We start from the raw sequence: 45045 nt of genomic DNA on the forward strand, positions 1-45045 counted from the left end.
GATTTTAAATCACCCTAACCTTCCTTCAGTCTTGTCTTATGGTACTCTGGCTGCTTAAAAACTGTCCGGAGTATTGCTAAAAGTAACTCGATACTAAACCTTTGAGCATTGCCCAAAGCGACAAGAATTTGCTGCCGCACCACAAACGCCAACAGCCAGCAAATCTCCGCCTTCAGCCAAACCAAAAGGCCTCGCGCCAACAGATATTGGCGGTGAGCGTTCTCAGAAGTAATCCGTACCGGATAATTAAAAGTATGCGGATAGCGCGATATTGCAGTTAAAACCGCAAAAATAATGGCAGCCACAGCCGGCACGATCCAAATCGTTACCTTGTCGCCCCAAGCATCAGCCAGCCCCCCCAAGCCGAAATGAATCGGAATTCGATCGGGCAAAACCGCCCAAAACTTGACGATGAGCAAAACAGCCAGCAAAAGCGCGATCGCCGCTAAAAGCTCTACCGCCAGTAAAACGGGCGAAAGCCCCAGAGAAATAACCGGCCGTTGGTTTGGTGCGTTTCCAGTCATGGCTACTGAAAATTAGATTAATATTGACAATAATAGTATTGGTTCCAATTCCATTCCCCAACAGCTTTCGTTGGGGGTTTCCAAACATCCCGCGAGGTTCTATGACGGCTCAGGTCTTGATTGAAAAGAAAAAGTTAGAAAAACCGCCCCTAACAATACACACATTAGGCGATCGCGTCCTGCGGCAGCCAGCCAAGCGCGTCAAAAGCGTCGATGCAGAAATTCGGCAGCTAGTCCGAGAAATGCTGCAAACCATGTACAGTGCGGATGGTATCGGTTTGGCCGCCCCCCAAGTCGGAGTCCACAAACAAGTAATCGTGCTCGACTGCGACCCGGAAAACCCTGCCACACCCCCAATCGTTTTGATCAATCCCACCATCAAAAGTAGCAGCGGCGATATCTGCATCTTGCAAGAAGGGTGTTTGAGCATTCCGGGAGTTTATTTAGAAGTCAAACGCCCAGAAGTCATTGAAGTCTCCTACCGCGACGAATACGGCCGCCCACAAACCCTGATAGCAACAGACTTACTGTCGAGAGCAATTCAGCACGAAATGGATCACCTCAACGGAGTGCTGTTTGTAGACAGAGTTGAAAACAAGCTCGCACTGAATGAAGCATTAGTCAAGCAGAAATTTTCGCCAAAGGCAGTAAAATCAGTATGATGGCAGGAACTCCGAAAAGTGGTTTACTATTAGCTCTTTCGTGCATCACTGCGATCGCGGCAGTCGGCTCCATTTTTGAGCTGTCATCGGGAGAAGCTCAACTTGGCAATTTAGTCACGGGCATCATCCTCGCCCTGAGCGTACCGCTAACTGGCATATTTTTCTATGCAGCCGTTCAGGATGCCAGGGCAAATCTATAAGCAGAGTTATTAGTCATTAGTCATTAGTCAGCAGTTATTAGTAATTAGTAATTAGTAATTAGTCAGCAGCTAACAACCAATAACTGTGGAATAAAGACTGCTCAAAAATAACATCAGCTAACAGCTCGCGAGCTCATGATTAATGACTAATGACTAATGACTAATGACTCATAACTCATGACTAATGAAATCGGATTTCTGCGACAAGTGCCAGCCCAAGACGCTGTGGGAACCCCAGTATCCAAGTACCAACTTTCTGAAGAAGGGGAATTGGTTATCGGACGCGATCGCAATTGTCAAATAACTTTAGAGTCGATCGCCCACGGCATGGTTTCCCGTCGCCACGCCATGATCCGTCCCCTAACCCAGGGTACTTTGACAAGATGGGAAATTTGCGACCTTAACAGCGCTAACGGAACTTATATCAACGGAAAAAAGCTCTCTGGTTGCCAAACTTTAGAAACAGGCGATCGCATCAGTCTCGGCCTGGACGGCCCTGAATTTATATTTGAATCTCCCGTAACCCCTTACCAAAATCAACCCGGATTAAGCTCACCACAAACGGGCAATTTTGCTGGTATCGAAAAAGACGCTCTCACTTTAACTCAATTATTCCCGATCGCCTCCACGGGCAAACAATTAAGCCAAAAAGCTTACTTATATCCAGGTATTGCCACAGTTATTGTTGTCGTATCGATGTTTGTCGCCGTTGGAAATTCCGCAGCATTCAACTTGCTGCTGTCAGCTTACCTCGCCGGTGCGGCTTACTACTTTATCTATCAACTGTGCGGCAAACACAAGCCTTGGTGGGTATTGCTTGGTTCGGCTTTAGCTACAGTCCTGATTGTGATCAGCCCCTTATTAATTGGATTTATATTAGTATTTAGAGAAATTTTGCCCGGCCGTCTGCCAATCGAAGGCGAAACAATCAGTTTTTTGCCTTTTTTGACCAGAATGTTTTTCGGGGCGGGTCTAATGGAAGAATTGCTGAAAGCCCTGCCCGTTTTGGGAGCAATGTTGCTGGGAAATTGGCTGAAAAATCCGTGGCGCGATCGCATCGGCGTTTGGGAACCTTTAGACGGCATTCTGTTAGGAAGTGCCTCAGCAGTCGGCTTTACACTGTTAGAAACTCTGGGACAGTACGTTCCCAATGTCATCCAAAATGTCACTCTGCAAGCAGGGCCCGACGCCGGACAATTAGTAGGATTGCAGTTGCTAATTCCCCGGATTTTGGGTTCCGCCGCCGGACATATGGCTTACAGCGGCTATTTGGGATATTTTATCGGTTTGAGCGCCCTCAAACCCAGGAAGCGGTGGCAAATTTTGGGCGTAGGTTATTTCAGTGCTTCGGCACTTCACGCTTTGTGGAATGCGTCGGGAGCAGCCAGCGTACTTTTGCTGGCGTTGGTGGGAGTTTTGTCCTATGCGTTTTTGGTAGCTGCGATTTTGAAAGCCAGAGCTCTGTCTCCGAATCGAGAGCAAAATTTTGCCACGAGAATATTTTCTGAAAAGTGACTGCTGACTGGTTAATTGTTGAGGTGCGATCGCACTTCAAACTGCCATTTTTTTCTTGTGTTTTAACCAGCTTAAACCTGCCAATGCTAAAGCTGTCCCCCCAGCAGTGAGAGGTTCGGGAACAGGTTCGGGTTCGGTATTCACTAAAGTGTAAGAAACCTCGGCATTGGGGGAGATATATCTAGAGTATATAACATAGCTGTCGGTGACGATCGATCCATCGTCTATATATGATTGATAGTTCACCTGTCTGTGTACTACCTCCCTACTCCACGAGCCAGAGGTAACTCCGATAGACCAATATGCGCTGCCCTCAACCCTCAAGAAAAAAGGCCCTCCTGGTTCGTCTGGAGGACTGATATAGTCTCTTATCGCACCGTCGCCGCCGCTGGCTTGCACTCCGAGAAACTGCCCTTCACGAAATACAGCTCGAACCCCTGCCAAATTATCATATTCTTTTGTGCTTCCCAACTCGGGAAAAGTAAAACCGTACATTCTTCCCTCGGAAACTGTCCCCTCGGAAATTCCTTCAATGTCTATTCCTGTAAGCAAGGAGTTATCCACCTTTAAAAAACCGCTACCTTGACCGTCAAAATTGATATTGTAGGTGAGTACGGCGGCTTGTGCTTTGTCTACTCCTGCTAATGACACCGCTGAAAACAAACTTAAAATTGTGCTAGCGATCGCACTTCCTAATCTGGGCCTTAGTTTTTGACTCATTGTTTTTTATATTAAGCTTTACGTAAGTGTAATTTATGGTAGTGAGCGATCGCCCGTAATTATCCCCATTCTTAAAGTAAATTTTTTTGAATTCAAAGATTGCGGAATGTAAATAACCGAACTAATACGGATGCGTCATCTGTTGTATTTGTATAATTTCTGACTTTCACTATTACTTTTGAACACAAACCAGAAAAATGTTTGATCGTAATCGCCAAATATTCCGACGGGTTTGTGTTGTTGTTGCTATGCTGCCGACGATCGTCCCGATACCTATACACACTTCATAAAGTTTGTCAATACGCAATTTCCAGATATTTTACCCCAGTATTCTCTCCTTGTGTATGATTCGCTTCTGCTTAATTGCCCGATGCGATAATCGCAACTGAACTTAGAAATTCTTCACAAATAGTTTGACTGTGGTACTATCTGGATGGCTGTGAGTAGCTGAGGGAAGCCAAGGGGCTTGATTCCTGTGGTGGTGGAGGAGAATCCAGGAGTGCTAGATAGGATGTCATTGGGATACGCAAACGTTTTCGCCCAGCGAAGTCAACCCGAACCCCTCCGCATTGGGGTGATTGGGGTTGGCAATATGGGCCAGCACCACACGCGAGTTCTGAGCTTGCTAAAAGATATCGAACTCGTGGGTGTTGCCGACATAAATGTAGAGCGGGGAATAGATGTAGCAAGCAAATACCGGGTTCGCTTCTTTGAAGACTACCGAGATTTGCTCGCCCACGTAGATGCAGTTTGCGTCGCCGTTCCAACTCGCCTGCATCACCCTGTGGGGATGTCTTGTCTCCAAGCGGGTGTTCACGTTTTAATTGAAAAGCCGATCGCGGCTAGCATTGCCGAAGCCGAATCTTTGGTCAACGCGGCTGCTGAGGCCCACCGGATTTTACAAGTGGGTCACATCGAGCGCTTCAATCCAGCTTTTCAGGAACTCGGCAAAGTGCTGAAAACTGAAGAGTTACTGGCATTGGAAGCTCACCGGATGAGTCCCTATTCCCAGCGGGCTAACGACGTATCGGTAGTTTTGGATTTAATGATCCACGACATCGACTTGCTCCTGGAATTGGCAGATTCCCAAGTAGTGAAGCTGACGGCCAGCGGCAGCAGGGCATCAGATTCAGGTTATTTAGACTACGTGACAGCGACGTTGAACTTTGCTAACGGCATTGTCGCCACCCTGACTGCCAGTAAGGTGACGCACCGCAAACTCCGTTCAATCGTGGCTCACTGCAAAAATTCTCTGACAGAGGCAGATTTTCTCAACAACGAAATCTTGATTCACCGACAAACAACCGCCAATTACGTGACGGATTACGGTCAGGTGCTTTACCGTCAAGATGGGTTGATCGAGAAAGTTTACACCAGCAATATTGAACCGCTCCACGCAGAATTGGAGCATTTTATTAATTGCGTGCGGGGTGGAAATCAGCCTTCTGTGGGAGGAGAACAAGCTCTCAAAGCTCTGCGGCTTGCGAGTTCGATCGAGCAAATGGCTCTCGACGGTCAAGCTTGGTATCCGAAAGAGCTAGAGTCTACTTTGCAAGTTAGCTAAATCGAGACAAATCTTGTCGTTTCCGGGTGCTTTTACAGTTTGGGTTTGTTGTTTGTTGAAGAGAATAACTGTTCCCATGCAACCGGATTCGATGTCAGCCGATTTGACATTTGAGACGGGGGCGCGAGCATTTCGGCGAGCGCGAGCATCGAGCCGCGCTCACTCGATTCGCGCGAGCGTCGAAGGATTTTAGACTTTAGATTGACTCTGCAGATGAATCTGGGGGCTTGAACTAAGGTTTAAATTTTTTTGCTCTCCACAACACGAGTCGGGGGCAATTGTCCGTCTTGAGGTGAGGTTAGGATTTATCAGAAAATTGGGTTGAAAACCCTGTCCTTGTAGGACGGCTTTTTTCCATTGTTAAGTAAAATAACAAATCCATCTTAACAAATGAAGATGGTAGAATAACCAAATCAGACAAGATGTAAAAACCTACCCCCGGACTGGGGGAAAGTCTACGCCCAAAACATTTTTGAGGAGATATGACTACGCACTCTTTTGTGCCCAGAGTAGTCAGCCTGGGAACCCTAGCTATAGGGATATTAAGACTGAAATGTCTTAAGAATCCCCGTGCCTTAAGGCCGGAGAGTGTCAAGCCAAAAAAGAGCGACTATTTGACGACTGATGGTTTTGCTAACTAGCTGATTTCCTTGAGGACTCAGGTGAATGCTGTCTCGATACAAAGTTGGAAATTCGGCCGCACAATTGAAAATGGGAAGAAAATCTATGTAAGTAATTTTCTCTGTTTCTACGAGTTCGGCGAGACGCGCTCTAGCCTTGACTTCCCAGTCGCGAGGGCCCGGGCCGCCGAGTTCGCCCCGCTTGGGCGTGACGGCTAGCAAAAACTCGATGTTGGCGGATACAGCTATTTTCTGGATTTGGCTAATAGCCTCTAAGTTGCAGCCTACTACATCGCCGCTTGTGGCTCCGGGTGCGGCCAATTGAGGAGTCGGCACTGCAGGTAGCAGGTAGCGGCTCAATAACTCTAACGTAGCCGATCGGGGTTTGCGATCCGGGTAAGATCGATCGCGCCCCACAACCAGATCACAAGGAGCCGATGCAAACAAATCGTCCGTATTGAGCAGTAAAACCAAAGCCTTTGCCCCAAAAACACCGAACCGCTTGGCGTAAGCAAGTTGATTCCTCGGCCCCCAAGAATTGGCTGAGGCATTGAGAACTTCAAAATTTAAATAGTTGACTTGTGAACCTAATTGTGCATCGCTCGCCAGATTCTGTACTTGCAGTCTCAAATTCCGAGCCATAATTTCCGAGATCGTATCTGTCTGATGTGTCCACCAACCGCCGTTGGCGACAGAATCTCCCAATAGCAAAACGCGCAGAGTTGACGGATCGGGGAGGGGGGCGATCGCTCCGCTACGCATCGAATACTCGTTAATCTCAATCCGGTTGCCCAAGCGGCGCACCTTCTGGTTGGGCGCCAACAAATAGCCGCACTCGGCATCGGCAATATAAATCAAGGGATTACCAAAACCCAGCAGCACCCGCAGCAGCACTTCGATTGCCGCCCCCAATGCTGCGGTGACAGCCAAAATTATGAGAACAACTTCCACCAGTCAACCTCGATAGAGAAGGAAAAACCCCTGCCGACACCAAGGTATAAAAAAGAATGCAACTGCAGTCAAGCTTTCAACCCCGATTGTAGTCAGTCGATTTGAGATTAAAGATTAAAGCATTGACTCCACAGATGAATCTGGGAAATATCCCTAAAATCTAAACTTTTTTGCTTTCCAGGACTCCTGTCTACAAGCAAGTATCCGTCTTTGAGTGAGGTGAGGTCGCCTTTGTAAAATCTAAAATCTAAAATCTAAACTGTTATGGCTGCGGGCTTTGAGCAACTTGGCGACCCGATTAAGTCAACCGAATCGCCCCCGTCGATATAGAATTCTAGAATATACCGTCAAAATCCGCCGTCAGCCGTCAGTGAACTTGGTGGTTTCAGGAAAATCCGTGGACTTAAAACAAATATTCAAAACGCCGAATCCCATAATCGGTGTCGTACATTTACAGCCTTTGCCAACTTCTCCCCGCTGGGGCGGAAACCTCAAAGCTATTATCGGAAGAGCCGAGCAAGAGGCTACAGCGCTGGCTTCTGGTGGCGCAAACGGTATCATTGTCGAGAACTTTTTCGACGCTCCTTTTGCCAAAGACAGCGTAGATCCGGCTGTGGTAAGTGCCATGACTCTGGTAGTCGAGAGGCTAACAAATCTCGTGACGCTGCCGATCGGCGTTAACGTGCTGCGAAACGACGCCCACAGCGCGATCGCCATCGCCTCCTGCACAGGAGCTCAATTCATCCGCGTCAACGTCCTCAACGGCATTATGGCTACAGACCAAGGCTTAATTGAAGGCCAAGCTCACCAGCTACTGCGCTACCGCCGGGAATTGGGCAGCGATGTCAAAATATTAGCAGACGTGTTAGTCAAGCACGGGCGACCCCTAGGCAGCCCCAACTTGACCACAGCCGTCCAAGAGACGATCGGGCGCGCTTTAGCCGACGCCGTAATCCTTTCCGGCTGGACAACTGGTAGCCCTCCCAATCTCGAAGACTTAGAACTCGCGAGTGCTGCTGCTGCTGGAATTCCAGTTTTCATCGGCAGCGGCGCCTCGTGGGAAAACATTTCCACCCTCATGCAGGCCGCTGACGGCGTAATCGTATCGAGTTCCCTGAAACGAAACGGCCGCATCGAGCAGCCCATCGATCCGATCCGCGTCAGTCAGTTTGTAGAAGCTGCCCGTCGCAGCTTGTCACAGAAAGAGCCCGAACAGGAAAATAGAGATGCTAATGGCTCAAGAGGGCCAACACCGGAACCGGGCAAAGTCACAAGTAAAACGTAAAATAGGAATTGTTGACTGTTGGCAGTAGTCATCAGTCATCAGTCATCAGTCAACAGTCAACAGTCATCAGTCGACAGTCAACAATTCCCAATTCCCAAATTACCAAATCAAAAAATGATTCGCCGACGTTCAACCCCTTGGATTCATCGCTGGTCTCGGACTGTGATGGCAGCGATCGCAGCCATAGGCGTCGTAGAAACGGCCTATCTCACGATCGCTAAATTCACCAATGGCTCGGTCATTTGTCCCACCAGCGGCTGCGACAAAGTTCTTAACAGTCCCTACGCCACAGTCTTTGGTACAGTGCCTTTAAGTTTGTTAGGCTGTCTGGCTTACCTGAGCATAGCAATCCTGGCATTGGCTCCCAAAGCTGTAAATCCCGCCACCAAGAAAGGACTGCACTCTCAACTAGAAAACAAAACTTGGCAAGCGCTATTTATCATCACCGCTGCGATGGTAATTTTCAGCAGCTATTTGATGTATTTGATGGCTTTTGAAATTCAGGAACTGTGCATTTACTGCGTCACTTCTGCCTTATTTGCGCTGTCGCTGTTTGTACTGGTGCTAGTCGGGCGCGAGTGGGAAGATATCGGGCAGTTGGTGTTTACAGGCATTTTGGTGGCAATGGTGAGTTCGATCGGCGCCTTGGGACTTTATAACAGCGTCAAATCACCTCCTCCTATTGTCTCTACCCCCGGACTTGCACCCCCTGCCGTCACTACCACCTCCGGCCCTGCCGAAATGGCTTTGGCCCGCCACCTCCGACAAATCGGCGCTAAAGAGTACGGCGCTTACTGGTGTCCCCACTGCCACGACCAAAAAATGCTGTTCGGCAAAGAAGCAGCCAAAATAATTGATTATTTTGAATGCGATCCCAGGGGGCAAAATTCCCGCGCCCAAATTTGCCAAGCGGCGGCTGCGAATGTTAAAGGTTTCCCCACTTGGGAGATTAATGGTCAGTTTTATGCAGGGACACAATCTTTGGATAAACTCGCTGATTTATCGGGTTACACCGGCCCCCGCACCTTTCAAAACTGACAGGAAAGTTGGAGATTATAGATGACAGATTTTAGATTGATTGGCCGGAAATATCCTGGTTTTTAACTTAGTTTATCGTTGGCTCGTGCGGCGAAATTAATCTAAAATCTCGCATCTATAATCAATAAAAAAATAGTAAAAATTAGTTACAACGAAAAACTTTAAAACAATTTGTGGCTCTCTAGTATTTAGAGCAGCGAATAAATACTAGAACTTTTACACAAAAAAAAACGCCAGAAACCGGGTTTCTGCTTCCAGAATGATTGTTGAAATGACATATTTTGGTGGCGAAACCCGGTTTCTGCTGTTGCAGCCCGATCGCACCGAAAAACTAAAAAATTGGATAATCTAAAATCTAAAATCGACTCGCTCGCACCGAAAAACCAAAAAATTGGATAATCTAAAATTTAAAATCTAAAATCTAAAATCGACTCGCTCGCACCGAAAAACCAAAAAATTGGATAATCTAAAATCTAAAATCTAAAATCGACTCGGAGATGTAAAACCTATACGTAGTAGTAGTTTAGATGCTCACAGGGCGAAGCCCAAATCCCCAAAATATGCTAGAAACTATCAAAAAATGGGTCGATCGAGAACGCCGAGTATTGATTACTGCGAGTGCCGTTGCTAGTACGGTCATTTTAATGCGCTGGTTCGGATGTTTTCAGGTGTGGGAATGGGCTGCTTTCGACCAATTTGTGCGCTGGCGACCGGCCGAACCCATTGACTCGCGCATCGTCATTGTAGAAATTAAGGAAGCTGACTTGCAAAAATACGGCTACCCAATTTCGGATGCTGTCTTGGCCCAATTGCTGCAAAAATTGCACGCTGGCCAGCCGCGGGCGATCGGCCTCGACATTTACCGAGATTTGCCAACTCAACCGGGTAACGCCGAATTGCTCAAAACTTTTAAAACTATTCCCAACTTAATCGGCATTGAATTGATGCCAGACGAAACCAGGTTGGGAGTTCGCCCACCTCCGGTACTTGACAAGCTCGATCGAATCGGTTTCAACAACGTTGTCATCGACGCTGACTCAAAAGTGCGGCGAACTTTGCTCTACGCTTGGCCCGGAGACGGCAAAACTCATCAAAGTTTCGCACTCAGACTGACTTTGCTTTACCTCAAAAGCGAAGGAATTTCGCCTCAACCAGCAAGAGTCAATCCTACATACTTGCAGTTAGGCAAGGGGGTTTTTCGGCCTTTTCAACCGAATGACGGTGCTTACGTTCGATCGGACAGCCGTGGCTATCAAATTTTGACCAACCTGCGCGGCCCACGAGGCAGTTTTCGCACTGCATCGATGAGCGATGTGTTATCTGGCACCGTACCTGCTGATTTTGTACGATCGCGCATTGTCTTGATCGGCTCAAATGCCCCCAGCCTCAAAGACTTTTACCAAAATTCTTACAGTTCCGGTTGGTTTAGTCCTCCCCAACAAATACCGGGAGTCGAGCTTCAGGCTCATTTCTTGAGCCAAATTTTGAGTGCAGCCATCGACGGGCGCGGGGGTATCAATGTCTGGCCAGAGGCTGCGGAGTTGCTGTGGATTTTGCTGTGGTCTTGGGCGGGAGCAAATGTGAGTTGGAATTTGCGATCGCTTGGTCGATCGGCTTACTGTTTATTAAGTATCTGTCTAGGTCTGAGTGCCAGTTTATACTTGGTATTTTTAGCCGGTTGGTGGCTACCGTTAATTCCTCCAATCGTCAGTCTTGTGGGTTCTGGTGCTGCTGTTGTGGGTTATCTGGCTCACTTGCAAGAAGAATTAAAACGGTCTAAAGAATTTTTACAATCGCTAATCGATACAATTCCCGACCCAATTTTTGTCAAAGATAGAAATCACCGCTGCGTAGTTTTGAATCAGGCATATTGTCGGTTTATTGGCTATCCTTTAGAAATTTTAACTTGCCGAACCGATTACGATTTATTTCCCCAAGCCGAAGCCGAGATATTTTGGCAGGAAAACGAATTAGTATTTCAAACTCACCAGCCGCGAGAAAATGAAGAATATTTTACTGACGCTCACGGAATTACGCATCTAATTGCGACTAAAAGATCCCTGCATAAAGATGCTGCAGGCAACCTATTTTTAGTCGGAGCAATCAGAGATATTACCGAGCGCCAACTCCGCGCAAATGCCCTCGAACAAAAAAATGCTGAGCTCAGCCACCAAGCTTATCACGATTCTCTTACCGGTTTGCCCAACCGCCAAATGTTTTACGAATGCTTGCATCAGTCTCTAGAAATTGCCTCCAGCAATCAGGAATTGGTAGCTTTACTGTTTTTAGATTTAGATGGATTTAAGTCAATCAACGACACTCTCGGACACAATGTGGGCGATTTACTCTTAAAAACAGTTGCCAGTCGGCTCAAAAAATGCTTGCGCGGCAGCGATACAATCTCGCGGTTGGGCGGCGACGAGTTCACAGTCATTTTGCCCGTAATTCCCGGCCGTGAGGAAGCTGCGAAAGTAGCTGAAAAAATTTGCGACGCCATTATGCAGCCTTTTATTTTAGAAGAACATACAGTTTCTGTAACTACAAGTATTGGCATTAGTTTATATCCCATTGACGGTCAAGAGCCAGAGATTTTAGTTAAGAATGCCGATGTTGCGATGTATCGTGCTAAGGAACGCGGGAAAAATCAATATCACTTTTATTAATTAAGACCAGTTAAAAACATAATACAACTGTAGGTAAAGTCCCCACCCCGATATTGATAAGTCATTTATAATTATTCAATTTTTTTATCTAAAATCTCAATTACTTCAGACAAAATTTGAGCAATTTTAGGTCTCAAACCTTAATTGGGCAGTGAGGGAGATACAGCATATTCGGTGGTTCGTGAAGTACATTATAAAGCTCTATTGTTGGTACATTGTTATGTAGGGTGCGGATCTGCTCATGTTTAATGAAACTTGCAGATTGACTGGTGGCGACGCACCTTACTTACGACAAGGTTGTGTGTACCGCATATACATGGAATATACTGTATTATTTCAGGCGTCCCCTGTGCAGCTAACTTCAGGAAAATAGCTTGTTGATCGAGCCTTAAACCGTAAGCTTTCTAAGCTTTTTGAAACCGTTCAAAAAAATGTTTTAAGTAGTGAAATCTCACATCTCAAATCACATAAATTTAAAGTCTCTAATCTGTCATCTGTCATTAGATAGATTTACCCCAAGATAAAACTTATGAGAGCAACTTGCCGTCTCATCTGAATGTTACAAAATATTAAAATCAATCACAACCTGAAACCAAATTCAAATCGCCAAAAGCCTTAATGTAAAAAAAATTATGTAAACTTACGAAAGTTAATTAAAGTAAATGTAAAGACATCAGTGGAAATACGGAAATTGATAGATATAATAGGTGGTACACACGTGGATCTATTGCGGTGATTGGAATAAGGCGGTGAATACTATGCGTACTTTGATTCAGCTCACAACAACGGCAACCCTGGCGGTCTGCCTGCAAGTGAATATAGTCGGCACCGCCAATGCGGCTCGACTTGCCAGCAACTCAGCTAGCAATTTCACAAAAGCCCGTAGCGCGGGCAAGATCCCGACGCCATTGACCCCCAGACTTGGGACAGTGACATCAACCTCTAGGTTTGGAAATCTCCAAAAATACGAACCAACCCCGAACGGGAACCCCGAAAGTGACGGTACGGGAACGCGCTGACCCCAAATTTTGAATAAATTTTAATCTTCTATTCGCGGAGATTTGTACCAATTGGATTGGTTAATTAAAGTATGGCTGCACCAATCCGGATCGGTGAGGGGATAGTCCACTCGGTAATGACCGCCACGACTTTCGGTGCGAAACGCAGCACTTTTGACAATTAAATAGCCGATATCCAATAAATTCCCAACTTCTCCCCAATTTCGCAAAATCGAGCTATTCTCCGTCTCAGTAGGGGAAAAATCAATAATTTGTCCGGGCCGTAAATTATCAAGCGTTTGACTCAAAGGCAACGAAGCAAATTCTTGCCGCCAAATCTCAAGTTGGACGATCGCACTTTCCAAATCCCGCTGTCCCCGGCAAATGCCCGCACTCTGCCACACCAAATTCCGCAATTCAACCCGCAACCTTTCGATCGCCTCAATGTCCTGTTCAGAAATCGATTTATCCCAGATTTCCTCTGCATCTAACTCATCTGTGAGTGCCTCGGGCTTTCCACCTTCTAGCTGCAAAAGTCCCATCTGCGCCCCAAAAACCAGACATTCCAGCAGCGAATTGCTCGCCAACCGATTAGCACCGTGTACCCCCGTGCTCGCAGTTTCTCCCACCGCGTACAAACCCGGAATCGAAGTTTGGTTGAACTTGTCAGCCACAATCCCTCCCATCCAGTAATGGGCCGCGGGCGTCACCGGCACCGGTTCGGAAAAAATATCAATTCCCCAATCAGCACACACTTGAATAATATTGGGAAACCTGTAGCGCAGTCGATCGACCGCAATCGGGCGCAAATCCAGCCAAACATGAGGTTCCCCCGTTTTTTGTAAGTGGCGGAAAATAGCGCGACTGACAACATCCCTAGGGGCGAGTTCCCCGCTGGGGTGAGAGTCAAAAGCAAAGCGATATCCCTTACTGTCAACCAAATGAGCTCCTTCTCCCCGCACCGCTTCGCTAATGAGAAACCGAGGCGCGCCCGCTGTGCTCAGCGCCGTCGGGTGAAACTGCACAAATTCTAAATCTCGCAGCAGCGCCCCGGCGCGCCACGCAATTGCCACCCCGTCCCCGGTACTTACCGACGGATTGGTCGTTTGAGCAAAAACCTGTCCGCCGCCGCCTGTCGCCAGCACCACGGCTTTAGCTTGCAGCCACTTGACTTGTGAGCCACAAATCGAGCTAATCCCCTGACAGCGCCCGGTTTGGTCTAGCCACAGACTCAAAGCAAAGGCAGGAGATACGAGTTGAATGTTTTTGCGGCTTAATACTTTTGCTGTCAGCGTACTGATGACGGCTTTGCCCGTAGTGTCGGCGGCGTGGAGAACTCGGCGGCGGGAGTGGGCGGCTTCTAGGGTGAGGGCTAAATCTGGGCCGGTGCGATCGAATGCAACGCCCATTTTCACCAGGGAGTCGATGCAAGCACCAGCTTCCTCGACTAAAAATTTCACCGCCTCCAAATCGCAAAGACCGGCTCCTGCAGCCAGTGTATCCTGAACGTGCAGCGCTGCGGAATCTTCAGGGGCGATCGCCGCAGCAATCCCTCCTTGAGCCCAATCGCTTGCAGAAACAGGTAGGGTATTTTTATTGATCAAGCCCACCTGTAAATGCTCTGGCAGGCAGAGTGCTGTGTACAAACCCGCCGCGCCAGCACCTATTACCAATACGTCAAATTTGTCAGTCATAAGTCTGCCGCCAGTCAATTTTAGATTTTAGATTTTAGATTTGAGAATTGAGTCTACAGATGAATCTGGGGACTTGAACTAATGTCACTCAAGGGATTTTAGATTTTAGATTTTAGACTTTAGATGAATAAGGGGAACCCGCTTATTTCAAGCTAGCGAATTTTTGCAGGCTTTTGCTCAATGGTGGTTGAAAGTAAGTCTTGAGAAATTAAAGGCAGAAGCCATCAGCCTGTAGAAAAAAATCTTTTCTTTCTGCCGAATGCCTTCTGCCCAATGACTTCTGACTTCAAATGAGACCCGCTGCTACCTAGTCGTATAGACCATTATTCAACCGGTTGTCTCCTTCAATAAAGACTGATTCAACATCAGTTACGGTGAATTTGTCCATGTTAGCTTGCAGCACTTTTTTCTGAGCATCCGTCAAGTCTGAAATATTGAGTACGTCCTCAACATTTTCGTAAGGAGCATTCTTAATAATTAGTCCAGCTAAAGTGGGATACAACCCTCGAAATTCCCGAAAGTCCCGGACGGCGCTGTTATTCAAATCAAGTTTTTTGCCGTATTCTGTGGCAAGCTTCTCATCGGCGCGATTGGTTCTAGCCGGAGCTTCAACAGCTAGGAGCGAGGATGATGGCAAGACGATACGGCTTAATGACGCCGCGATCGCGCTTTGGTCTCCAGCCCATGCAAAGCAGCCCAGCACTAAGCCCAATACTGCCAATAGACGACCCAATCGTTTCATGAAGTTTTGTCTCCCAATTTCATACACAGCATTTATGTAGAGACTACCATTTTGCTTATGCAGTTTTTCAGATAAATCCGCAATAGGTAGAGGGCTGTTATAAACTTTCCCTTGGGGTATTGACAACGCAGATTATATATGATATTGGCTGAGTTTTAAGCATCGCAGACAAGTTTATAAAAGGCACTCCAAATTAAAAACTCGGACTGCGATTTTAAGGGGTTAATTTTTGCCCCGCACCCACTTTTCTAGCTATCAAGAACTTTTTCCTTTCGTTTTGAGAAAAGCGTTCAAGTCAGCATAAGTACCGCCGTAAGTCACGGTGGGATGGTCGTAACCCTTCAAAGCAACGGTGTGCTGCTCGAAAGCGCCCTGGGCCCCTAATTGAGTCAGATATTTGTAGGTAGTTTCTCCCACAGCGATATCCTTGCCGAGTTGCTTGGTGCAAGATTCCAGGCGAAATGCTGCGTTTACAGTATCTCCCAAGGCAGTATAGTCCGATCGATCGCTGCTGCCAGAATTTCCCACCATAGCATAACCGGTATTGATGCCGGCCCCGACTCGCAAAGGAAAAGGCAGGGGGTAACGGCTGCTGAGTTCGTCTGTTGCCTTGTGCAGTTCGCTCAAAGCTTGGCAAATCCGCATCATTTCCTCGCTGCTGACACCGCTGGTTTTGTGGAACCAGACTGCCATGATGGCATCGCCGATGTATTTGTCCACCCAACTGCCGTGTTCGCGAATGATCTGTCCTGCTTTGCGGAACCAATTGCCGATGACTTCCGAGAGGAGGGTTTCGTCTAGCTGCCTAGTCAAAACTGTAAAGTCTCGGATGTCCATTACCATGACGCTAATCAGGCTACGCACCGTCAAAGTCGCCGTAAAATCTTCAGAGTCTGTCTCGTGTATTGGATCGTGTCGGTGGCCGGCGGTTGGGTTGTAGAAGTCCAATTCGGTTTGACCGAAAATAATCCGATCGCCATTTCTGAGAGTGACAGGAATACTGACCCGCCGCCCGTTGACAAAGGAACCATTGCGGCTGCCCAAGTCGATTAGGTAGAACTCTCCTGTCTCCATTTGCTGTAACATCGCGTGATTACGGGAAATCCAGCGATCGGTCAGTACAAAATTATTGTCATCGCTCCGCCCTACTGTCCAGCAATTGCTGCCGGAGAGCGGCAAGTAGCGATTGCCGCTTTTCTCTGTACGAAGTACCAAATGTGGATTGGCTTGCAAAGTCACCACAGCCCTAAAAACGACATCAAGTCAACCGGTTTGAGGTTTTAAACTTTAAATTTTAACTTTACCGCGCGGCTTATGACTGAGATTGCTGCTAAAAAACCTCAAATCGGCCGATCTCAAATCTAAAATTGTTTAGTCGATCGTCGATGCACCAAACCATACAGGATTGCCGAACCACAATTCGATCGCCAGCAAAGGTAGTTATGGTTCGATCATAAGCGAAATTGTCATATTTTTCACCCCACAGTTCTATCTGGGGAGTTAAATTTGGTGCTTTTTTGCTGAAAATATAACTATCTACCAATATTCTACCTAATGTCACGGCTCCCACTGCCCGCCAAATTTTATTTAGACTAACGGGGCATAAAAAAATTGAAAAATGGCTCTCCGGCTCCGATCGAGAATTGTTAAACACAAGGTATCTTTAAGATTTGTTGCTTAACTTCTGGTTTTTGAAGATATCAACAAAGCCTTTTCCTCGCTGCGGCGGTCAATAAGTTGGAAATACGAGAATTTTATGTTGTCGAAAAGAATTTTGCCTTGTTTGGATGTGAAAGCCGGTCGCGTGGTCAAAGGTGTCAATTTTGTCAACCTTAAGGATGCTGGCGATCCGGTAGAAATGGCTCAGGTTTACAACGATGCCGGTGCTGACGAGTTGGTGTTTCTGGACATTACGGCGACTCACGAAGACCGGAATATTATGATCGATGTGGTGTACCGCACGGCCGATCGAGTATTTATCCCTTTGACGGTGGGCGGCGGCATCCAATCCTTAGACACCATTAAAAGTTTGTTGAGGGCGGGCGCTGATAAGGTGAGTATTAATTCGGCGGCGGTGCGCGATCCGAGTTTAATTGACAAAGCCAGCGATCGATTTGGTAATCAGTGCATTGTAGTGGCGATCGACGCTCGCAAACGGCAAGACGCAGATCATCCTGGTTGGGACGTGTACGTGCGCGGAGGGCGAGAAAATACTGGCAAAGATGCGATCGCCTGGGCCAAAGAAGCCGAACAGCGCGGCGCGGGGGAAATTCTGGTGACAAGCATGGACTCGGACGGCACTCAAGCCGGTTACGATTTGGAATTAACTCGCAGCATTGCCGAAATGGTCGAAATTCCCGTCATTGCTTCCGGCGGCGCCGGCAACTGCCACCACATCTACGAAGCGGTGACTGAAGGCAAAGCAGAAGCTGCACTGCTGGCTTCCCTGCTGCATTACGGGCAACTCAGTGTAGGAGAAATTAAAACTTATCTAGCAAAATTTCAAGTTCCCGTGCGACAGCAGCAGCCATTAGTTATTAGTCATTAGTCAGTGGATAGTCGAGCGCATCTCAATATCTTGCAACATTTTCAACAAACCGCTCTCCGGGTTCACTCCAGCGCCATCTCACATTGCAAACAGGCTAAATACACCCGCCTCCACCCCACGATAAAACCAGTTACTGAGATTGATACTGCTATGTGACGCGCATCCGAAGGCACTTATAGAGAATTTTTTTGATTCTACACAAGTGCCTTCTACATAAATGTCTTGGGGCGATCGACTCCTGTCAACTAGAAATATTCCCTGAGAAGGATTTCAATTACCAGCTTTTTCAGCTAAATATTATATATTAGCTCAATTTGAAAGAAAGCAACGGTTGCTTTGATCAAAATTGAGTTAAAGATTGTGCAGAATATGAGTGAGCTTCAGCCTGTTAACAATCTTAGCGATCAAAACTTCTAAAAACGGAGAAATTTTGTATGTCTTTTATCAGCTTTAACTTCCCTGCCAAGCGTTTAGTCCGCACTTTAATAGCTGTTTGTTTTTGTGCCTTGATGTTTGTTTCTAATGCTTTTCCCGCTTTTGCCGTTACTAGCAGCCCCACCAAAGGTGAAGACCAACTTTTAGGGATTGAAAAAGAATCTCAAGAAGCTGTACTGAAAAAACCAATGTCCTTGGAAGAAACTCAAGAAAAAGCCAGCAAAGGACCCAACGAAGTTCAGGGAGACGCTGACATTGAAAAAATGAAAAATCCTTCCAATACAGAAGCTACATCCTTTGAGCAACAAGTCAAAAAAGCTGTCAGCAAAATTAAAGACTAACTCAGCACGCAGTAGTCAGCGGACAGTTGTCAGTATAAAAGATTAGGGACACGGCGCGATGCCGTGTCCCTAGATTTTTTTTGTAGAGACACCGCGCCACATCCTTGGAAAGGCAGTATCCAATCTAAATTTAGCTTGAGTTTTCATAATTGCTCTTAGGAATGAGAATTAAATAACTTCCACAAGTTTGTGGGATGGGCGTCCCGCCCGTCCTTTTTGGATGGGCCCGACGCCCATCCCACAATAACAATTAAAATTGTAAGTTATTTAATTCGCGCTCCTTAGATGGAATAAAAAAGTGGAAAGGACTTGGCATCTTTCGGCTTTACGAACACTCTTTGCTGGGGCTGCAAGTTCAAGCTATCGAATCTTTCTCTAGTCAAATTAGCGTTTACTACTTGACCGTCATCTAAGGTTAATTCTACCTGAATTTCCCATCCCAAATGAATCAAGCGACTGATTCTTGCAGGCACGGTTGCACTATTTTCTGTAGTTTCAATTACTACGTCGTGAGGGCGCAAGAAAATCTCTGGGTTGGCTGAGTCAAAGCCGTTGTCTTGAAACATTCTTGAACTGCTGGGCAAGACATTGACGGGGCCGATAAAACTCATTACGAAGGCACTAGCGGGATGGTCGTAAATTTCTGCGGGTGTGCCGACTTGTTCGATTTTACCTTTATTCATGACTGTAATTCGATCGGCAACTTCCATCGCTTCTTCTTGATCGTGCGTCACAAAGACTGTGGTAACGTGAACTTCGTCGTGCAGTCGCCGCAACCAAGCGCGCAAGTCTTTGCGAACTTTGGCATCGAGAGCTCCAAAAGGTTCGTCTAGCAATAACACTTTCGGTTCCACAGCTAGGGCTCTGGCGAGGGCCACCCGCTGCCGTTGGCCCCCTGAAAGTTGCGACGGGTATCTATCGCCCAATCCTGCCAATTGCACTAAATTCAACAATTCTTCTACCCGCGATTTGACTTTCGCGGGTGGTGTTTTCTGAATTTGCAGCCCGAAAGCGATGTTTTTTCGCACTGTCATGTGCTTGAATAGCGCGTAGTGCTGAAACACGAAGCCAATTTTGCGGTCTTGGACGCTAGTATTGGTGGCATCTTGGCCTGTCAGCCAGATTTTGCCGGAGTCGGGCATTTCTAAACCCGCAATCAGTCGCAGCAGTGTAGACTTGCCGGAACCAGACGGGCCCAGCAATGCGACTAGGGAACCCGATTCAATTTCTAAGCTGACTCGATCGAGTGCTTGGAAACTGCCAAACTGTTTTGATACGTTGTCTACAACTATGCCCATGGTAGGAAGAAAGAAGAGGGAAGAGGCAGGATACAGGAAGCAAGAGGCAAGAGGCAAGAGGGAAAAATGTGAATCTCCGGTTTGTGGATAGGTTAAGGTTAGTTTTTTTATAGCACGATCGCACATCAGTTTGTTAATTTTAGGGTTTTGGCGATCGGTCAGTCGATTTTAGATTTTAGATTTTAGATTTTAGATTTACTTGCAGCGCAGTGAATCTGGAAGATGGAACTTTGGTCTAAAATTTTGAGTTCTCCAGGGCTTTGTATGGGTTTTGGGCGGTGTCAATCGATTGCGCGATTTGAGATTTGAGATTTTAGATTAAAGGATTGAAGCATTGACTTGCGCGAGATAAATCCGGGGGCTTGTGTATTGGATACAGGTTTTTGTATTTCTGGGTCCTGAGTCTGCGCGTTGGAATGAATCACGTGGCGGGTATCCTGGATGCTTTCGGTCAAACAGCCGAAAATTAACAAAAATGCACCTCCAAAACAAAACAACACAATTCTTTGCCACCAAAGTTGGCGTTTGGTACTACAATGCAGCAAAAGTTCAAGCGTTTTTGACTTCAACGGCTGAGGGGATAAAGGAAAATGGGAGATGTTGGACGTGTGCCTGTAGGAATTATCGGCGCTTCAGGGTACGGCGGCGTGCAACTTGTGCGACTGCTGGCGGACCACCCGGCGGCTGAAGTAGTTTATTTGGGCGGGGATAGCAGTGCAGGAAAACCTTATTCCAGCCTTTACCCGCACCTGACTAACTGCATTGATTTGACAGTAGAGGCGATCGACCTAGACCAAATAGCGGCAAAATGCGAAGTTGTGTTTCTGTCGCTGCCGAACGGTTTAGCTTGCAAAATGGCACCGACGCTGATAGAAAAAGGCTGCAAAGTCTTGGATTTGTCGGCTGACTACAGATTTGAAAATCTGGAAACTTACAAAGCTTGGTACGGGGGCGAGCGATCGGACTCTGCTTTAGCTGCAACGGCTGTTTACGGTTTGCCAGAATTGTATCGCGATCGAATTAAAGACGCTCAGTTAGTAGGCTGTGCCGGCTGCTACGTCACTGCTAGTTTATTAGCCCTGGCACCTTTGCTCAAACAAGGTCTCATCGTGCCAGAAACAGCAATTATCGACGCCAAATCCGGTGCTTCGGGAGGGGGCCGCAAAGCCGAAGTTAATCTGTTGTTGGCTGAAGCAGAGGGTTCTCTGGGCGCTTACGGCGTTGGGCGCCACCGCCACACGCCAGAAATCGAGCAAATTTGCAGCGATTTAGCGGGACACGATATTAAAGTTCAGTTTACTCCCCACCTAATTCCGATGGTGCGGGGAATTCTGGCGACTGTGTACGCAACTTTGCGCGATCCGGGTTTGGTGCGGGAAGATTTAATCACGATTTTCAGCGCTTTTTACCGCAATTCTCCTTGGGTAAAAGTGTTACCGGCTGGAGTTTATCCGCAAACAAAATGGGCTTGCGGCACAAATCTCTGTTACATCGGTGTGGAAGTAGATCCGCGTACTGACAGGGTGATTGTGCTGTCGGCGATCGACAATTTAATTAAGGGCCAAGCCGGTCAAGGCATCCAGTGCATGAACTTGATGATGGGCTGGGAAGAAACTTTGGGTTTGCCACAATTGGCTTTCTATCCTTAATTGGTAATTGGTAATTGGATCGGGGCGGGTTTACGAGATGATTGGTTTTTAGGCAATTATTGTTTGTAAAACCCGCCCCTTGTATCCACACGATCTAAGTTTTCGATGCTCGATGCCCATCCGATTTTAGATTTCTGATTGTTAATTTTAGATTCAAGTTACTAATCAATTCTTCAATCTAAAATCTAAAATCTAAAATCTAAAATTGTCAGATGCCCGATTACCAAGTGTTATTTGGGCCCGTAACCGATCGATCCTGCATAAATTGCCCGATCGCCCAATTGGTCTTCAATCCGCAATAAACGGTTATATTTAGCCACCCGTTCGCTGCGACACAAAGAACCAGTCTTGATTTGGCCGGCGCGAGTCGCTACCGCTAAATCGGCAATGGTGGTATCTTCAGTTTCACCGGAACGGTGGCTGATGATCGATCGATAGCTGTTCCGTTTGCCCAGGTCGATCGTATCCAAAGTCTCCGTCAAAGAACCAATTTGATTCAGCTTAATCAAAATCGAATTGCTAGCTTTCAAATCAATTCCTTTTTGCAGTCGCGTCCGATTAGTCACAAACAAATCGTCACCCACCAATTGAACTTTGCTGCCCATTTTCTCAGTCAGCGCTACCCAACTGTCCCAATCGTCTTCATGCAAACCATCTTCAATCGACACAATGGGATATTGACTGGCCAAACCATCCAAATAATCGATTAATTCTGCCGGCGAATGAGCCACACCGTCGTAAGTGTACTGCCCATCTTTGTAAAATTCGCTAGCAGCAACATCCAAAGCCAAAGCAACTTGTTCACCCGGTTTGTAGCCAGCTTTTTCAATAGCTGCAATCAACAAATCCAAAGCTGCTTGATTGGATTTAAGATTAGGCGCAAAACCGCCTTCATCACCCACACCAGTCAGCAAACCCTCAGCTTTTAAGACTTTACTCAAGGATTCAAATACCTCTGCACCCCAGCGTAAAGCTTCTTTAAAAGAAGGCGCACCCACAGGGACAATCATAAATTCTTGAATGTCCACATTATTGTTAGCGTGAGATCCCCCGTTGATCACGTTCATCAAAGGCACGGGTAAAACGTTAGCTAAGGGCCCGCCCAAGTAGCGGTAAAGGGGGAGTCCTAAAGTCTCGGCGGCCGCCTTTGCTGTGGCTAAGGAGACTCCGAGAATCGCATTGGCGCCGAGGTGGGATTTGTTCGGGGAACCGTCCAAGTCAATCATGGTTTTGTCTACCAGCGCTTGGTCGATCGCATCTAGATTAGCCAAAGCGGGGGCAATTTTGTGTTCGACGTTAGCGACGGCTTTTAGGACTCCTTTGCCGCCGTAACGGCTTTTGTCGTCGTCGCGGAGTTCGTGGGCTTCAAAAGAGCCTGTAGATGCGCCGCTGGGGACTTGGGCGAGCCCCACAACGCCGTTGGCTAGGTAAACTTCAGCTTCGATGGTGGGGCGGCCGCGGGAGTCGAGGATTTCTCTGGCTTGAATAGATTCGATCGCAGTGTCTAGCATATTAATTATTCCTGACTTAACTCAAGGTTTCATGACAATTAGCAGTCTCTGGGTTTTCCCACGCTGACTGCTGACGGGTAATAGAGTACGCGATCCCCAGAATTATTGGTACACAGTTCAAAATATTTGCGGATTTGGACGTGCAGATTGGTGTCAATAAGCTATGCTTGTTGAATAAAGATTGACAGCAATTTTGACAATAATTTGATTATTTTCACCCCAAATTCCCGCAGATTTCTTAATTGAAACCTTTGTTAAAATCAGAAGGTCAATCGATTTTAGATTTTAGATTTTAGATTTTAGAGGCGACCCCACGGATAAATTCGGGGGCTTGTGTATCGGATACAGGTTTTTTATTTCTGGACGGATCGATCGCGTGGCGGGTATCCTGGATGGTTTCGGTCAACAAAGTCAATCAAACAAGGAGAAACTTAGGATGTTAGAAACAAATCTCGGAGAAATTAAAGCATTATCTGAAAATTCAGATCCAATTATTGCCGATCCCCCAAACACCAAATTACTCACCGGGCCATTGCCAAATCCAGGCAGCGACCCCAACTTTTTTGACTTAACTCCCAATGACGACGCAGTTCAATTAGCCAATGGAATTCTGCGGAATACTCCCGGAGGTTTGCGGGCTTTAGCGGGTAACGATTTTGTCAGAGGTTCCGGTGGTGCGGAACTGATGAACGGTAACAGCGGCACAGATACTTTAATCGGGGGTTGTGGCAGCGATACTATTCGCGGCGGCCAAGATTTTGACATTCTTTATGGAGAATGTGGCAGCGATTTTGTCAGCGGAGATCAAGATAATGACTACGTTTATGGAGGCACGGCAAATGACTTTATTCGCGGCGGTAAAGGGAATGATGCTTTAGTAGGAGATAGTGGAAATGATACTATAATAGGTGATGCTGGAATTGATAGACTTTGGGGAAGTGAAGGCGCAGATTTGTTTGTCCTCCGCACAGAAGTGGGAGCCACTTCGGGGGAAATTGGTTCGCTGCAACCGCCTCCTAGCGGCAATTTTGATGTTGATGAAGTGACTGCAGATTTTATTCTCGATTACAATCCGGCTGAAGGTGATGTAATTGGATTGGCGTCTGGATTGACGCAAAATGATATTGTTTTGAGCGAAAGGTTTTTAACAATTGGTGATGCCAGAGATTATGACAGCAGCGGGCCTTTTCCTCCGGGAATTCCTCGAACTCTGGATTTTAGAATTTTAAATACTAAGGCGACGGTGATTCGGGAAGCTAGCAGCGGCAATATCTTGGGTTTGGTGAAGGATGTTTCGCCGAGTCAACTTCAGTTTACCTCTGTGTCTGACGGGACGATCGCCCTTGGATAATCCGCACCCTACAATAGACATCTCCAAAATATAAACTCAAGGGCGGGCGAGACGCCCACCCCACAAAACAAACTTTCTTGTGGGGTGGGCGTCTCGCCCGCCAACCCGATGTGCATAAGCCGGGTAATTTGTTTGTTGGAGGTGTCTAATCTTTAAGATTGCCAGAAATCCGCCACATCATATCCCATTTCGGTGAGCATTTGCCGCAGCAGAGGTAAGCTCAAACCAATCACATTTGTGTGACATCCTTCGATTTGTTCCACAAAAAAGCCGCCTTTACCTTCCAGTGCAAAACAGCCTGCACATTGCAAGGGCTCTCCGGTAGCGACGTAAGCCGCAATTTGGCGCGAGGTAACTTCCGCAAAATGAACTTTTGTAACTTGACAGCGAATGCTCGATCGAGACATTGCCTCATCCAAGTCATCGAATCTAGTATCAATTAAAGCATGACCCGTATACAGTTCGCCCACCTTACCGCGCATTTTCTGCCAGCGCGAGATTGCTTCCTCCGCATCCTTGGGTTTGCCGTGAATTTCGCCATCTATGAGCAAAATTGAATCGCATCCCAACACCAAACACGCTTTGGGATTGGGGATTTGGGGGTGAGAATTAGCCAGTAAAAACTTAGCTACAGCCTCAGCTTTTCCCTCTGCTAACACCTGCACTAAATTAGTGGCATCTTTCATTTGTATTTGCCCTTCATCAAAGTCGCTGGGGCAAATCACAGCTTGAATGCCAGCATTTTCTAGCAGGCGGCGGCGGGCTGGAGAAGCTGAAGCTAATACAAAATTTGGAATTTTCATAAGTTAAGAAGGAAGAAGGAAGAGATGAGAAGGAAGAAGGAAGAAGGAAGAAGGAAGAAGAAAGAAAAATCAACTAAAATATTCCTCATCTCCAATGACCTGCGCCCTATTCCCCATTCCCAACTACTTTTTAACCTACTAATAAACAGAGAAAGATTTAACAACTTTCTCAAAAGCTTCTTTTACCTTTGGCCAGCGTTCTTCGGTAGTGGAAACGTTAAGGGTAAAAAGTTTGCCGCGGCTGACTGCTACACTCGCTAAGTTGTGGCGTTCTTGGTTTGGCAACTTAACGGCGTATTCTAAAATGTAATAGTTTTTCGATCGCGATTCACGAGCTTCTGCATTGACTAATTCAGCTTCGCGGCCCGAATCAGCCGGGGCGATCGCACTTTTGCTGAGCTTGTATCCCACATCCGTCGGCGATCCCAAATCCGCCAGAGTTTTGTCCTTTGCGACTGGACTGATTACCACGCTAACGTTCTCGGTTTGCTGAATCAAATCGCGGAACACCACATCGGGCCCGTTAGAAACCGCGATCGGCAGCCAGCCGTTAGGATAGAGAAATTGATAGCCATCGCCAGTATCAACGTAGCTTTTGAGTCCGGTGACTTTAGACACACAACCTGTCAAGGTGAGGCTTAGAACCACCAGAAGTATTGCCGCAATTCGTTTGAGCATTCTTTTTACGGGTAGGGTAACAGTAAAATATTTAATTTTAATTGTCTCACCAAACCTTGCCCCTAAAAATAGTTAAGCTATGGATCGCTGTTTGTGTAACGCCAGCGATCCATAGCCAGATAGTTTAATTGTTAACAAAATCATTACAGGTGAGTCAGCCAGCTAATCAGCCCGTGCTTGGTCGAAACTTCTAAAGCCAAGAGAGAAACAAAGCCAATCATGGCAAGGCGGCCGTTTAAGCGTTCTGCGTAGGGGGTAAAGCCGGTGCGGGGTTCGTCATCGACGTATACTTGCGGCTCGATCGCAAAATTGTTCATTTTGCCTTGGTCGTCCAGCATTAAGCCTCTGTTACTCATGTTTTTTTTCCTAAATGGTTTTTAGTGTACTGTAACTAAATGTAACAGACTTGTGAAGATATGTAAAGGATTGTGAGAATTTTTTTTTAAATACCCCGATCTGACACCAGTTTATAAAAAAACTGCAACTGTAGGCAAGCTCTAAACCCTTATCTAGTCAGTCTTTCCCAATTCTCAAATCTAAAATCTAAAATCTAACAATGGTATGACTGTGGGTAGACTCTGGGCCCCAGAGGGGGGAGGATAGAGTGGAGAGGCACAAAAGTCGATGGTGTATGGCAAATCCAGTCTGGGTTTGACGAAAATTGTGGAACGGAGGAAAAATTTATGCGGGCCAGTCTGGAAATGCGGTGGTTTTATAGCGGTGCACTGCCAAAATCAATCAATCAATGGTTTGGAAGCGAGAGTCTCGGCACGTATCTTTCGCCTCCCGAAGAGCGGGAAGACATATATTTGCTAGTACCAAGCTGCGACTACTTAGGAGTGAAGCTACGTGGGAAAACCTTGGAGGTAAAGTGGCGTCAGGGAGAGTTGGGGACAATGCCCTTCGGCAACCGCTGGGAAGGCAAAGCCGAAAAGTGGCTGAAGTGGGTTTGTGCGGACACGATGGCGCCGATACCGGCGGATATTTTGGCGACAGGAAAGTGGGTGGGAGTCAAGAAAAAGCGAGCGCAGCGTCTTTACCACGTTTCGGAGTCGGGTGCGGTAATGTCAGTGCCAGTAGAAGCCCCCATTCCTCAAGGTTGCACCGTGGAACTTACTCAGTTGAACATTAACGGCAGCGCGTGGTGGACTTTGGGATTTGAAGCATTTGGCAGCGAAAGTTCTTTGACAGAAAACCTGCAAACAGTAGCTAGTTGGACTAGCAAGAGTTATCAGGCGCAAAAGTTAAAAGCTGAGGATTCATCTGCTTATCCGGTTTGGCTGGCTAGCAAGTAATATTAAACCCGGCTTTAATAATACCTCCTGTATTTTTTAGTCGCCCTCTGCTGGGACGAGAGTTTGTGTAGATGCGGTTTCAAGAGTCTGATGGAAGGGGTTTCTAACTATAGCGCGAGCGGTCTTCGCGAGGGGGGCGCTCGCACTGCACTCGAAAAATTACAGCAGATTTCAGGTAAATGAAGAACAAAGAAACCTGTTTGGAGTAGGGGCAATGCCAAGAGAACCCTCCCTGATTCAGGATTTCAGTTCAAAACTCAAAACTATTCCCCCTCTCTCCGATTCTCCTCCTCTTTCATTTTCCCCACTCGGCCAGCACTTCTGAGAATTTGACAAGCTAAAATTGCCGCCCCAAACCCGTTATCAATATTCACCACACCCACACCAGCCGCACAAGAATTGAGCATAGTTAAAAGAGGAGCAATCCCGCCAAAACTCGCGCCGTAACCCACACTCGTCGGCACAGCAATCACCGGACAATCTGCCAAACCCGCAACCACACTCGCCAAAGCACCTTCCATACCCGCAACAGCAATCAACACATCAGCATCAGCAATCACGTGCCGGTTGCTCAGCAAGCGGTGAATGCCGGCAACTCCGACATCCCACAAACGTCGCACCTGAAAACCGCAAAGTTCCGCAGTAATTGCCGCTTCTTCCGCTACAGGCAAATCCGCCGTTCCCGCACTGATAATAGTCACAGTACCCGGATGCTGCGGAGTTGGGGAATTAGGAGAAATTGCACAAATTCGAGCCTTTTGGTAGTAGCACAAATCGGGTATTTTTTGTTGCAATTGCTCGAAAACTTCCGCTTCGATTCGTGTCGCCATCACCGCCGAATTTCGCCCGCGCATCGCCTCGATAATCTCAACAATTTGGTCGGGCGTTTTCCCTGGGCCCCAGATTACTTCAGGAAAACCGGTTCTTAAAGTGCGGTGGTGGTCAATTTTGGCAAAATCGCCGACTTGTTCAAAGTCAAAATGCTTTAATTTATCTAAAGCGGCGATCGGACTAATATCGCCAGTGGCAACTGATTCGAGTAACTGCTGTAAAATTTTAGGTTCCATAAACTAATAACAAATGACTGCTAACTAATGACCTGCCCAAAAACGGATACAAGCCCCCAACTTAAATCGCGATGGCACAATTTTAGACTCTTGTTCAAGTTCCCAGATTCATCTTTAGACTAAATGAAATCTAAAATCTAAAATCTAAAATCTAAAATCGACTGACTATTCTGTTATTTTCAACTCGTACAAATTCCAGAAAGCACCGCCGAGGGCACTGTAGCGAATTCCCGAAACGCGATCGCGCACCGCCTCAAAAGTCAGCGGATTTACCATATAAACAAAAGGCACTTGTTCCGCTATAATCCGCTGCGCCTCCCCATAAATTTCCTTGCGCTTCGCCTCATCAAGCTCCTGAGAAGCTTTCACGTAAAGGTCATCGATTTTCTGCTCCCAGTCGTAAACTTGCCAACCCTGAATCGGCGGTTCTCCGGCTTGCGGGCCTTGGTTGAAACTGTGCAGTGTGCCGTTAACAGACCAAATATTGTAGCCGCTGTGCGGTTCAGTACCTCCCGTAAAACCGCCGAGGTAAGTATCCCAATTCCGCGTCAATCGCAGCTTTTCCACATAAGTGTTAAAACTCAGGAACTGCGTATCAATTTGCATCCCCAGTTTGCCCAAGTCTTGCTTAATTTGCGTTGCCATTTGTTCCCGAACTTTTTTACCTGCCGCCATCAACAAAGTAAATCGCACCTTGTTGCCTTCAGCATCCAACAATTCTTCGTTACTATTATACTTGAATCCAGCACTTAACAGTAACTCTTTGGCTTTTTGTCGATCGTAACTGTAAGTTTTCAATCCCTGTTCTGGGGACAGGTAGAACGGGCTTTGCGCCGGAATTGGGGAATGCAGCGGCGCGCCCAGTCCGCGATAGATATTGTTAGTCATGGCGGATCGGTTGATGCCGTAGGCGATCGCCTGCCTAAATTCTTTACTCGCAAACCAGCGAGATTTAACTGGGTCTACAAACGGCTGATTTTGAGCATTGCGCCCCTTATTCAGATTGAAACACATAAACACGCTGCCAGTATCTGGGCCGCCGTTAAAGACCGTATATTGGCCGCGTTTTTCCTCCCGTTTCAGCAGCGGAAACACTTCCGGCTCCACGTTCAGAGTATCCAAATCGCCCGATCGAAAATTCAGCAGTTGATTATCTGTATTTTCGATAATTTGCCAAACAATTTGCTGGATGTAAGGTTGAGAATTTCCCTCTGCATCTTGGCGCCAAAAATAGGGATTTCGTTCCAAAACCACGCGCTGATTGGGAGTGTAGCTCAGCATTCGATATTGACCATTTCCGACAATTTTTTTAGGATCAGTATCCGTGCCCCAAGTAGTCAGGAATTTAGGATTACCATCTGCATCTGTATTTTCGACAGCTTCCTGTAAAATATGAGCTGGTAAAATTGGGATTCCCCCAGCATATCTAATAAATGGAGCAAAGGGTTCTGCAACGGAAAATTCAACGCGGCGGCTGTCAAGTTTTTTAACTTTTGGGAATTCGCGACTCATGCCAACTCTCAGAGTATCTTTCAAACCGCTAGGAATTTTGTCATTGAAATAAATCTTTTCATAGCTGAAGATAATGTCATCAGTAGTCATCGGTTGGCCGTCCGACCATTTCAAGCCCTCTCGCAGGGTAAAGACAATCTTTTTGCCATCTTTAGACACTTCCCAGGACTCGGCTAAACCGGGTTCTAGCTGCGATGTCAAGCCGTTTTCGTTGATCAATCCCTCGTACATATAGCCAAAGACGCTGTATGCAGATTGATTTAGCGGGTAGTTAAAGGTAGCTGGGCCGCTGGGGGTGGGAACGATGAGTCTGTTTACTAAGTTCGATCGCACCGGAGTGCACGCAGACATAGTTATAGTGGCAATTGCGGCCAGTAAAATCGCCAGCCAGCGCAGTCTTGAATGTACCATCATAGAAATTTTCATAACTTTTAACTATACCATTTCAGTGCAACTACGACTGAGACTGTAGCCAACCGAGAAAATCTTCCGTGACCGAGAAATACTTCATTATTCCTACTTCCCGCAAAGCATCTCGAACTTTCGGCAGACCAAATTCTTTTGTATTATTGCTCAAAAATACCTTAACTTCATTAGGATGTAAGTGTGCGTGATTCAAGATGCAGTGCAGAATCAAATTGTCTGTCGGGTCTTCTTCAATAAAAATTGAATTCAAACTTTCTCGAAGTATGCCTGCTGTTAATGGGAGCATTTCTATCTTTATAGCCAACAAATCAAGAGCAGCAAAAAGACGTGCATTAATATCATTGAGCAACACCTCATTCTCATTGAGAGATTCCTCTAAGTGGAAGACAAGAGACTGGGCAGAGGGTGAAGTTTTATCTCGCTTTAGCTGACTGATTTGTTTTTCCATTTCACCTAAAAAACGGTTTCGTCGCTTGATTTCGTCTTCTAAAGCCGAAAGTGATTCCATGCAGCAAATACTTGGTATTGCTATGTTGACTGATGTCGGTACACTCACCAACAAGTTGTTAGCGTCTGGATCGCGTCCCGTAGCAATGCTCATCAGAAAGTTAGTCTCGATATATAAAATTGCCACCAATTTCTACCCCTGATTTTGTCGTCCCACCTGCTAGCAGCGGCAGCAAGCCGATTTTTGCTATCTGTTCTGACGCGGTGGGAATCTCAGACTTCCAATTATAAGCTAAGTCGCGCAGCCATGCTTCAACCAGTCTAGTTAGGTATCGCTTAAAGATCCGTTTGCTGCCAAATTCCGGCTCATAATGGCGAAGTATTTCACCAGTGTTTAGAGAACAAACAGGTTCAGATAAGTTTACTCCGTCCCATTTGAAAATCAGAATTTGTTCGGTGTCAACAAACATCGCATAGGGAATGAGTGTGCGCTGCTCGGATATCTTCGCTAACGCAGCTTTCATCCAAGATATCATGTAGTCAGCAATCCTTTGCTTTGCTGCTGGTTCTTGAGCTTCAATAATTTTAACTTCGATTAGCACGACTACCCGATCGTCCTTATCCAATGCGATAATATCCGCGTCAATGGGTAACTCTAAATCCAAGGTTTCAGTTTGCATGGTTTTGGTCTTCCTAAAACGTAGATTAAAGTTCTATTTTAGCACTAACAAAACTACAGCGTAAGCTGCGATTCCTTCTTCTCTCCCAACGGGGCCTAGCTTTTCGTTGGTAGTAGCTTTGATGCCGATTTGGTCTGGTTTCAATTGTAGGACAGCAGAAAGCCGATCGCGCATTTGCTCAATATGCGGTTTCAGCTTTGGACGTTCTGCCACCACCACCGAATCAATATTGCCGATTTCCCAGCCTTTATCTAATATTAACTGATTGACTTGTGCCAGCAATACGAGACTATCCGCACCCTTCCATTTCGGGTCAGTTGGCGGGAAATACAGCCCGATATCTCCTAAACTGAGAGCTCCGAGCATCGCGTCCATGATAGCGTGGGTAAGTACGTCGGCGTCGCTGTGGCCGAGTAAGCCTAATTCGTGGGGAATATTGACACCGCCTAGGATGAGAGGACGATCGGGAACTAAGCAGTGAATGTCGTAGCCATTGCCGATGCGGATGTTCATGTAAAAGGAAGGTTGGGTAAGTATAGTAGAAGACAATTATTTCATATTTTCAGGGAGATAAGTGAATTTATTTTTTAAGGCAGAGCCGAGTGTTAAATATTTTTTTTTGCTGATTTCCTTAGCAGCTATGGCAATCCTAAAGCTTGTGGAGGGGAGAGAAGGGTTAATGCTGGAAACGCTAGAAAAATATGGGGACTTCTCGATGAGTGCTCTCCTGAACTCAAAGACTTACAAACGCGAATCCAAAATTTATTAGGCTCTTAAATATACGAGATTTACGCATCAAGACCAAAGAAACCGGGTTTTTTACCGAATCTGTGGACTACCACGAAGTATTACCGCAAAAAACCCGGTTTCTGACCATGAATTTCAAAGGTGGTATCCGCCACGTGATTTATCCGTGGAATCAATCCCAAATCGAAAATCAAAAATCCTTGCGTCCCCCGCATTTATCTCGCGCAAGTCAATCGAAAATCGAAAATCTAAAATCGATTGACCACTCGTGCGATCGCCCTTTCTCCTATTCTTCCCTCTCCTGCAACCACCGATCGTACAAATCCAGCCTGCGCGATCGAGTTCTTTCAATTTGCTGTTCCCTGCGCCAGCGAGCAATTTCTGCGTGATTACCAGACAGCAACACGTCGGGCACCTTCAATCCCCGAAAATCCGCCGGTCGAGTGTACTGCGGATAATCCAAAAGTCCGTCCTCAAAACTCTCAAACTTTAGCGAATCTTCCTTGGCCACAGTTCCCCGCAGCAATCGCAAAACCCCATTAATCAAAGCCAAAGCTGGAATTTCGCCTCCCGTGAGAACAAAGTCGCCCAACGATACCTCGCGAGTGACTAAATGCAGGACTCGATCGTCCACACCTTCATAATGACCGCAAATCAATACCAACTGATCGCGATCGGCAGCCAACTCCCGAAACATCGCCTGCTGCATCGGTTCCCCCTGGGGAGTCAGCAAAATCACCTCCCGCCGTGGCAAAACCGGCAGCGACTCCACCGCAGCAAAAATCGGTTCCGGTTTCATCAGCATCCCCACTCCGCCCCCGTAAGGCTCATCATCGACTCGCTGGTGCTTGTCTGTGGTAAAATCGCGGGGATTGACAAAATTCACCTCAGCAATCTTTTTAGCTAAGGCTTTGCCCATCAGTCCCGACTCTAGGGGAGCCCGGAAAAATTCTGGAAATAGGGTAACAACGTCAAATCGCACAATTATTGGAATTTCATTGATACATCACCTCTAGTTTGACCTTTAGGGGGAGTTCAGTTTTCAGTAATTGCTTTATTCTTTATAATTTCTTATAATTTCTGAAAATTTTGGCAAGTTAAATTCTCTTCCTTTGTCGGCGGGCCGGTTTTGTACAAAAATAATCTGTTTTTCATGACAGCGACTGCAAGTAAACTCGCCCCCAAACAACTGCGGGATCGCGCGATCGCCGATCGCACCTCGCTGGCACCAAAAAATATTTATTCTTAAAAAGCCCCATTCTACCCACAGCCACGGCAAAATTGAATTTCACATCCAACAGAGGAAGACACACCATGCAGCAGTTGACATCTCAAGCCCTTGAACACAATATTCCCCCGCGCACAAAAACCTCGATTATGGTCATCGGGGGAGCCGAAGACAAAGTTCACGGGCGAGAGATTCTGAACACCTTTTTTTGCCGTGCTGGGGGTGCAAACGCTCGGCTGGCGATCGTTCCGTGCGCTTCGCGAGATCCCGAAGGAATTAGCAACCGCTACCGCACAATATTTGACGAAATGGGCGTTAGCGCAGTCAAAGTAGTAGACATCCGCGAACGCGAACAAGGCGAAAACCCCGTCTGGAAAGATTACTTAGAAGACTGTACGGGCGTATTCATCACAGGGGGCGACCAACTGCGGCTTTGTGGGCTCCTGGCGGACACCCCGCTGATGGAGAAAATTCGCAAAGAAACTCTCGAAGGCAAGATTACCCTCGCTGGCACCAGCGCGGGTGCTGCGGTGATGGGATATCACATGATTGCAGGCGGTGGGAGTGGCGCCCCGCCGAACCGCTCTTTAGTAGACATGGCAAACGGACTTAACATTATTCCTGAGATCATCGTAGACCAGCATTTTCACAACCGCAATCGCATGGCTCGCTTGCTGTCGGCTGTGGCTTGTCATCCCGATCGCATCGCTATTGGTATTGACGAAGACACCTGCGCCTTGTTTGAGGGAGACGATACTATGAAAATTCTCGGTAAAGGCACTGTGACTATTGTTGATTCTAGGGAAAATTTTTATACCAATGAATCTATGGTAGGAGCGACAGAACCCTTAAGTCTGTTCAATATGCGCTTGCACGTTCTGTGTCACGGAGATTGCTACAATATGCCCCAAGGCAAACCCATGCCATCGGGAGCGTGTTCCGAGTCTGGCTGGCCCCCCGAATGCCGCACAGCCAACTAAGGTAGAACATCTCTTGTCATTGATTCGGCAGAAATTAGGCGGCATTCCGGCCGAATCATGGATACAACAATAGAATAGATGCCGAAGCAGCCACGGTCTGACCCCAGGAGACCGAACCACAGAAAATTCTAGCTTCAGGCTTTGAGTTTTTGCTAGCCATGTACCTGTAGTTTTTAGCCGATCGCAGGGGCATGAATTTTAAATTGGGTAGCCCATAACTGGAAATTCACTCCCAAACTGTTCGCAGCGAACAGTCGATCGAGCAATCTAGATCGAAATTGAATAAATGCTCCAATTATCTATAAGATTTCGCGCCCCATACCCCTCTAACTGCCATGAAAATACTTAAAATCCAGACATTACGCGGCCCCAACTACTGGAGCATCAGACGCCAGAAACTCGTCCTGATGCGTCTGGATTTAGAGGAGTGGGCAGATAAAACCACAGCGGAAATTCCTGGATTCTATGAAGGGTTGATCGCCGCACTTCCGAGTTTGAACGACCATCACTGTTCTCCAGGCCATCAGGGAGGATTCCTGCAACGGGTCAGAGAAGGCACAATGATGGGACACGTAATCGAACACGTCGCCCTCGAACTTCAGGAAATGGCAGGAATGCCGGTCGGGTTCGGCCGTACCCGCGAGACTGCGACCCCAGGTATTTACCAAGTAGTAATCGAGTATCAAAACGAACAAGCCGGTCGCTATGCAGCCCGGGCGGGCGTGCGGATGTGCCAAAGTATTGCCGATACAGGCACTTATCCAGCAGCCGAATTAGTCCAAGATTTGAGAGACCTCAAAGAGTTTGCTGCGTCGGCGGCCCTGGGGCCGAGCACGGAAACACTGATTAAGGAAGCAGAAGCGCGCGGCATTCCTTGGATACCTTTGAGCGCCCGGTTTATGATTCAACTCGGCTACGGGGTTCACCAAAAGCGGATTCAGGCAACTCTGAGCAACCGGACGGGAGTTTTGGGGGTAGAACTTGCCTGTGACAAGGAAGGTACCAAAAATATCCTCGCTAGCGCAGGCGTGCCGGTTCCCAGAGGGACGGTGATTCATTATTTGGACGAATTGCGCGGGGCGATCGAAGATGTCGGCGGTTTTCCGATCGTCCTCAAACCCCTAGACGGCAACCACGGCCGCGGCATTACGATCGACATCAATTCCTGGGAAGCAGCAGAAGAAGCCTACGACTTAGCCAGCGCAGCATCAAAAACAAAAAGCGTCATTGTCGAGCGCTATTACGTCGGCCGCGATCACCGAGTATTGGTAGTCAACGGGCAAGTCATAGCAGTCGCAGAACGAGTACCCGCTAACGTCGTAGGTAACGGCAAGTCTACAGTAGAACAGCTTATTGAAGAAGTAAACCGCGACCCGCAGCGAGGAGACGGACACGACAACGTGCTCACCCGGATCACGATCGACAAATTGTCCCTGGATTTGCTGCAAAAACAAGGATACGCGATGGACTCCGTAGTGCCCGCCGGCGAAAGAGTATTTTTGCGCGCGACAGCAAACTTGAGTACCGGTGGCATTGCAGTCGATCGCACCGACGAAATCCACCCAGAAAACGTCTGGCTGTTTTCCAGAGTCGCCAAAATTATCGGTTTGGACATCGCCGGCATTGACGTAGTAACTCCCGACATTTCCCAACCCCTGCGCGATGTCAACGGCGTCATCGTCGAAGTCAACGCAGCACCGGGTTTCAGAATGCACGTCGCCCCAAGTCAAGGTTTACCCCGCAACGTCGCCGGCGCCGTCTTCGATATGCTATTCCCCTCGCCTCAACCCAGCCGGGTGCCAATTTTAGCGGTAACGGGAACCAACGGCAAAACGACAACCACTCGCCTGCTAGCCCACATTGTCAAGCAGACAGGTCAGATTACCGGCTATACAACTACCGACGGCACTTACATCGGCGATTATTTGGTCGAAACCGGAGACAATACCGGGCCCCAGAGTGCTCAATTGATTTTGTCCGATCCGACGGTGGAAGTGGCCGTGTTGGAAACTGCCAGAGGCGGAATTTTGCGATCGGGCCTCGGCTTCGATCAGTGCGATGTCGGCGTCGTCTTGAACGTCGCAGCCGATCACTTGGGCATTGGCGACATCGACACCGTGGAACAACTTGCCAAACTCAAGAGCGTCCTCGTCGAGTCGGTAATGCCCAAAGGCTATGCAGTTTTGAATGCAGACGATCCGCTAGTATCACAAATGGCGCAGCGTGTCAAGGCTCAAATTGCATATTTTTCCATGAACCCGGACAACGAACTGGTTGCCAAACATACCGCGGCGGGCGGGCTGGCAGCGATTTACGAAAACGGGTACTTGTCGATCTTAAAAGGCGATTGGACGCTGAGAATTGAGCAGGCTGTGAACGTGCCGCTGACGATGGGCGGGCGGGCGCCGTTTATGATTGCTAATGCTTTAGCAGCTTGTTTGGCGGCTTTTGCCCAAGGATTGAAAATAGAAGATATTCGCGCTGCTTTGTCAAGCTTCCAAGCATCCGTCGGTCAAACTCCCGGAAGGATGAATTTGTTTAATTTGGGCAGCTATCACGCTTTACTCGACTACGCCCACAACCCCCACAGCTACAAAGCTTTGGGCAGTTTCGTGTTGAATTGGCCGGGACGGCGGATCGGGGTAGTAGGTGCCCCCGGAGACCGGCGAGATGAAGATTTTGTCACGCTGGGCAAACTTTCGGCCGAGATGTTCGATCGTATCATTGTCAAAGAAGATATTGACAGGCGCGGCCGAGAACCCGGTGTTGTGGCAAAGTTAATTTGCCAGGGAATTGCCGAGGCGATTTCTGCCGGAACCGCAAACAAATCTCAAGTTGAATACGAGTTGATTCTCGACGAAACAACGGCCGTTAACAAGGCTTTAGACGAGGCGCCGGCCGGCAGTTTGGTAGTAATTTTACCTGAAGGTGTCAACAAAGCTTTGAGTTTAATTGAAGCCCGGAAACCGATTAAGGAATCTGTGGAAGTGCAAAATGGTTTAGATCGATCGAAGTCACAGGAAAGTTTAAAACCGACTGTTGTGAATCAAGGCTAAACTCTTAAGTCTCATTTAATTAATAGGTTGGGTTACTTGTGTTAAACCCAACCTATTTGTTTGAGAAATTACGTAATTCCTGATTTTTATGAAACCTGCTATACTTAAGAAAAACTTTGTAAATCTTCCTCAGATAGCTGAGCTATTTTCATTAAGGCTCTCAAGGTTCCAACTTTCAAATCTTGATTTCGGTGAACAGGAATTGACAAAATTTGTTCTAGTTCCGGGTTTTCATAGATATGATGACTGCCGGTAACTCTTTTCAAAACCCAACCTTTATGCTCTACTATTTTGCAAAGTCGCTTGCCAGAAATAGATTTCATACAGCAATTTCCACAACTCTATCTGTGGAGGCAATTGCTTCACGACTATTAGCAACTTCGAGCCAACCTTCAATAGCATCTTTTAAATTAATTATTACTTCTTCTATCGTTTCTCCTTCGGTAATGCAGCCGGGAAGCGCTGGAACTTCTGCCCAATAGCCACCTTCTTCTGCAGGATGTACGATCGCTCTAATTTTCATAGATTTATTGAGGTATTTTTGAAGCACTAAAGCCATAAAAACCGGGTTGCCAAGCAAAATCTTCGTTGTGAACGATCGACTTTAAGGCAGAAACCGGGTTTTTGACTCCGCCTGTATCTAGGAATATCGTCAAGTATATTATAGCAAATATCAATAGTAAAGCGTCCTAACCGCCGGGTTGCTATAAAGCAAAATCGCAAGATAAATCGCCAATTCAAACCGATCGAAGTATAGAATCAGGAAAAAGCAAGCAGCAGGGTTGAAACATGAATGAGACCGATCGCACGCGAGTCGAAACATTCATCACACGCTGGGCAGGTTCTAGCGGTAACGAACGGGCAAACTACCAGTTGTTTTTTGCCGAAATGTGCGATGCGCTGGGAGTCGATCGCCCTTTTGATAAAGGCAGAATTCCCAACGATCCCTACTGCTTTGATAAGGATGTCAAAATTTTTCACCCCAGCGGCAAAGTAACTCCGGGGTTTGTTGATTTTTACAAAGCCGAGCATTTTTTGATAGAGGCAAAACAGGGCGGAACAACGAGCAAAAAGGGAACGGCAAAGCGGGGGACAAATACCTATTTGCGAGAGATGGAAAAAGCGTTTGTGCAGGCAGTTGCCTATACCCGCAGTCTCAGCAGCAAACCGCCGTTTTTGTTAACTTGCGATATTGGCGATCATTTTGAATTATGGATGGGGTTTAGCGGCGATTATGGCGGCTATGGGGCGCGGCGAGAAATCGGGCTAATCGAGTTGCGGAAAGCCGATGTTTTCGATTTGTTTGTCGATATTTTTAGCAATCCCCAACAGCGCAACCCAGAGAAAATTGCGGCGCGGGTGACGCGGGAAGTGGCGGCAGATTTGGCAGAGTTGGCGAAGCGGATGGAGGCGAATGTCGATCCGCAGCAAGTCGCCCAGTTTTTGATGCGCTGTATTTTCACCATGTTTGCTGAGGATGTGGGGTTGCTGAAGGAACATTTGTTTACGCAGGCGCTGGAAACGCGATGGATTCTCAACCCGAAGATGTTTAAGCCGGAGGTAGAGGCGCTGTGGGAGGCGATGAATGAGGGGACGAGTTTTGGTTTTCATGGCAAACTGTTGCGGTTTAATGGGGGATTGTTTGCCGAGTCGCAGGCGTTTGCGTTGACAAAGGCGCAGTTGGAAGTTTTGTTGCAGGCGGCGAAGCGGGATTGGTGCAATGTGGAACCGGCGATTTTTGGGACGTTGTTGGAAAGGGCGCTGGATTCGAGGGAACGTAGTAAGTTGGGGGCTCATTATACGCCGCGATCGTATGTGGAAAGGTTGGTAAAGCCTGTGGTGATGGAGCCTTTGGGCGATCGCTGGATTGCGGTACAAGCGGAGGTTAAACAGTTGCTCAACGCGGGGGAATCGGAACCGACTGCAAATCAAAGGAAAAAGGCGATATCAGTTTTAGAGGCATTTCTGACGGAGTTACAACAGGTGAAGATTCTCGATCCGGCGTGCGGATCTGGTAATTTCCTGTATGTGACATTGGATTTGTTGAAGGGGTTGGAATCGGAGGTGTTGCGACGCTTGGAGGATGTCACCGGATCGGCGCAGTTGCTGTTAGATATTGCTCAAGTTAATCCGAGTCAGTTTTTGGGAATTGAGATCAATCCACGGGCGGTGGCGATCGCAGATTTGGTGATTTGGATTGGGTATTTGCAGTGGCATTTTCGGCGGTTTGGCGACATTCCGCCGATCGAACCTGTGTTGCGCGAGTACAACAATATTGAATGCCGGGATGCGGTGTTGGCCTATGACGGAATAGAACCGGATGTGGATGCGGCGGGGAAGGTGAGAACTCGCTGGGGCGGACGGATGATGAAGAGTCCGGTGACGGGGGAAGATATTCCCGATCCTACAGACAAAGTAACGATTTATCGGTATTTTAATCCGAGGGCGGCCCAGTGGCAAAAGGCAGATTATATTGTGTCGAATCCGCCGTTTATTGGGAATAAGAGAATGCGTGAGAGCCTTGATGACGGGTATGTTGAATGCTTGAGGAAGACTTACCAAAACTTGTCAGATACGGTTGACTTTGTAATGTACTGGTGGGAGAAGGCAGCAAATCTTGCCAAGTCGAAGAAAATTCAAAGGTTTGGCTTTATTACAACAAACAGTATTGTTCAATCATTCAATAGGAAAGTTCTAGATCAGTATGTCGGCGACAAAGAAATATCTCTTTACTTTGCTATTGCCGATCATCCTTGGACAGATAGTAAAGATGGTGCTGCTGTACGTATTGCTATGACTGTCGTGACACCCGAACCGTCAATTTCAGGCCTTTTGATGAAAGTCAAGTATGAATCTCAGGGAGACAATGAAAATGAAATTTTAAAATTTGAGGTAATTAAGGGATTGATTAATTCTGATTTGACTATTGGCCGTGATACAGTCAAAATGAAACCGTTAAAATCAAATGATGGAATCTCATTTCAGGGTGTTATTCCATTAGGCACAGGGTTTAGAATTGAAGAACATGATTTCCAACAGCTTGATTTAGACAAGCAGAATTTGCCGTCAGTCATCAGATCGTATGCGATTGGTAGAGATTTAGTTCAAAGTTTTCATAAAAAGTGGATTATTGATTTTTTCGGTCTATCTAAAGATGAAGCCTCTCAACAGTTTCCTCTATTATTCCAAAGGCTTCTAACAACAGTTAAGCCATTTCGAGATCAGCAAAATAGAAAATCAAATCGGGATAATTGGTGGCTTTTTGGCGAGAAAAGACCTGGATTAAGAAAAGCTGTCAACAATTTGAATCGATTTATTGTCACGCCAGACACTTCTAAATTTAAGCCATTCTTTTTTGTTGATAGTGATGTTTTGCCGGATGTTCAGCTTTACACAGTCGCATCAGATGATGCCTGGATTTTAGGCATTTTAGAATCCTTAGTACATCAAAAGTGGCTTAAAAAGATTGCACCGCGAATGGGCAAGGGAAATGATTTGCGATGGAAACCGTCAATTGTCTTCGACCCCTTCCCCTTCCCCACTCCCACCGATACCCAAAAACAAACCATCCGCGAACTCGGAGAACGCCTCGACAGCCACCGCAAACGAGTCCAAACCACTCACCCCGAAGTCACCATCACCGGGATGTACAACCTCCTCGAAAAACTCCGCCAAGGCGAACCCCTCGACGACAAAGACAAAGCCTTCAAGCAAAAAGCCCTAGTCTCCACCCTCAAACAAATCCACGACGAACTCGATGCCGCCGTATTTGCCGCCTATGGTTGGGAACCCACCCTCACCGACGACCAAATCCTGGAAAACCTCGTCACCCTCAACGCCCAACGCGCCGAGGAAGAACGCAACGGACTCATTCGCTGGCTGCGTCCCGACTACCAAGCCCCCGGCGAAACCTACGTGCAACCATCCCTTGCAGGTATCACCACGCAAACCGAAACCTCGATCGCCCCCACGGAACAACAACCTTTCCCCAAAACCCTCAAAGAGCAACTTTGGGCCATCCGCGACTTATTTCGCACCCAAAGCGGCGAATGGACAGCCACCCAAGTCACCGCCCATTTCAAAGGTGCCAATCGCAAACAAAAAGTCATTCTCGACTGTTTAGAAAGCCTCGAAGATTTGGGTATTTTGCTCAGTCATACTGAAAATGGGATGACTTTCTGGCACCTGGCAGAACTTTAGAGCGTTGCGCTTGTTATCATGAGCTTATCCAGCAAGAGGTTATCTAATGCTAGAAACCACCATCCTAGAAACCCTGGTCAAGTTGCCAGATTCCCTGAAACAGGAAGTTTTGCACTATGTAGAATTCTTGGCCGCAAAATATGCAAATAATGCAAATAATGAGGTTGCCGTAAATCCTCCTCAAAAGAAACGTCAAGCCGGGATGATGAAAGGCACGTTTGTCTTACCGCTTGCTGATGATTTTGATCCACCATTAGAGGATTTCCAGGAGTATATGGAATGAGTGCATTGCTCCTCGATACTCACACTTTTATTTGGTTTTCAGAAAATGCTCCTAACCTATCAGTTACCTTGAAGGAGCAGATTGAATCCGCCGATATAGTCTATTTGAGTATTGCCACTCTTTGGGAAATTGCCATCAAAATCAGCATTGGTAAATTGACACTGCAAGCAGACTATGCAGACATCGAACCTCAGTTACCTGCTGCTGGCATCTTATTACTGCCAATTTCCTTTGGGGATACTGTACAGGTTCGCAGCCTACCATTCCACCATCGCGATCCATTCGATCGCATTTTAATTGCCCAATCCATTAATCATGCTTTAGTTTTAGTCAGCCGTGATGAAGTGTTTGATGCTTATGCTGTTCAAAGACTATGGGAATAAACTAGATTATTATCGCCAATGGCATTGACCCGATCGATTGTAAAAGAGGAAAATAAATTATAGAATTACTCCCAAAAAGTTTCCATGCCTCCCGAAGAAATCCTCCTACAATACTGGCGCGAACTTGCCCCCGCCGATCGCGCAAAAGTCCTTAAATTCCAGTTTTAGGGAAAATAAGCCGAGGCAGATTGAAAAATGACTGTATTTCAGTCTCCTAGCTATTGCGCTAATCTATCGCTCTTCCATTTGCAAATACTCCAAAACCAGCAACCGCAAATAGTCTAGCATTCGGATATAAGACCGCATTTGAAGATAGCCCGATCGCGTTTCAGCATAAAACTCAGCAATCGCAGAACGATCGAACACCCTAAGCTGATGTAAATTTGCGATCGCTTGCTCGCGATTCTCAACCTCTGCGCGCTCCTCAATCTGACTAGCATAACCGCGAATACTTACTGTTACTAACTCAAGCTCCTCCAGAAACGAAAAATATTCCTCAGAACCAAGATACCTCTGAGATATCTCTTTGCGCTCTAATTTAGTGTTTTGATAGTCAACTGTCAACTGTGCCAAAAGTTGCACAATAATATCTTGCTGAATCGCTAATTTGTTCAGAAATTGTGCCATATCGCTATTCCTCATTAATGCCATAAGTCACGATTTTCTCAACACCATACTGGTCAGGTCGCACAATTAAAAACTCATAGCCCTTTCGGTAAACAGCGGCTCCATCCTGCCGATATCCCGTGCGAGGAACTCTTACAGCACCTCTGGTGTGGAAGTTGTGTGCCTTACGCAGATATTTGAGTGGATCAAATCCTTTTCTTTGTGAATGGTCTAACACACTTTGGGCCACAGTTCGATAAGTTCCTCTATCCCATTCAGACAAATATTGCTGTAGTTCGATAACTTCAGTATTGGAATAGTCTTCAAACAGTCGATCTAAATCAGGATCTACAGATGATTCGTCTGGCATTATCACTCTCATTTCAGAGGATCTTATTGATTATAGCTTTATTAGAAAAAGATCCCTCGCCTTTTATATCAAATCCACTCTTCATCAGAATGATTCATATCTCTCATCTCTTCCTCTGTGTTCTCTGCGTACTCTGTGGTTAAATCATTCCGATCCCATCAGAACTGGTATTACCCCTTAACTACCGCCCACTGAGTCACCGGTGCAAGCGGCTTCCAACCCTGAAAAGAACCGATCGCCCCTACTCGCTGAATCCCAATTCTAATCAGTTCCCCGCCATAACGATCGTGCCATTGCAAAACTTTAAACTCGCTCTCAACTGTCACCGCATTAACAACTAATCGGCCGCCTTCACCTAAAGCATTCCAGCAAGTTTCCAGCACAGATTCTGCGGTGACACCGCCGCCGATGAAAATAGCATTCGGTTGAGGCAAATTTGTCAGGGCTTCCGGCGCTTCTCCCGCCACGATTTCGAGTTCGGGAACGCCGAAAGTCGAGGCATTTTCGGCGATGTATTGCAGTCGAGTTGGGTGGCGTTCGATCGCGATCGCCCTGCACCGAGGATGACTCCGCATCCATTCGATCGCGATCGAGCCACAGCCCGCCCCCACATCCCAAAGCAACTCTCTGGGAATCGGCGCTAACGTTGACAGAGTAACGGCTCTAACCTCCCGCTTGGTAAGTTGTCCGTCGTGGCGATAACCAGCATCCGGCAAACCGGAGGTACGAGGGAAAATCACAGTTTCGCGATCGGCTGCAACTGCGATCGCGATCGTGTTCAAATCAGCCAAATCCGCTGCATTCCAGGCTGCTGCTACCCCCTCTATCCGCCGTTCCGATCCCGACCCCATCCGCTCGAACACGGTCATCAAACTGCTGCCAAACCCCCGCTGTGTCAACAATTCTGCCACCTTTCCCGGCGTGTGTCTGTCAGCGCTCAACACCAGCAAGCGCGCTCCCGGCGACAAAGCAAGGGCGATCGATGCGATCGGGCGATTTGTCAAACTGAAAGTCTCAACATCCGCCAAAGCCCAACCCAAACGGGCGCAAGCAAGACTAAAAGCCGATGCAGCGGGAATCACAGTCATTTCTGAAATGGGAATCTGGCGCGACAGTGTTACCCCAATTCCGTGACACATCGGATCGCCGCTTGCGAGCACGCACACAGACTGTCCTCGGCGGCGGATGATTTCATCGACTGTTGCTTGTAGCGGCGAAGCCCAAACCAATTTTTCGCGGGTGTCGTCGGTTGGTAGCATGGCTAGGTGACGGGCACCGCCGACAACGACTTGAGATCGAGAGAGGAGGGTAGAGGCGATCGGGCCCAGCCCTGAAAGTCCATCTTCGCCAATCCCCACCACCGAAAGCCATTTGTGCATTGAATCCTTACCGCTAATCTCGCTTCCGGCTGCATCGGAACGATCGAACTCGATAGTCATCACTCATTAGTTATTAGTTATTAGTTATTAGTCGTTAATCATATTATGTCTGCTCGAACAACCAGAATAAAATTGGTTTATAGTGAGGGCGGAAGTCATCATAAAACTCGATCGCGCTGAAGTCCTCACTACAAAATTTATAACTCACATCTTGCATCCCTCTCGCTTAACAGGCTGTCCGACCTGTTCTACAAAGAGTAGATTTTCTTGTGGCGAGTATGGGTTTGGCAGGAGAACCCGCCCGTGAAAGGCTGATTAACAATGGTGCAAAATGCCAGTTATAACGCTTATTTTACCTAACTAGATATGTGAATAAAGCCTCTAAAAAATCTTTTTTTCCAAACAAAAAGCGCCCCTATTTCTAGGAGCGCTTTTTGTTAATCTCAGACTAAAACTTAGCCATTGATAGAAGGAGCAACCATTGCTACGGGAGTTGTTTCACCAGCAGCCAAGTCAAGCGGGAAGTTGTGAGCATTGCGCTCGTGCATTACTTCCATACCCAAGTTAGCGCGGTTGATGACATCAGCCCAAGTATT

The 45045-nt window shown here is 47.1% G+C and carries 41 protein-coding genes and 1 pseudogene; 18 read left to right on the forward strand and 24 right to left on the reverse strand.

Annotation, left to right across the window (positions count from 1 at the left end):
• Positions 1–14: 14 nt before the first annotated feature.
• Entirely contained in the window at positions 15–524 is a 510-nt protein-coding gene (locus QT987_RS22490) for a DUF1648 domain-containing protein (RefSeq protein ID WP_333243762.1), read from the reverse strand.
• Between the two features lie 101 nt (positions 525–625).
• Between QT987_RS22490 and def the strand changes: the two genes are divergently transcribed.
• The 3 genes from def (at position 626) to QT987_RS22505 (ending at position 2901) form a co-directional block, all read left to right on the forward strand.
• Complete coding sequence (gene def, locus QT987_RS22495) at positions 626–1186, forward strand: peptide deformylase (protein ID WP_333243765.1); 561 nt, start codon at positions 626–628, stop codon at positions 1184–1186.
• Positions 1186–1386 carry a hypothetical protein gene (locus QT987_RS22500; protein ID WP_199292547.1) on the forward strand — a complete coding sequence of 67 codons (201 nt, stop codon included), beginning with the start codon at positions 1186–1188 and terminating at the stop codon, positions 1384–1386. The genes def and QT987_RS22500 overlap by 1 nt, the downstream gene beginning before the upstream one ends.
• 177 nt (positions 1387–1563) lie before the next feature.
• The gene (locus QT987_RS22505) at positions 1564–2901 is read left to right on the forward strand and encodes a PrsW family glutamic-type intramembrane protease (protein ID WP_333234155.1); all 1338 of its coding nucleotides are present in this window, start codon (positions 1564–1566) and stop codon (positions 2899–2901) included.
• A gap of 36 nt (positions 2902–2937) precedes the next feature.
• Here the strand turns inward: QT987_RS22505 and QT987_RS22510 are convergent, their stop codons facing one another.
• Complete coding sequence (locus QT987_RS22510; protein ID WP_333243769.1) at positions 2938–3621, reverse strand: PEP-CTERM sorting domain-containing protein; 684 nt, start codon at positions 3619–3621, stop codon at positions 2938–2940.
• A gap of 511 nt (positions 3622–4132) precedes the next feature.
• On the opposite strand from QT987_RS22510, the gene QT987_RS22515 reads away from it, so the two are divergent.
• Positions 4133–5185 carry a Gfo/Idh/MocA family protein gene (locus QT987_RS22515; RefSeq protein ID WP_015178266.1) on the forward strand — a complete coding sequence of 351 codons (1053 nt, stop codon included), beginning with the start codon at positions 4133–4135 and terminating at the stop codon, positions 5183–5185.
• A gap of 575 nt (positions 5186–5760) precedes the next feature.
• Here QT987_RS22515 and QT987_RS22520 read toward each other — a convergent pair.
• Positions 5761–6756 carry a GDSL-type esterase/lipase family protein gene (locus tag QT987_RS22520; RefSeq protein WP_333244558.1) on the reverse strand — a complete coding sequence of 332 codons (996 nt, stop codon included), beginning with the start codon at positions 6754–6756 and terminating at the stop codon, positions 5761–5763.
• Between the two features lie 397 nt (positions 6757–7153).
• Between QT987_RS22520 and btpA the strand changes: the two genes are divergently transcribed.
• From btpA to QT987_RS22540, 4 genes are all read left to right on the forward strand, one after another.
• A complete protein-coding gene (gene btpA / locus QT987_RS22525; protein WP_333057464.1) occupies positions 7154–8041 on the forward strand; it encodes a photosystem I biogenesis protein BtpA in 888 nt (295 codons plus the stop codon).
• A gap of 114 nt (positions 8042–8155) precedes the next feature.
• Positions 8156–9079, forward strand: coding sequence for a vitamin K epoxide reductase family protein (locus QT987_RS22530; protein WP_333057495.1), 924 nt, complete (start codon positions 8156–8158; stop codon positions 9077–9079).
• Between the two features lie 527 nt (positions 9080–9606).
• The gene (locus QT987_RS22535) at positions 9607–11742 is read left to right on the forward strand and encodes a CHASE2 domain-containing protein (RefSeq protein WP_333318595.1); all 2136 of its coding nucleotides are present in this window, start codon (positions 9607–9609) and stop codon (positions 11740–11742) included.
• A gap of 758 nt (positions 11743–12500) precedes the next feature.
• Positions 12501–12761 carry a hypothetical protein gene (locus QT987_RS22540; RefSeq protein WP_333244564.1) on the forward strand — a complete coding sequence of 87 codons (261 nt, stop codon included), beginning with the start codon at positions 12501–12503 and terminating at the stop codon, positions 12759–12761.
• 20 nt (positions 12762–12781) lie between these two features.
• Here the strand turns inward: QT987_RS22540 and nadB are convergent, their stop codons facing one another.
• The 4 genes from nadB to QT987_RS22560 all read right to left on the reverse strand — a co-directional run bounded on the left by nadB (position 12782) and on the right by QT987_RS22560 (position 16737).
• Positions 12782–14434, reverse strand: coding sequence for an L-aspartate oxidase (gene nadB, locus QT987_RS22545; protein ID WP_333244567.1), 1653 nt, complete (start codon positions 14432–14434; stop codon positions 12782–12784).
• 307 nt (positions 14435–14741) lie between these two features.
• Positions 14742–15176 carry a photosystem II complex extrinsic protein PsbU gene (gene psbU, locus QT987_RS22550; RefSeq protein ID WP_333244570.1) on the reverse strand — a complete coding sequence of 145 codons (435 nt, stop codon included), beginning with the start codon at positions 15174–15176 and terminating at the stop codon, positions 14742–14744.
• 255 nt (positions 15177–15431) lie between these two features.
• Entirely contained in the window at positions 15432–16418 is a 987-nt protein-coding gene (locus QT987_RS22555; RefSeq protein ID WP_333243783.1) for an adenylate/guanylate cyclase domain-containing protein, read from the reverse strand.
• A gap of 88 nt (positions 16419–16506) precedes the next feature.
• On the reverse strand, positions 16507–16737 hold the full coding sequence (locus QT987_RS22560; protein WP_333244573.1) for a hypothetical protein: 231 nt from the start codon (positions 16735–16737) through the stop codon (positions 16507–16509).
• Positions 16738–16932: 195 nt separating this feature from the next.
• On the opposite strand from QT987_RS22560, the gene hisF reads away from it, so the two are divergent.
• Together hisF and QT987_RS22570 are read left to right on the forward strand one after the other, a co-directional pair.
• Positions 16933–17724 carry an imidazole glycerol phosphate synthase subunit HisF gene (hisF, locus tag QT987_RS22565; RefSeq protein ID WP_333244576.1) on the forward strand — a complete coding sequence of 264 codons (792 nt, stop codon included), beginning with the start codon at positions 16933–16935 and terminating at the stop codon, positions 17722–17724.
• A 434-nt stretch (positions 17725–18158) separates the two neighbouring features.
• Positions 18159–18500: a low temperature-induced protein gene (locus tag QT987_RS22570; protein WP_333079325.1), complete on the forward strand. Its 342-nt coding sequence runs from the start codon at positions 18159–18161 to the stop codon at positions 18498–18500.
• A 281-nt stretch (positions 18501–18781) separates the two neighbouring features.
• On the opposite strand, the gene QT987_RS22575 is transcribed toward QT987_RS22570, so the two are convergent.
• The gene (locus QT987_RS22575; RefSeq protein WP_333211490.1) at positions 18782–19798 is read right to left on the reverse strand and encodes a sulfate/molybdate ABC transporter ATP-binding protein; all 1017 of its coding nucleotides are present in this window, start codon (positions 19796–19798) and stop codon (positions 18782–18784) included.
• A gap of 590 nt (positions 19799–20388) precedes the next feature.
• Here QT987_RS22575 and argC point away from each other — a divergent pair.
• Complete coding sequence (gene argC, locus QT987_RS22580) at positions 20389–21447, forward strand: N-acetyl-gamma-glutamyl-phosphate reductase (protein ID WP_333057475.1); 1059 nt, start codon at positions 20389–20391, stop codon at positions 21445–21447.
• Between the two features lie 230 nt (positions 21448–21677).
• Here argC and eno read toward each other — a convergent pair whose 3' ends face one another.
• Entirely contained in the window at positions 21678–22958 is a 1281-nt protein-coding gene (eno, locus tag QT987_RS22585) for a phosphopyruvate hydratase (protein ID WP_445243112.1), read from the reverse strand.
• A 436-nt stretch (positions 22959–23394) separates the two neighbouring features.
• On the opposite strand from eno, the gene QT987_RS22590 reads away from it, so the two are divergent.
• Positions 23395–24309, forward strand: coding sequence for a calcium-binding protein (locus QT987_RS22590; RefSeq protein WP_333244580.1), 915 nt, complete (start codon positions 23395–23397; stop codon positions 24307–24309).
• Between the two features lie 152 nt (positions 24310–24461).
• On the opposite strand, the gene QT987_RS22595 is transcribed toward QT987_RS22590, so the two are convergent.
• From QT987_RS22595 to QT987_RS22605, 3 genes are all read right to left on the reverse strand, one after another.
• On the reverse strand, positions 24462–25112 hold the full coding sequence (locus tag QT987_RS22595) for a nucleoside triphosphate pyrophosphatase (protein WP_333057479.1): 651 nt from the start codon (positions 25110–25112) through the stop codon (positions 24462–24464).
• Between the two features lie 138 nt (positions 25113–25250).
• Positions 25251–25790 carry a photosystem II reaction center PsbP gene (psbP, locus tag QT987_RS22600; protein ID WP_333057481.1) on the reverse strand — a complete coding sequence of 180 codons (540 nt, stop codon included), beginning with the start codon at positions 25788–25790 and terminating at the stop codon, positions 25251–25253.
• A 143-nt stretch (positions 25791–25933) separates the two neighbouring features.
• A complete protein-coding gene (locus tag QT987_RS22605) occupies positions 25934–26146 on the reverse strand; it encodes a high light inducible protein (RefSeq protein WP_190659021.1) in 213 nt (70 codons plus the stop codon).
• Positions 26147–26473: 327 nt separating this feature from the next.
• Between QT987_RS22605 and QT987_RS22610 the strand changes: the two genes are divergently transcribed.
• Complete coding sequence (locus QT987_RS22610) at positions 26474–27085, forward strand: hypothetical protein (RefSeq protein WP_333057483.1); 612 nt, start codon at positions 26474–26476, stop codon at positions 27083–27085.
• A 263-nt stretch (positions 27086–27348) separates the two neighbouring features.
• Here QT987_RS22610 and larB read toward each other — a convergent pair whose 3' ends face one another.
• The 6 genes from larB to trmD form a co-directional block, all read right to left on the reverse strand.
• Entirely contained in the window at positions 27349–28152 is an 804-nt protein-coding gene (gene larB, locus QT987_RS22615; RefSeq protein WP_333211494.1) for a nickel pincer cofactor biosynthesis protein LarB, read from the reverse strand.
• A gap of 165 nt (positions 28153–28317) precedes the next feature.
• Positions 28318–30078, reverse strand: coding sequence for an ABC transporter substrate-binding protein (locus QT987_RS22620; RefSeq protein ID WP_333244600.1), 1761 nt, complete (start codon positions 30076–30078; stop codon positions 28318–28320).
• Positions 30079–30118: 40 nt separating this feature from the next.
• On the reverse strand, positions 30119–30724 hold the full coding sequence (locus QT987_RS22625; RefSeq protein ID WP_333057486.1) for a PIN domain-containing protein: 606 nt from the start codon (positions 30722–30724) through the stop codon (positions 30119–30121).
• Complete coding sequence (locus QT987_RS22630) at positions 30699–31217, reverse strand: hypothetical protein (protein ID WP_333057487.1); 519 nt, start codon at positions 31215–31217, stop codon at positions 30699–30701. The genes QT987_RS22625 and QT987_RS22630 overlap by 26 nt, the downstream gene beginning before the upstream one ends.
• Before the next feature lie 33 nt (positions 31218–31250).
• Positions 31251–31730, reverse strand: coding sequence for a 2-C-methyl-D-erythritol 2,4-cyclodiphosphate synthase (gene ispF, locus QT987_RS22635; RefSeq protein WP_333057497.1), 480 nt, complete (start codon positions 31728–31730; stop codon positions 31251–31253).
• Positions 31731–32250: 520 nt separating this feature from the next.
• A complete protein-coding gene (gene trmD, locus QT987_RS22640) occupies positions 32251–32946 on the reverse strand; it encodes a tRNA (guanosine(37)-N1)-methyltransferase TrmD (protein WP_333057488.1) in 696 nt (231 codons plus the stop codon).
• A 332-nt stretch (positions 32947–33278) separates the two neighbouring features.
• Between trmD and QT987_RS22645 the strand changes: the two genes are divergently transcribed.
• Positions 33279–34172, forward strand: coding sequence for a cyanophycinase (locus QT987_RS22645; RefSeq protein ID WP_333057489.1), 894 nt, complete (start codon positions 33279–33281; stop codon positions 34170–34172).
• 335 nt (positions 34173–34507) lie between these two features.
• Complete coding sequence (gene cphA, locus QT987_RS22650) at positions 34508–37228, forward strand: cyanophycin synthetase (RefSeq protein WP_333244583.1); 2721 nt, start codon at positions 34508–34510, stop codon at positions 37226–37228.
• A 104-nt stretch (positions 37229–37332) separates the two neighbouring features.
• Here the strand turns inward: cphA and QT987_RS22655 are convergent, their stop codons facing one another.
• A complete protein-coding gene (locus tag QT987_RS22655; RefSeq protein WP_333243816.1) occupies positions 37333–37551 on the reverse strand; it encodes a type II toxin-antitoxin system HicA family toxin in 219 nt (72 codons plus the stop codon).
• The gene (locus QT987_RS22660) at positions 37548–37751 is read right to left on the reverse strand and encodes a type II toxin-antitoxin system HicB family antitoxin (protein WP_333234063.1); all 204 of its coding nucleotides are present in this window, start codon (positions 37749–37751) and stop codon (positions 37548–37550) included. The genes QT987_RS22655 and QT987_RS22660 overlap by 4 nt, the downstream gene beginning before the upstream one ends.
• Positions 37752–38017: 266 nt before the next feature.
• Here QT987_RS22660 and QT987_RS22665 point away from each other — a divergent pair, with 266 nt between their 5' ends.
• The 3 genes from QT987_RS22665 to QT987_RS22675 are packed head-to-tail and all read left to right on the forward strand — an operon-like array spanning position 38018 to position 42094.
• Positions 38018–41428, forward strand: coding sequence for a DNA methyltransferase (locus tag QT987_RS22665; RefSeq protein ID WP_333244587.1), 3411 nt, complete (start codon positions 38018–38020; stop codon positions 41426–41428).
• A 46-nt stretch (positions 41429–41474) separates the two neighbouring features.
• The gene (vapB, locus tag QT987_RS22670) at positions 41475–41711 is read left to right on the forward strand and encodes a type II toxin-antitoxin system VapB family antitoxin (protein ID WP_333157599.1); all 237 of its coding nucleotides are present in this window, start codon (positions 41475–41477) and stop codon (positions 41709–41711) included.
• Complete coding sequence (locus tag QT987_RS22675) at positions 41708–42094, forward strand: type II toxin-antitoxin system VapC family toxin (RefSeq protein WP_333244590.1); 387 nt, start codon at positions 41708–41710, stop codon at positions 42092–42094. The genes vapB and QT987_RS22675 overlap by 4 nt, the downstream gene beginning before the upstream one ends.
• Before the next feature lie 231 nt (positions 42095–42325).
• Here the strand turns inward: QT987_RS22675 and QT987_RS22680 are convergent, their stop codons facing one another.
• The 4 genes and pseudogenes from QT987_RS22680 to QT987_RS22695 all read right to left on the reverse strand — a co-directional run.
• The gene (locus QT987_RS22680) at positions 42326–42721 is read right to left on the reverse strand and encodes a hypothetical protein (protein WP_333244593.1); all 396 of its coding nucleotides are present in this window, start codon (positions 42719–42721) and stop codon (positions 42326–42328) included.
• Between the two features lie 4 nt (positions 42722–42725).
• On the reverse strand, positions 42726–43070 hold the full coding sequence (locus QT987_RS22685) for a hypothetical protein (RefSeq protein WP_333244596.1): 345 nt from the start codon (positions 43068–43070) through the stop codon (positions 42726–42728).
• 170 nt (positions 43071–43240) lie between these two features.
• Positions 43241–44509 carry a precorrin-6y C5,15-methyltransferase (decarboxylating) subunit CbiE gene (cbiE, locus tag QT987_RS22690; protein ID WP_333244603.1) on the reverse strand — a complete coding sequence of 423 codons (1269 nt, stop codon included), beginning with the start codon at positions 44507–44509 and terminating at the stop codon, positions 43241–43243.
• A gap of 395 nt (positions 44510–44904) precedes the next feature.
• Positions 44905–45045 (reverse strand): annotated as a pseudogene (locus QT987_RS22695) (photosystem II q(b) protein); the annotation flags it as partial.

This window comes from Microcoleus sp. SVA1B4 (assembly GCF_036700545.1).
Classification (GTDB): domain Bacteria; phylum Cyanobacteriota; class Cyanobacteriia; order Cyanobacteriales; family Microcoleaceae; genus Microcoleus.

Bases quoted from the DNA above. Each gene is read 5' to 3' on its own strand.
- QT987_RS22490 (WP_333243762.1), bottom strand. From the start codon at position 524: ATGACTGGAAACGCACCAAACCAACGGCCGGTTATTTCTCTGGGGCTT.
- def (WP_333243765.1), top strand. From the start codon at position 626: ATGACGGCTCAGGTCTTGATTGAAAAGAAAAAGTTAGAAAAACCGCCC.
- QT987_RS22500 (WP_199292547.1), top strand. From the start codon at position 1,186: ATGGCAGGAACTCCGAAAAGTGGTTTACTATTAGCTCTTTCGTGCATC.
- QT987_RS22505 (WP_333234155.1), top strand. From the start codon at position 1,564: ATGACTAATGAAATCGGATTTCTGCGACAAGTGCCAGCCCAAGACGCT.
- QT987_RS22510 (WP_333243769.1), bottom strand. From the start codon at position 3,621: ATGAGTCAAAAACTAAGGCCCAGATTAGGAAGTGCGATCGCTAGCACA.
- QT987_RS22515 (WP_015178266.1), top strand. From the start codon at position 4,133: ATGTCATTGGGATACGCAAACGTTTTCGCCCAGCGAAGTCAACCCGAA.
- QT987_RS22530 (WP_333057495.1), top strand. From the start codon at position 8,156: ATGATTCGCCGACGTTCAACCCCTTGGATTCATCGCTGGTCTCGGACT.
- QT987_RS22535 (WP_333318595.1), top strand. From the start codon at position 9,607: ATGCTCACAGGGCGAAGCCCAAATCCCCAAAATATGCTAGAAACTATC.
- QT987_RS22540 (WP_333244564.1), top strand. From the start codon at position 12,501: ATGCGTACTTTGATTCAGCTCACAACAACGGCAACCCTGGCGGTCTGC.
- nadB (WP_333244567.1), bottom strand. From the start codon at position 14,434: ATGACTGACAAATTTGACGTATTGGTAATAGGTGCTGGCGCGGCGGGT.
- psbU (WP_333244570.1), bottom strand. From the start codon at position 15,176: ATGAAACGATTGGGTCGTCTATTGGCAGTATTGGGCTTAGTGCTGGGC.
- hisF (WP_333244576.1), top strand. From the start codon at position 16,933: ATGTTGTCGAAAAGAATTTTGCCTTGTTTGGATGTGAAAGCCGGTCGC.
- QT987_RS22570 (WP_333079325.1), top strand. From the start codon at position 18,159: ATGTCTTTTATCAGCTTTAACTTCCCTGCCAAGCGTTTAGTCCGCACT.
- QT987_RS22575 (WP_333211490.1), bottom strand. From the start codon at position 19,798: ATGGGCATAGTTGTAGACAACGTATCAAAACAGTTTGGCAGTTTCCAA.
- argC (WP_333057475.1), top strand. From the start codon at position 20,389: ATGGGAGATGTTGGACGTGTGCCTGTAGGAATTATCGGCGCTTCAGGG.
- eno (WP_445243112.1), bottom strand. From the start codon at position 22,958: ATGCTAGACACTGCGATCGAATCTATTCAAGCCAGAGAAATCCTCGAC.
- QT987_RS22590 (WP_333244580.1), top strand. From the start codon at position 23,395: ATGTTAGAAACAAATCTCGGAGAAATTAAAGCATTATCTGAAAATTCA.
- QT987_RS22595 (WP_333057479.1), bottom strand. From the start codon at position 25,112: ATGAAAATTCCAAATTTTGTATTAGCTTCAGCTTCTCCAGCCCGCCGC.
- psbP (WP_333057481.1), bottom strand. From the start codon at position 25,790: ATGCTCAAACGAATTGCGGCAATACTTCTGGTGGTTCTAAGCCTCACC.
- QT987_RS22605 (WP_190659021.1), bottom strand. From the start codon at position 26,146: ATGAGTAACAGAGGCTTAATGCTGGACGACCAAGGCAAAATGAACAAT.
- QT987_RS22610 (WP_333057483.1), top strand. From the start codon at position 26,474: ATGCGGGCCAGTCTGGAAATGCGGTGGTTTTATAGCGGTGCACTGCCA.
- larB (WP_333211494.1), bottom strand. From the start codon at position 28,152: ATGGAACCTAAAATTTTACAGCAGTTACTCGAATCAGTTGCCACTGGC.
- QT987_RS22620 (WP_333244600.1), bottom strand. From the start codon at position 30,078: ATGATGGTACATTCAAGACTGCGCTGGCTGGCGATTTTACTGGCCGCA.
- QT987_RS22630 (WP_333057487.1), bottom strand. From the start codon at position 31,217: ATGCAAACTGAAACCTTGGATTTAGAGTTACCCATTGACGCGGATATT.
- ispF (WP_333057497.1), bottom strand. From the start codon at position 31,730: ATGAACATCCGCATCGGCAATGGCTACGACATTCACTGCTTAGTTCCC.
- QT987_RS22645 (WP_333057489.1), top strand. From the start codon at position 33,279: ATGCAGCAGTTGACATCTCAAGCCCTTGAACACAATATTCCCCCGCGC.
- cphA (WP_333244583.1), top strand. From the start codon at position 34,508: ATGAAAATACTTAAAATCCAGACATTACGCGGCCCCAACTACTGGAGC.
- QT987_RS22655 (WP_333243816.1), bottom strand. From the start codon at position 37,551: ATGAAATCTATTTCTGGCAAGCGACTTTGCAAAATAGTAGAGCATAAA.
- QT987_RS22660 (WP_333234063.1), bottom strand. From the start codon at position 37,751: ATGAAAATTAGAGCGATCGTACATCCTGCAGAAGAAGGTGGCTATTGG.
- QT987_RS22665 (WP_333244587.1), top strand. From the start codon at position 38,018: ATGAATGAGACCGATCGCACGCGAGTCGAAACATTCATCACACGCTGG.
- vapB (WP_333157599.1), top strand. From the start codon at position 41,475: ATGCTAGAAACCACCATCCTAGAAACCCTGGTCAAGTTGCCAGATTCC.
- QT987_RS22675 (WP_333244590.1), top strand. From the start codon at position 41,708: ATGAGTGCATTGCTCCTCGATACTCACACTTTTATTTGGTTTTCAGAA.
- QT987_RS22680 (WP_333244593.1), bottom strand. From the start codon at position 42,721: ATGGCACAATTTCTGAACAAATTAGCGATTCAGCAAGATATTATTGTG.
- QT987_RS22685 (WP_333244596.1), bottom strand. From the start codon at position 43,070: ATGCCAGACGAATCATCTGTAGATCCTGATTTAGATCGACTGTTTGAA.
- cbiE (WP_333244603.1), bottom strand. From the start codon at position 44,509: ATGACTATCGAGTTCGATCGTTCCGATGCAGCCGGAAGCGAGATTAGC.